The organism is Catenovulum agarivorans YM01, assembly GCF_000281085.1.
Classification (GTDB): domain Bacteria; phylum Pseudomonadota; class Gammaproteobacteria; order Enterobacterales; family Alteromonadaceae; genus Catenovulum; species Catenovulum agarivorans.
This window is the reverse complement of the sequence record NZ_JH767526.1, coordinates 140148-197818: the sequence shown is the minus strand read 5'-3', so window position 1 is coordinate 197818 and position 57671 is coordinate 140148. Positions and strand designations below refer to the sequence as shown.

Genomic DNA, 57671 nt, shown 5'->3' with positions numbered 1-57671 from the left:
GAACCAACACGTGCAAATTACGGTAGAATTAGTTTACCCAATTTAAGGAATATTAAGATATGCAATATTTAGCCGAAGGCAGCCAAGCACCAGATTTTACTTTATTAAATCAAAACGAAAGCTCTGTCAGTTTGAGCGAAACGTTAAAAAGCCACCAAGTTTTAGTTTATTTTTATCCAAAAGCACTGACTCCTGGTTGTACAACTCAAGCTTGTTCTCTACGTGACACTAAAGCTGAATTATTAGAGCAACACAACACAGTTGTTTTTGGTTTAAGCCCTGATGAGCCAAAAAAATTGGCGCGCTTTCAAGAGAAACACGATTTAAACTTCGATTTATTGTCAGATTTAGACCATAAAGTTGCCGATGGTTTTGGTGTATGGGGCTTAAAAAAGTTTATGGGCAAAGAATATGATGGTATTCACCGCATCAGCTTTTTGGTTAACCAACAAGGTGTCGTCGAAAAAGTTTTTGATAAGTTCAAAACTAAAGACCACCACCAAGTGGTTTTAGACTATTTAAACGCTAAGGCTTAACCGTCAATTTAGTCTCAAGCTTTGTGGTTAGGGCTTTAAACAGCCCTAGAGCTAAATCAATATAAATAGCGATAATCAGCTGGAGATAAAAGCCATTTAGGCAAGGCAAGTTGGCACAGGCATAGTGGGTCTATGCCAAGCCAACTTAACGCAGAATAAATGGCTTTTAGCCCAGCCTTTCAGGAGCCTCACAGACAGCCCACTTCTATGTTGTATCATTTTGAAAGGTACCTACATTCCTGCAATGATACGCCTTAAATTGAACTGTCTGTGATGGCTCTGATACTCGCAATTTATATTGATTTAGCTCTAATCATACTTTGTTTAATATCTCTTCCGGTTCATCAACTCTTGGCCAAGCATTTACCACAGCTTTCACTAAAGTCGCTAAAGGAATGGCAAAAAATACCCCCCAAAAACCCCAAATGCCACCAAAAAACAATACGGCAATAATAATAAACACTGGATGGAGATTGACTGCTTGTGAAAATAACACTGGTACAATGACATTACCGTCAATTGCTTGAATAACAGCGTACACTATCATTACATACCAAAATTCAGGTGATACACCAAATTGGAACAAAGCCACTACTGCGACAGGAATGGTAATAACTGCAGCCCCTATATACGGAATCAATACAGATAAACCAACCCCCACGCCCAACAAAACGGCGTACCTTAGGTCCAACAATAAAAAAGCGATAACCGACACTGTGCCAACAATTATAATTTCAATTACTTTACCTTGGATATAATTACCAATTTGTTGATTCATTTCTGCCCAAACTGTTATCGCCAAACGACGTCGACGAGGTAAAATAACTCGCATTTGTCTTAATAGTTTGTCTTTGTCTAACAGCATAAATAGCACTAATAAAGGTACTAACACCAAATACACCAGCAGTGCAACTAAGGTCACTAATGAGTTTAGGGAGGCTGTAACTAAACCTTTGCCAGTATCAACCAATTGTTGTTTTAACGAATCAACAATATTTTTAATTTGTTCAGCATTGATATAACCCTGATAGTCGGGCGGTAAGTTTAATAAGTAGTCTTGACCTTTTTGTAAAATGATTGGAATTTCACTGATTAAATTGCTCATCTGTTGCCAAATGTGCGGGGTTAAGCCAATTAGTAGCGTAAACACAATACAACTAAAGACAATCAATACACCTGCAACTGAAATACTGCGACGCACGCCTATTTTTACCAGTTGACTAACTGGCCACTCAAGTAAATAAGCAATCACAAGTGCGACTATAGCAGGCGCGAGTATGTCGCCTAAATACAATACAACCGCAAACAAAAACAACAGTATAAAAACTAAAGTGACCGCATCTGGGTCGGAAAATCTATTGTTGTACCACTGTTTTAATAAATCGAACATATAGCTTCCCTGAATGGAAAATAATTACATAGTTAATAATTGAGCTTGCAGATCTTGAATTTGGTCACGCAGTTTTGCGGCCTTTTCAAACTCTAAATTACGTGCACATTCGAACATTTGCCCTTCTAATGCTTTAACTTGTTTAGTGAGTCCTTCAACTGATTTAGCTGTGTATTGGGCTTTTTTGTCACTAACTTTTCTTAACTTCACTTGATTTGCTGAGCTTGGTTCATCATCATAACCGAGATCCATCACATCAGTGATTTTTTTGTTTAGCGCTTTAGGTGTAATGCCATGCTTAACATTATAAGCTTGTTGTTTTTCGCGGCGTCTATCCGTTTCGTCTATCGCTTTACGCATAGATTTAGTAATAGAATCAGCGTATAAAATTGCTTTACCATTTAAGTTTCGTGCCGCACGACCAATTGTTTGAATCAGTGAACGTTCTGAGCGTAAAAACCCTTCTTTGTCTGCGTCTAATATTGCAACCAACGACACTTCAGGCATGTCCAAACCTTCACGCAATAAGTTAATGCCAACCAAAACATCAAACTTGCCTAAACGTAAGTCTCGAATAATTTCCATGCGCTCAACCGTATCAATATCTGAATGTAGATAACGCACTTTAATATCGTGATCGTTTAAATAATCAGTTAAATCTTCAGCCATGCGTTTGGTTAAGGTTGTACACAATACGCGCTCACCAATAGCGATGCGCTTTCGTGCTTCTGACATCAAGTCATCTACTTGAGTACCAACTGGCCGCACCTCAATTTCCGGATCAATTAAACCGGTTGGGCGCACAACTTGCTCTGCTATGTCACCTTGAGATTTTTCAATTTCATAAGCACTCGGCGTTGCTGAAACATAAATAGTTTGCGGCGCTAATTGCTCAAACTCTTCAAATTTTAACGGTCGATTATCTAATGCAGATGGCAATCTAAAACCATATTGCACAAGGTTTTCTTTACGCGCCCTATCACCTTTATACATAGCACCTAATTGTGGCACTGTTACATGTGACTCGTCGATTATCATAATGCCGTCATCCGGCAGATAATCAATCAAAGTTGGTGGTGGCTCGCCCTCAGCCCGACCTGACAAATATCTTGAGTAATTTTCAATACCTGAGCAATAACCCAGTTCTTGCATCATTTCTAAGTCGTATTGGGTGCGTTGGCTGAGCCTTTGTTCTTCAACTAATTTGTTGTTGTCTCTAAATTGCGTTAAACGCTCTTTTAATTCAACTTTTATTCTATCTATCGCGCCTAATATCTGTTCTCTTGGCGTAACATAGTGTGTTTTTGGATAAACGGTTGTGCGTGCAAGATTACGTGAAACTTCACCAGTTAATGGGTCAAATACACTGATGCGTTCTATTTCTTCATCAAATAATTCAACTCGGATAGCATCACGCTCTGAATCCGCTGGAAAAATATCAATTACATCCCCCCGAACTCTATAAGTACCACGCTGAAAATCAATGTCATTGCGGGTGTACTGCATTTCGGCTAAACGCCTAAGTATGCCCCTTTGCTCAATGATGTCTCCTTGGCGCAAATGCAATAGCATCTGCATATAGGATTGTGGATCGCCCAAACCATAAATGGCTGAAACCGACGCGACGATTATAACGTCACGACGTTCCATTAGGGCTTTAGTCGCTGACAAACGCATTTGTTCTATATGGTCGTTTATCGAAGCATCTTTTTCAATAAAGGTATCAGTCGAGGGGACATAAGCTTCTGGCTGATAATAGTCGTAATAAGAAACAAAATACTCAACCGCATTATTTGGAAAAAAAGCTTTCATTTCACCATATAATTGCGCGGCTAAAGTTTTATTGGGTGCAAGCATAATCACAGGTCGGCCAAGCTCAGCAATCACATTCGCCATAGTAAAAGTTTTACCTGAGCCTGTTACCCCAAGCAAGGTTTGATGCGCTAAACCACAGTCTAACCCCTCTACCAACTTTGCAATTGCAGTGGGTTGATCACCGCTGGCGACATAGTCTGAAACCAGTTCAAAGGTTTTGTTTGACATAATTAAACCTGCAACTCAACTTTACGGAAATATTGATTAAATCTTAGATAAGAAACCACAGCCATCAATATATTACCAACAACACAGCCAATAAAGAGCCCCCAAATACCAAACAAGCTCCCACCGACATAAGCACATGGCACATAAAAGACAAATAAACGCAACACACTAAGCTTTAGTGCGATTGTTGGTTGGTGCAAAGCATTAAACGAAGAATTGGTTAATATAACTATGCCTTGTAACCCATAACCAAGTGGCACAATCCAAATAAATAACTGAATTAAATCTTGTACTTCTGTTTCTTGAGCAAACGCACGTGCGATTAGCGGTGCGCAGATAGCCAATAAAATAAATACGCCTAATTGCCAAGCCAGCACAAATCGGCAACTCATTTTGTACGCCTGTTGTACCCTTGCGTTTTGCCCTGCCCCTAAATTTTGACTGATAAAAGGTGGCAAAGTCATAGACATGGCTAACACCAACATGCAAGCAATAGATTCAATACGGCTACCCACACCAAAAGCCGCCACAGCTTCATGGCCATAAGCGGCAACAATCGCAGTTAAAATAGACATAGCTATAGGGGTTAACATATTTGCCCCAGCTGCTGGTAAACCAATTTTAAGAATACTTTTGGTCGCAAATATAAATTCATCTGGTTTGGGTATTGCAAGGTCAATTAGCTGACGTTTATGTGATAACAAATACAGCATGACACAGGCACCTATCATCCACGCGATTAGACTTGCTATTGCTGCACCCTCAATGCCCCAGCCGTTAAAATCACCAAGGCCAAAAATTAAAATAGGATCTAATACAGCATTAATGGCACCACCCAGTGCCATAATCATACTAGGTGTTTTAGTGTCACCTGATGCACGTAATATAGCGTTACCCACCATAGGGATAACCAGAAATACCGAGCTGAAATACCAAATTTTCATATAAGCGGTAATAAAAGGCTGAGTATTTTCATCACTACCCAATAATGAAAACAATGGCTGAATAATAAACCAGCCAAGGGTTGATAATGCCGCAACCAAAATAACCGCAATAATAAGTGCTGTAGTTGCTTGGTCTTTGGCTAAGTGATGTTTTTGTTGACCTATTGTCGTCGCAATGACAGCTGATGTCCCTATGCCCAAACCAATAGTTAAACTAATTACCGTAAAAGTAACCGGAAAAGTAAAACTAATTGCCGCCAGTTCGTTTGTGCCTAACAAACTAATAAAAAAGGTATCAATCAAATTAAAAGACATTAATGCAATCATGCCCATCACCATAGGGATAGTCATATCCTTAAGGGTTTTGCCAATCGGACCTGTCAGCATATCTTTATGATTTCGATTATTTGACACTACAAACCACCAAGCACATCTTCTTAATAAAAAGTGAGCAGTAGTTTACGTGATCTAGCAATAATCAGCGAGCAATCCAACCAAATAAGCTAAAAATAATCGTGAGTAACTACAAAATATCAGTCAAACCGAGTAATCCGTATTTTTTATAAATTGTAGTCTTTGTTAACAACTGGTAAAAACTATAAATCAGTGATTTAAAAATGTTACATGCAAATTTCTTTTTTTGACGCGACTCATAGCGAATATTGTTTATTTCCCGATGGATATATGCACAAGATACGTGCAAAGTTTAAACGACTGTTTATTTAAGCAACAATTTAACCAACTTGGCCAAACAAAATATTAAGCAATTGATTTTATTTAATTTTATACTTTCATTGCATTTTTCTTAAAATATCTATTGACACAGTAACCATGGGGCATAGCTCAAGATATTCCATTTTGTTCACACAGTTATCCACAGCTTTAGTGGATAACCAAAGCCACCCCTGTATTTATCTAGGCTTGCAGCTAGGCCTGTCACTTTTTGTACACAAATTTAATATTTCTAATTGTCTGCTAGTCAACAACCAATTTAGTGCAAATTATTTCAATGAGTCGGTTTTCACATATAGAAAACTGTTGATAAGAAGGCTCTTAGCATGTTTTTAAGTTAAAGATCGCAAAATAACAAGCTTTTCTAATGATAGCAGGTAAACATGTCTAAACTTGTTTGTAATCCCTATAACAACTACATCTATACCCAAGCTACTTGAAGATACGAGATTTCAAATAGCTTGGGTATAACACAGATTGCACAACAAACCGCCACCCGCGCATGAATTTTGAGCGATTAGCAATATTTTCAATTTTTTGTAAAAAACAGTGTTGACAGCACCCCCATGTATCATTAAGATGCGCCTCCGTTGACGAGATGTTCCCCCTTAGCTCAGTTGGTTAGAGCGACGGACTGTTAATCCGCAGGTCCCCCGTTCGAGTCGGGGAGGGGGAGCCAACTTGTTGACTGTTAGTTTAGTGTTCCCCCTTAGCTCAGTTGGTTAGAGCGACGGACTGTTAATCCGCAGGTCCCCCGTTCGAGTCGGGGAGGGGGAGCCAATAACTGGCTCATTTAGCTATATAAAACACTTCTCCCCTGCACTATTATATTCAACAAACAAGATTCCAGTTGCGTAAAAAGCATTCTACAGATACCATTTCTAAATCACAGGGAATGACCTCATAACTATAAACGTGTGATGGAGTATCGAGTTTAATGAATATATTTCAACGGATTATTATTCAAAATCTAGTTTTTCTTCTTATATTAACTAGCAGCAGTGCTTTCACGCTCTGCGGTGTCTATCAAAGTTACCTTCAACAAAAACAACTTGACCACGTTGCTCAGTTGAACCGTCTATTTGAATTCGACAAGAACACCCCAAAACAACTGGTCAAAAATTTAAAAACCAGTTTTGATTATCAATGGCTCAAAGTAGAAAGGCTCAGCGGTGAAGTTGAGCATATGTATGAAGCAAACCAGCATGACTTTATTTTATCTGAACATTTAGCAAGTTTAATGGGCGCTAGAATTGAGGCGCAAACTTATGCGAATCAATTGGCGGATATTCGCATCAGTTTTATCCTGTCTAGTCGCGCGCAATACCAATTAATAGACAAATTAATTTATAGTTTAGCCTTAGTCTTTTTAGTCCTAACTTTGATTAATACAGTTATTAGCCGCAGTGTACTCAGCCGAATTATCGTCCGCTCGGTGCATCATATAGTGCGCTCTTTTAACCGCACTCAAGGCAATGAACCAGAAAAAATTTCAGCCCATCTATTACCAAACGAGTTCAAAGAGCTAGCAAGCAAAGTAAATGACTTACGCTCACAACTGAAGGGGCAAATTGATCATTGGCAACAATCTGCCGAAAGCTACCGTCATGAAGCCACCCAAGATGAATTAACCGGTTTGGGCAACCGACTCAGTTTTGTTGAAGATTTAGAAAACCTGTTATCCGACAAACAAAAAGAAAATTTTGGTGTGTTAACTATCACCCGAGCATCAGAACTACAACAGCTCAATCAAAACCGAGGGTACGAAGCCGGCGACCAATATGTTTGTGATGTCGCACAAAATATTCAACGCGTCGCAAATAATTACCAAAACGCACAATTGTATCGGATTAATGGCTCTGATTTTGCGTTATTAATTCCAAACATAACCATTAGAGAAGCACAAAATTTTGCCCAGAACCTGTTTGGCCGTTTTACCGAATTACAGCAAGTGTTAGAAACCAATAGCATAGGTTATAGTGGCATAGTGCCCTATCAAGCTGGCGACTCTATGGGTGAACTTTTAGCCTTAGCCGACACAGGTATTAGTATAGCGCTAACCAAACAAGCAAACGGCTGGCATATTCAAAATGATAAGTCGATATTAAATAGTGTCAGTGCCAAATACGGTAACCAAAACTGGAAATCAGTGATTGATGAGGTTATTGAAAAACAGCAAGTTAAACTCTATTACCAACCGATTCAACCCGCAAATAAAACAGCTAAAGTTTATTCAGAAATACTTGCTCGATTTGTCAACGTGCATGGTGATGTGTTACCGACCGCATCCTTTGTCGCTATGGCAGAAAAAATGGATAAAATTATTGAGATAGATAAGTTAGTTGTTGATGCAACCATTAAAACGGTACAAAACAAAAACTTAAACAATCAATTTTTTGCGATTAACTTAACCGCACGCTCTGCGCATGATGAACAATTTTGTGTCTGGTTAGAACGCAGATTGTTACGCGATTCAATGATCAGCGCCAAACTGGTATTCGAAATATCAGAGTTTGGTTTACAACAAAACATTCAAGCGTCTCAAAGATTTATTACAATGTTGCACAGAACGGGCGCTCGTTTAACCGTTGAAAGATTTGGGGTTGGTTTTACTTCATTTAAATTTTTCCGCGATATTAAACCCGATTTTATTAAAGTGGATGGTAGTTACAGCAGAAATATAAACGAAGATAAAAACAATCAATATTTCTTACGCGTGATTGTTGACCTCGCCCACCGCCTAGGTATTTCAGTTTTAGCCGAAAGTGTCGAAACTCAAGAAGAAAAATACGCCCTCGAACAAATTTTTGTCGATGGTACTCAAGGTTATTTCATTGGAAAACCAAGCGAGTTATAAGCTTATTTGTTATATAATTCGCTAATTAATTTAAAAACCTTGCGCAACACAAGTTGTTAATTGCTGAGTAAATAACGATAATACGCGCTTAATTTGGCTGACAGCCAAAAATAAATGCTTCCTGAAGGTTATGACTGAATATCTACTATTATTTGTTGCCACCGTATTGGTAAATAATTTTGTCTTGGTTAAATTTCTTGGCTTGTGTCCTTTTATGGGGGTCTCGGGCAAGGTTGAAACTGCTATTGGTATGTCAATGGCAACAACTTTTGTTTTAACTTTAGCCTCAGTCGCCAGTTATCTAATTGAGCAATATATACTCCAACCACTCGACATCACTTTTTTACGCACCTTAGCATTTATCTTAGTGATTGCTGTTGTTGTTCAGTTCACTGAAATGGTGGTACAAAAAACCAGCCCAGCGCTCTACAGATTATTAGGTATATTTTTGCCTCTCATTACCACTAACTGTGCTGTATTAGGGGTGGCACTGCTAAACCTCAATGAAAGACATAATTTAATGCAATCCGCCGTCTATGGTTTTGCCGCAGCAATAGGTTTTTCGCTAGTATTAGTGTTATTTTCAGCCATGCGCGAGCGCATAGCTGCAGCAGATATTCCAGTGACCTTTAAAGGTTCTGCCATTGCTATGATTACAGCGGGTTTAATGTCGTTAGCATTTTTAGGATTTACAGGGTTAATTAAGCTGTGAGTATTTTAATTTATGCCCTGATTGCCATTGGTGTGCTTGCGGTTATTTTTGGCGCTTTGTTAGGTTATGCACAAATCCGCTTTAAAGTTGAAAGTGACCCATTAGTTGAACAAATTGATGAAGTATTACCGCAAACTCAGTGCGGCCAATGTGGTTACCCAGGTTGTAGACCTTACGCTGAAGCAATTGCCAACGGCGACGATATCAACAAATGCCCTCCAGGTGGCGACGCCACTATTAAAAAATTAGCCGATATGATGGGTGTTGAAGTTAAACCTTTAGTGGGTAGCGAAGACAACACTCAACAAGAGCCTATAAAAAAAGTCGCCTATATCCGTGAAGACGAGTGTATTGGTTGCACCAAATGTATTCAAGCCTGTCCTGTAGACGCGATTGTCGGGGCTGCCAAACATATGCACACTGTCATTATTGATGAATGTACAGGCTGCGATTTATGTGTAGAACCCTGCCCTGTTGACTGTATTGACATGTTGCCGATTGAAACTAAACCAGAAACGTGGCGATGGCAAATGAACTCTATCCCAGTAAAAAACTTATAACACGTAACGTTAGTTGGAGTATTCGTGGAATCCTTAATTGAAAAAATTAAATCTGGTTATTTATGGGACTTTCCCGGGGGCGTTCATCCACCAGAAAGAAAAGAACTATCCAACTATCAAACAATTAGTCATCTTGCCCTACCTGAAAAACTCTATGTCACGGTTAAACAACATATTGGCCAAGCTGCGCATCTGTTGGTCAAAGTGGGAGACAAGGTCAAGGCGGGTCAAGCATTAAGTCAAGTGCAAGGACCAATGGAGTTACCTGTTCATGCACCATCATCCGGCGAAGTTGTCGAAATAAAATCTCATCCAATTGCCCATGCTTCGGGTTTAGAAACAGAGACCATAGTTATCCAAACCGATGGTTTAGACAACTGGATTGATAAACAACCCGTCGCCAATTATCTCGAATTATCTAAAGTAGAAATTGTCGATAAACTTAAAGCTGCTGGTATTGCAGGTTTAGGTGGTGCAGCCTTTCCAACCTATGTAAAACATAATAACTCCCAGCCAGTTGACGTATTAATTATTAATGGTGTTGAATGCGAACCTTATATCACGGCGGATGACAGGTTGATGCAAGAATATGCTGCTGAAATTATTTGTGGCATTGAAATATTCACCCATTTGCTCAAACCTAAAATGGTTGTTATTGCGATTGAAAACAATAAACCAGCTGCGATTGCCGCCATGGAACAGGCTTGCGAAGGCAAAACCCAATTTATTGTTCGAGCTATACCAACTAAATATCCTGCAGGCGGTGAAAAACAACTGATTCAAGTGATCACAGGTAAAGAAGTACCGAGTGGTGGTATTCCATCTGACATAGGCGTTGTCACCCAAAATGTTGGTACGGCTTACGCTGCATATAAAGCAATTGTACACGGTGAACCTCTGATTGAGCGAGTTGTTACCGTAACCGGAGAACAAGTGAGCCAACCTGGTAACTACTGGATTAAATTAGGCACACCTGTTGAATTTATCTTAGCGCAAACGGGTTACCAAGCAGCAAAGCCTGAACATTTGATTATGGGTGGCCCAATGATGGGTTTTAACATCCCGAACAAACAAGTGCCAGTGAGCAAAATAACCAACTGTATTCTCGCACCAAGCAACCAAGAATTGCCTTTGCCCGAAGACGAACAAAACTGTATTCGCTGCGGTTATTGTGTTGATGCCTGCCCTGCCAATTTGTTACCACAACAATTATATTGGCATACCAAAGCCAAAGAACACGACAAAGCGCAAGAGTATAAATTAGCCGACTGCATAGAATGTGGTGCTTGTGCTTATGTATGCCCAAGCGAAATACCCTTGGTGCAATATTATCGTATTGCCAAAGCTGAGATTAAAGCTGAACGTATAGAGCATGAAAAAGCCGAAAAAGCCAAAGAACGTTTTAACGCACGTAATGAGCGCTTAGAAAAAGAAAAACAAGCAAGATTAGATAAACATAAACAAGCAGCCGAAGCACGTAAAGCGGCAATGGAAAAAGACCAAGGCGCTAAAGACAAAGTCGCAGAAGCACTAGCCCGTGTGCAAGCGAAAAAACAACAAGCGGCTTCTGGCGACAATTCAAAAGCTGACAACAGCAAAAGTGATACTAAGTCAGCCGCACAAGCTGCAATAGAAAGAGCCAAAGCGCGTAAAGCGGCGCAAGAAGCAGAAAAAGCACAAGCTACAAATGCTGAACAAACAGCAAGTGCCGAGCAAGCAGAAGCACCACCAGCTGCAGAAAACGATGCTAAAGCAAAAGCTAAAGCGGCAATTGAACGCGCCAAAGCGCGCAAAGCGGCGAAAGCGGCCGAAAAAGCTCAAACTGCGGATACAGAACAAACAGCAAGTGCCGAGCAATCAGAAGCAGCAATACCTGCTGAAAACGATGCTAAAGCAAAAGCTAAAGCGGCAATTGAACGCGCCAAAGCGCGTAAAGCGGCGCAAGCAGCAGAAAAAGCACAAGCTACTGATACTGAACAAACAGCAAGTGCCGAGCAAGCAGAAGCAGTACCAGCTGCTGAAAACGATGCTAAAGCAAAAGCTAAAGCTGCAATTGAACGCGCCAAAGCGCGTAAAGCTGCACAAGCGGCGGAAAAGTTGGCGCAAGAATCGACAGAACAAACTGAGACATCAAGCCAACCAGCAAACGAACAATCAGATAAAGATGCCCGAATTAAAGCGGCAATTGCTAAAGCGAAAGCAAAAAGAAAACAACTTGGAGAAGATCAATAATGAGTTTTCGTGTCGCCAGTTCACCACATAATCACGTAAAAAATAAAACCTCACGGGTGATGATGCTAGTCGCACTGGCTTGTGTGCCAGGTATACTCACTCAAGTTTGGTACTTTGGTTATGGCAGCTTAATTCAAATTTTGCTTGCGGTAACAACTGCAATCGCTGCCGAAGCTTTATGTTTACAACAAAGAAACTACCCTGTTGTAAAAAGACTTAAAGATAACAGCGCATTGTTAACTGGCTTATTATTGGGTATTAGTTTACCGCCTCTCGCTCCATGGTGGATTGCGGTTATAGGCAGTTTATTTGCCATTGTCATTGCCAAACAAGTTTATGGCGGCTTAGGCCAAAACATATTTAACCCAGCTATGGCGGGTTATGTTGTATTGTTAGTTTCATTCCCGTTATCTATGACTTTATGGTTACCGCCGTTAACTTTAGTCGAATACGATATCAGCTTTGTTGATACTCTGATGTTAATTTTTACCGGCTATAGTGAAACTGGTTACTCGCTTGCGCAGTTAAGGGTCGATCTAGATGGTTTTACCATGGCAACCCCGTTAGATACGATAAAAACTGGCTTAAGTAACCAACAGACCTTCTCAGAGCTGAGCCAAATAAAAGTCTTTTCAGAGCAACTCGGCATCGGCTGGACAGCGGTCAATGTCGCGTATCTGTGTGGCGGGCTAATATTAATATTTTTAAAAGTTATCAATTGGCGAATTCCGGTTGCCTTCTTAACGTCATTATTTATCTTTAGCTGGGTCTGTCATGTTGCTAGCCCAGATGGTGCAGCCACTGCAAGTTTGCATTTGTTATCTGGTGCAACTATGTTCGGCGCATTTTTTATCTTAACTGACCCTGTATCAGCATCGACCACACCTAGAGGCAAAATTATTTTTGCTGTACTTGTTGGCTTATTAGTATTTTTCATTCGCCAATATGGTGGTTACCCAGATGCCATCGCTTTTGCGGTATTGCTCGCCAATATGTGTGTTCCATTAATTGACTACTACACTAAACCCAGAGTGTATGGTCATACAACAAGATAATGGAGTGAAATTAAATGTTAAATATTCACCCTATCAGTAAAGCCAGTTTCATTTTAGCTGCATTTGCTTTGGTCACTACAGGCTTAGTTGCGTTAACCCATTTGTTAACCGAAGACACCATAGCCCAAGCACAAGAAAATGCGATTCAGCAGACCATTAATCAGCTTGTGCCAGCGGATATGTACAATAATGCAATTGCGCAAGACTGTATTGTGAAACAAGATGTTAATGGCGAAAACATTCGTGTATTTAGAGCTAGATTTGACGAACACCCAGTAGCCGTTGTTTTAGAATCAATCGCACCAAACGGGTACAATGGCCGAATAGACTTGTTGGTTGCAATCGACACAGAGCAGAGAATTTTAGGTGTTAGAACAGTTAAACATACAGAAACGCCGGGGTTAGGCGATAAAATAGAGATAAAAAAATCTAATTGGATCACCTATTTTGCTGGCCTTAGTGTAACCGACGATAATCAAAAAAATTGGGCAGTGAGAAATGACGGCGGTATGTTTGATGCATTTACTGGCGCAACCATAACCCCAAGAGCCGTTGTAGGAGCGGTGAAAAACACCCTAGTATGGGCGCAAGAGCAAGACTTATTTGCTCAAGGCCAAACTTGTGGAGAGAAGCAATGAACCAATATCAAGAAATAAGCTGGCAAGGTTTATGGAAAAATAACCCAGCATTAGTCCAAATGTTAGGTTTATGCCCACTATTAGCCGTAACTAATACAGCAGTTAACGCGTTAGGCTTGGGCTTAGCGACCTTATTTGTGCTGATAGGCTCAAATATTACCGTATCAATTGTGCGTAACTGGATCCCAAATGAAATCCGTATTCCAGTGTTTGTTATGGTTATTGCATCACTTGTGACCATAGTGCAATTGCTGATGAATGCTTATACTTATGAGCTCTACCAAACCTTAGGTATTTTTATCCCGCTGATAGTGACAAACTGCGCGATTATTGGTCGAGCAGAAGCATTCGCTTCAAAAAACTCAGTGCAATTTGCAGCCTACGACGGTTTAATGATGGGCAGTGGTTTTTTAGTGGTTTTATTAGCTTTAGGTGCGATACGCGAAGTGCTTGGCAATGGCACTTTATTGCAAGGTGCAGAGCAAATATTTGGTGAAGCTGCAAGCAATTGGCACTTAGTCTTATTCTCCCCAGAACAAAACTTTTTGCTCGCTATACTGCCGCCAGGCGCATTTATTATTATGGGTTTACTCATAGCGCTGAAAAACAAATATGACAAACGCATAGAAAAGCTAGTGATTGGCGAAAAAACCAAACAAACCATAGAAAGAGCCAGAGTAACTACAGAATCGGCTTAATCCTTATGAATAAAGAAAAACGTTTAGAAATACTGACAAGACTACGAGATGCCAACCCGCATCCAACCACTGAGCTAGAGTTTTCTACGCCATTTGAACTCTTGGTCGCAGTCACTTTGTCAGCGCAAGCAACAGATGTGGGTGTAAACAAAGCAACTCGTAAGCTGTTTCCAGTTGCCAACACACCAGAAAAAATCATCGAGCTCGGTTTAGATGGGTTGAAAAGTTATATCAAAACTATTGGCTTATATAACAGCAAAGCTGAAAATGTCATGAAAGCCTGCAAAATGCTGGTAGAAAAACACAACAGCCAAGTGCCAGAAGACAGGGATGCACTTGAAGCCCTACCCGGTGTTGGTAGAAAAACCGCTAACGTAGTGCTCAACACAGCCTTCGGCTGGCCGACCATAGCCGTGGATACGCATATATTTCGTGTGTCTAACCGGACTAAATTTGCTATGGGTAAAAATGTTGATTTGGTCGAGCAAAAACTACTGAAAGTTGTGCCAAAAGAATTTAAAGTTGACGTGCACCACTGGTTAATATTGCACGGGCGCTACACTTGTGTAGCACGTAAACCTCGCTGCGGCTCATGCATTATTGAAGATTTGTGCGAGTTTAAAGAGAAAACAGACATATAAGGACGACAACTTATGCGTATTCTTCACACTATGTTGCGTGTTGGCAACTTAGATAAATCAATCGAGTTTTACACCCAAGTAATGGGTATGCAGTTATTACGCAAACACGACAATGCTGAATATAAATATACCCTAGCCTTTTTGGGTTATGCTGACGAATCTGAACAAGCTGTGATTGAATTAACCTATAACTGGGGGGTCAGCGAATATGATTTGGGTACAGCTTACGGGCATATCGCAATTGAAGTAGATGACGTTTACCAAGCCTGTGAAAAGATTCGCCAAGCTGGCGGCACAATATCACGTGAACCAGGGCCAGTAAAAGGGGGCACCACAGAAATTGCTTTTGTCAGAGACCCAGACAACTATGCTTTAGAGCTAATTCAGAAAAAATCTGACAATAAGTTATAAATACTTCAAAATAACTTATTGTGGCAAGTGCTGGTGTACAACTCTCTTTAATTCCTCAGTTTGCACCGGCTTGGATAAAAAATCATTCATACCCATTTTCAGGCATTTCTCTTTGTCACCTGCCATTGCTGCACCAGTTAACGCCACAATTGGAGTTGGTGTTAATCCTTGCTCGGTTTCGTATTGACGAATTAAATGCACCATATCGTAACCACTTAGATTAGGCATGTGACAGTCAGTAATAACCAATTTATACGAATGGTTCTTAAAAGCTTGTAATCCCTCATATCCATCATTAGCAACAGCAGGATCAATGCCTAATACTTTGAGTTGTTTTTTTATTAATTTTTGATTAAGTGGATTATCTTCCACCAACAAAACATCCTCATGACCCAAGTTGATATTTGCATCAACACTTTGGCTAGAAGTTTGAATATTTGTGTTAGCGTGCGCTGTCAACTCATCGACAATCGGCTGTTCAGCCATCACATGATTAATAAACTGAAACTTGGTTAGTGGCTTGATTGGTAAAGCTGGCATTTTCGGACATAAACTGCGCAATTGCTCTAGTGCATTGCGTTCCACCGCAACCACTTTAAATCCATCAGGACAAACCATAGCTTCAAAGGCGTGCAATGCATCTAGGTGTGGATCTATTTCGCCTAACATTAAAATCACGGTGCCAGACAATAACTGCATTTCAGCACTGTTAGATATAGTTTGCCACTCATGGCAATAAGCCTCACCGCCTTCACTTTCGGCATAGTCGACTAAGCGCCTAGTCAGCTTTTTCAAATAAGGGTTGCATTCGATAAAGTGGAGCTCTCTGCCAAACAGAGGGGGTAAATTTTCTGAAGACTCTTTAATCTTTTTCAAGGTTAAATGAATGCAAAATTCTGTGCCAACGCCTTCTTTTGAGGTTAAGGTAATATCACCACGCATCATCTCTACTAGCTTTTTACAAATAGCCAGACCAAGGCCGGTGCCTCCAAATTTACGACTGGTCGACTTTTCAGCCTGTTTAAACGGCTGAAACAATTTAGCTTGGACTTGTTGGTGAATGCCAATGCCGTTGTCTTTTACCGTTATTGCTAATTTGTATTCGTCGTCAGTCTCACTTTCTATCGACACATCAACCACAACTTTCCCAACTCGCTCGCTTTGTTTAGCGGTAAACTTAATAGCGTTGCCAACTATATTAAATAAAACTTGTCGAATTCTAACCGGGTCGCCGATCATTTTATCGGGCATATCACTTTGTTCACGAACTTCGAAAATCAGACCTAGCTCCATAGTCGAAGGAACAAAGGTTTTAACAACGCTGTCTATTGTTTCAGATAATAAAAATTCTGCTTGTTCTAGTTCAAATTTTCCTGATTCAATTTTGCTAATATCTAAAATATCATTCAGAATCGCAACCAAACTCAAAGCTGATGATTTAGCTGTATCAATTAAATCCATTTGTTCAAAGTTGACTTCCGTCTGTTTAAGTAGATCTAACGAAGCAACTATACCGTTCATTGGTGTGCGAATTTCATGGCTCATCATGGCTAAAAAATCAGACTTTGCTGAGCTCGCTTGTTTCGCCTGCTCAATGGCCCGCTGCATCTCTTCTGTACGAATTTCAACGATTTGTTCCAAATTCGAATTAAGCTCTTCTAACTCCGCAGTTTTAGCATGTACTTTTTGTTCAAGAGATTGATTGGCGGTAATTAAAGCCGTTGCCAGTTTATTGACCGAATCAGCCAAGCGACCGAATTCATCATCCCGGTCTAATTCAATTTTATGCTCTATCTGACCACGGGTTATTTTTTCAGCGCCTTGAGTGACCTTATACAAAGGACTGAGAATGTGTTTAACCAAATATAAAGACAGCCATATCCCTATTACCAAAGAAGCAATAAAGCAATAAGAAACAATTTCCACCAATTTACGAGCCACATCAGAGGGTTCCTGCATATAGAGAACTAAAAAAGCTGTGCTCGGAACACCAATACAAACAACCAATAGTATCGTTTGAATTAAATAGAACTTATTGCGAATGCTCGTGGTACTTTGTTTATTCATAATAATTTTAACCAATGCTGAAGCGGACAACTGAATACCTCCACACCTAAACTTTTCATACTCCAAACAACCTCGAGTCAACAACTTTGCCCATATAAGTGTTTGGCATAATCGCGTTTTTAGCAAATTCCCCACCGCAAAAAAGCTTTTTGCACTCTGATTTTTCTCCACTACACTTGTTTATATAGTTATATAGGTAACTAAACTATCAGTGGCTTTGATAGACATAGTAATTAGGTATATGACCAAGGTGGTCAAACCGTCCTACGCACAAAATTAGTAGATAATTTTTTAGAGCGGCTACCATGACAGAGCAGTCCACATTAACCAATAGCTATCAAATTGCGGCGGATGCAACTCAAATCGGCGTTTGGGATATACATTTTGTTGAAGACCCAAGAATACTCGATGAAAATCAATGCTTTCAGAAATTGTTGAACAATATATCTGTGTTTTTTTCGCAAACAGCCAAAAACATACTGTCATTAGACTCACCTCAAGCAACCAATTGGTTTGAGGTTTACACTCGAATTCACCCTGATGATCAAGTTACTTTTGAACAAATGTTTATTGGCAACATATATCACGGTATTAGATTAAACTTCGATTGCCGTATCGCGGATTTAACTAATCACTATCGCTGGTATACCATTCGCGGAGAATCAACAGCAGACGAGCACGAATTGCCTCTTAGAATGTGTGGTAGTGTGTTTGAATGCACCGAGCAAAAAGAAATGCTCAATTCTATTGTAGAGTCAGAAAATACCAAAAAGCTTGCTTTAGATGCGAGTGGCATAGGAGTATGGTCTGGTACAACGTTAGATGACCTCTGGACTTGGGATAGCAACGTTGAAAAAATAATGTGCCTCAACGGTCAACAACAAGGTAACTTGTCAGAACTGGTCCAACACGTTCACCCTCAAGACCAAAAAAAGCTCATCGAACAATTTCGCAATGCCGGTATGGGTAGCAAATCGATAGACTGTGAAGTCAGAGTCAACACAAGCAACAATAGCAGTATTCATTACGTTGTCATTAAAGGTAATGTGACTAAAGACATTCTCGGAAACATCAAGCGTATAGATGGAATCTGCCACGATAATTCCGCTGAACGCGTAGCGCGACAAAAAATGAACGAGCTCAATGAAAAACTCGAAAAAACAGTCCAACAACGAACTCGCGAGCTCGAGTTAGCCCGAGATTTAGCTGAATCTGGCAGTGTTGCAAAATCTAACTTTTTAGCCATGATGAGCCATGAAATTCGCACACCAATGAACGGCGTAATAGGCGCATTAGACCTAGTCGAACGTTCTCAGCTTAATTCAGAGCAGCTTGACCTAATCCATACAGCCAAAACCTCGGCGTTAAATTTGGTTGATATACTCAATGACATCTTAGATTTAAATAAAATTGAAGCTGGTAAAATGGAGTTAGAATCTACCAGTGTATCCATATGTGAGACAATTGATAACGTAGTTAATATGTTTTTGTCTATAGCAGATAGTAAAAATGTAAAATTAACCGTCAACGAAAGCAATAATATTCCCGACACGGTAACAAGTGATCCAGTCAGACTAAGACAAATTTTAATCAATTTTGTATCTAATGCGATAAAATTTTGTGGTGGTAATAACAAGCTTGGTCACGTGCACATAGACGTGCATGTGGATGAAGAACAATCATTTAGTTCACAAAAATCCGTTGTTTTTAGTGTCTATGATAATGGTATAGGTATGACAACCAAAACCATAGACAAGTTGTTTACCCCTTTTACCCAAGCACAAGCTTCAACCACACGTAAGTACGGAGGCACAGGTTTAGGCTTAGCCATATGCGCACGCTTGTGTGAACTTATGGGTGGTGAAATACAAGTCACTAGTGAAATAGGTCAATTTTCAAAATTCACTATTCGACTACCGCTATGGGAAACGGATGAAATCCCAGATATTTCTATGTTGTTTGGTCAGCATGTGTATCTCCAAAATTTATCCGCGACAGCGGAACAAATAACATGGATAAGCACGCGTTTGGGGCAATTAGGTGCTGAAATAATAGATATCGAGGCGCAAGCAGATATCGTACTTATACTGGCAAACCACACAACGGATGTAACAGAGCTCGAAACTTTAATAGCAAACCGCTATAAACAACTAGCAGACGCTCAGCTGTTACTGGTTTGCCCTCGCGAATTTCGCACACCATTATGGAAAGTGTGGCCGGAACTAAAAATAATTGCCAGCGATCCAATGACTCGATACGCGTTTACACGAGTTGATTTAAATGTAACAAATGAACAGCTATTAAATGATAACTTACCTAAACAAAAGCAATCACTAGGTGATGCCAGTATCTTGTTGGTGGAAGACAACCCTTTGAACCAAAAGCTATTATTGAAACAATTACAAGTATTAGGTATCAAAGCGGACTTAGCTCACAACGGTGAAAACGGCCTAAATCTGTACCAAAAGAATCAGTATAAACTTGTATTAACTGACTGCCATATGCCAATTATGGACGGATATACCATGGCAGAAAAAATCCGGACACTTGAAAAATCGCTAGGTTTAAAAAACACACCTATAATTGCTATTACAGGTGCAGCTATGACAGGCGACAAACAAAGATGCCTTGAGTCTGGCATGAACGATTTCTTGCCTAAACCAATAGAAACACACAAGTTAAAAGCAATAGTGGAGAAGTGGCATGAGCGAAATCCCAGTTTATGATCCCAAAGTATTAACTAGCTTAATTGGCGACGACCAACAAAGTATTAACGAATATAAATCTGAGTTTTTAAAACAATGTGTGCCAAGTTTGCGACAAATCGCAGCAGCTTTTAACAACAACGATAAAAATGCAGTAAAAGAAGCGGCTCACTACCTTAAAACGTCAGCCAAAGCAGTTGGAGCACTGCGCTGTGCCAACCGTCTACAAGAAATTGAAGATAGCGCGCTGGCAGAACAAAGAGCCGAATTGAAACAACATATCACCCTATTGCAACAGGACATTCGAGACGTCAAAAAGGAGTTTATATAAATGGCTGGCAAGCGGGCACTGGCAAGCAGACATCCACAAGTCGTATTAATCCATTCGGTTGATTTAGAAAGTGGCGCGGCTGTAATTGTGTCGCAACATATGGAAGACTTTCGAGCTTTCAAAGAAGGCGAGCAAGCCATAAATGCAATCAAAGAATTTAAACCAAAAATCTTGTTACTAGAATTAAATTCAGTGAAAGAAAGCATTGCCTTTTATGTCAGTTTGGTAAAAGAGCATAACTTGCTCACCTACCCTCATCAGGTTGTATTGTTGTGTGGCAACAAAGAAGCCGGTTTAGCCTATGCGGTTTGTGCTAAAGGATCTTTTTACGACTACTTTGTATCGCGTCCGATTTACGAAAAATTCCGCTTAAAATCAATCCTAAATAATTTGAGCAAAATGTTACAGATCCAAGAAGAAGCAACAACGCTCAATGATAGCTATATCAACGCGCTAGACACAGATATAGACGAGTTAATCAGTGAAGCAAATAGTTTCCAACAAAACATACATAACAGTATAGAAAACTGCCGCAGCGCTCTGGTCAATAATGGTGGACACAACAATGGAGATGGCGAAGACGTAACCGAGGTTTTGACCCCCTTGATTTCACAAATTGAAGACGAAGTGCGCAAGAGCCTACAAGCTTTTATTGCGAATTTAGCCAAACAGAAAAAAACCAATAAGTCTCATCACCAACAACTGAAAAAATCTGTCACAGCAGAATGTAAATTTATAAAAGATATTCCAATTGAAGACACTGATGGCACAACAGAAGCCGAGTCAGATGCACCGCCATCGGAGGAATTGTTAAAACAAGCAGCAGAAGAGCAAAATGAAGAAGCTGCACGTTTGCTAGCAGAACAAGCTTTGTTAGATAACAGCATATTGTTGGGTGATGAAGGTGCCGTCGAACAAGCTGAAAAACCTAAACCGAAAAAAATATTGGTTGTTGAAGATAATCATATTTATCGAGACATGATAAAAAAAATACTCAGTAGCGCAGGTTACTATGTCGTTGAAGCGGCTAATGGAATGGAAGCCATTAAAGAATCAAACAAATTAAAGTTTGACTTAATTTTGATGGATTTGTTTATGCCAGAATTAGATGGATTGAACGCAACCAAACAATTCCGCAAACGTATGGGAAAAAAAGATTTGCCCATCTTGGCTTTAACCGGCAATAAGAACAAAGATTTAGTGGTGAAATGGGTGTCTTCTGGTATCAACGGTTATATCATGAAACCTTCTAGTAAGGAGAAAATAATTCAAGCAGTTGAAGAAGCCATTCACAAAAAAGAAGCACGCTCGAGTTAAGCTCAACGACTGTGGTAATTTTAATATACTTGTTTACTGATCGATTCTTTGTTGCATACTAAACAACAAGCATTAAAATGAAACTATCTCAATCAAATACCCTTTAAGTTGAACTTCTCTCATGCTGGAAATTAAACATCTAAAAACCGTGCGTGCTTTGGCGCACACTGGCTCATTAGCCAAAGCGGCTGATTGGTTGCATACTACAAGTTCAGCTTTGTCACATCAGCTAAAAGAGTTAGAAGTCCGTATTGGTCATCCCATCTATCTGCGCAAAACCCAACCGGTAAAATTTACCGCTGAAGGGGAAATTATTTTACAACTGGCAGAACAAATGCTGCCTATGCTGCAACAAACCGAAGAACGCATTAGAGATTTACGCACTCAGGCTAAAGGACAACTACGTTTAGCAATTGAATGTCATAGTTGTTTTCAGTGGTTAATGCCAGCGATCAGCCAGTTTCATAAACGCTGGCCTATGATTGAACTGTCGTTTAACAATGACTATATGTTTGATGCCCTGCCCGGTTTAGCCGAAGGTGAGCTTGATTTAGTCATCACTGCCGATACATTTGAATCGGACGATTTTCACTTCGAACCTTTATTCAGTTTTGAAATGGTGTTAGTTACAGCACCAGAACATCCGCTTAGCCAAAAGGCCTATATTGAAGCGACTGATCTCACCCAACAAACTTTATTAACTTATCCGGTTGAACCAGCTCGTTTAGACATCTACAAATATTTATTGCACCCGGCCAACTGCCAGCCAAAGCAGGTTAAAAAAGTTGATCAAACTTTGATGATTTTACAAATGGTCACAGCGAATTTAGGGGTTGCTGCATTGCCTTCATGGGCAGTGACTGAATATCAGCAACAAGGTTTAGTTGAAACTGTGCAAATAGGTCAACAGGGTTTAACCAGTAAGCTGTTTGCCGCTGTTAAACAAAGACAAAAAAATTTGGGTTATATCAAATCTTTTTTTGAGATCAGCCAGCGCACCAGCCTAACAAACTTGGCCGATGTGTCACCGATAAAATAACAACCTAAAACTCCGAATAACTAACCTCAGCTGCGCATAATCAAAATTGCCCAATATGTCTATTTTTCCATCTCTCTGCGTTATTTTTACTACTAATAGCCAGCTATTAGATACATAAAAATGCCTTGATAGATGAAAAACTATCCGCATTGGATCGTAAAGATAAACGAGTTACTGTTAAAAAGCATAAATTTACTTCAACTCTGCTTACGCGCAGCTGAGGTTAACTAAATTTTATTGAGCTTAGTGCTGCAATTTTGCTATTCATCGACCATAATTATGGTAACTTTTCGTGCAAATTGAGTGGATATGAAAAACCTGCAAAACCAAATTCTCATTGCCATGCCATCACTCGAAGATGGCTATTTTGAACGCACGGTAACTTACATTTGTGAGCACAACGAAAATGGCGCTATGGGCATAGTGATTAATCAACCACTTGAAATGAAGGTCACTGATTTGCTAGCGCAAATTAAAGTACCACTCAAAGACAAACTGATTTTACCGGAAATCCCCGTATATGCAGGCGGACCTGTTAGTCCAGAGCGCGGTTTTGTTTTGCACCGCCCACAGCAAAAATGGCAAAGCTCGATGCAATTAACCCCAGATATTATGGTAACCACCTCACGTGATTTATTAGAATCTATTGGTACCAAAGACGAGCCGGAAGATTATTTAATCTGTTTGGGTTACGCTGGTTGGGAAAAAGGCCAACTGGAGCAAGAGCTATTAGATAATGCTTGGTTAACCATTCCAGCAGACGCAGATTTAATTTACACCACCCCCATACATTTACGCTGGCAACAAGCCTCTGAAGTGCTCGGCATCGCTACTTGGCAAATCAGTAATCAAATTGGTCACGCCTAAGCGCTAAATTTGCTAAACTAGCCAGCATATTTTGCAAATTATTGAATCAACAGATGACTCAAATTTCATCAAAAATTGGCCAGCGCAACGTAATGGCTTTTGACTTTGGCCTAAAAAGCATAGGTGTCGCCATTGGCCAAGAGCTGTCTTACTCCACCCGCTCACTACCAGCATTAAAAGCGCAAGACGGTATCCCAAACTGGGATTTAATTGAAAAACAGTTAAAAGAATGGCAACCGGATTTGTTATTAGTCGGTTTACCATTAAATATGGATGGTACCGAACAAGAAATTACCCAAAGAGCGAAAAAATTTGCCAACCGTTTGCACGGTCGCTTTGGTTACCCAGTTGAAACTTGGGACGAGCGTTTAACCACAGTTGATGCCAAAGCTTATTTATTTGAAATTGGTGGTTATCGCAATTTGGCTAAGGATAAAATTGATTCTAAATCGGCTGAAATTATTCTAATGAGTTGGTTTGAAAATCAAGCGCTCTAATCCCACTAGCCAGATTGAACTTATCCAGCTTTTGCCAAACTAACCTTAAAAGCAATTAAAGGAATTAGTAATGCAAAGCTGGCTGCGCAAAACACTCAAACAAAACCGTTCGTTTATTATTTTTATTAGCCTAATGTTGGTCTTTCGCAGTGCCCTTGCCGATTGGAATGTCGTACCAACAGGTTCAATGCAACCGACCATAGTTGAAGGCGACCGCATTTTAGTCAATAAAATGGCTTACGATTTGCGTGTGCCCTTTACCAATATTTCGCTATATAAAATAGCAGACCCAAAACGCGGCGATATAGTCACCTTTGATTCTGCAGTATCAGATTTAACCTTGGTCAAACGTATTATTGGTATACCTGGGGATGTTGTTGAATTAAATGATAATATTCTAACCATTAACGGCCAGCAGCTTGACTACACTCAAGTGGCACAATCCAATTCAGCCAACTCATCCAACGATCAAATTGAAGATTTATTTGGTGTAGCACATTCGATACGAGTGCAAAAACAAGGTTCGGTATTGGCTAACTTTCCCCCTGTATTGGTTCCTTCAGGTCATTACCTTGCGCTGGGTGACAACAGAGACAATAGCTCGGATTCTAGAGTAATAGGTTTTGTACCAAGGGACGAAATTGTTGGCCGTACTAGCAGCGTGGTCTTTTCGGTTAACTATGATAACTACTATTTACCCAGAGTTGATAGATTTATGCGGGATTTGTAATCCCGCTATTCCACATCTGCTTGAATATCTGCCAACAAGTCTTTTAAGACCACAGCTAGCTTATTAAATATTACAGCTCTACGTGTAGTTTGACGCCAGACCAAACCAATTTGGCGGCTTGCGGCCTCTTGCGCTGGTTTTACTAGCTTTAAATCACTCGCTTCTAACAAACCCGCACTTACAGCCATTTGAGGAACAAAAGTCGCACCTGCTTGGCACTCAACCATAGTAATCAAGGTATGCAAACTACTGGCTGAAAACGGATTAATTTTGCGGCTATCAACCAAGCGGCAAGCCGACACTGCGTGCTCGGTTAAACAATGTTCTTTTTGCAGTAAAAAGATGCTTTGATCAGGTAAAGTTTGATAATCAATATTCGCTTCCTGCCCAACTGGATAATCTTTATGTGCGGCCATCCAAAATTTGTCTTCACCAACAACTTTGCTGTGAAATGCACCGGTATCTACCGGCAAAGCTAAAATTAAACAGTCTAATTCACCTGAATCTAAACTCTTTAACAAGTTCTCTGTCGTATCTTCTTTTAGCTGCAACTGTAAGTTGGGAAAAGCTTGTTTAACCTTTAGATAAAAATCTTTAAATAGAAATGGCGCTATGGTTGGAATACAACCCATTTTAACTCTGCCGGCCATAGGGTTTTGTGCTTCACTGGCAATTTCAGCTAATTCACTCGCCTGCTGAACAATTTGTTTGGCCATCTCCACCATAGCCTCACCCATTTCAGTAAAAACAAATGATTTGTGATCACGCTCAATTAATTGTCCACCTAGCTGGTCTTCTAAGTTTTGGATGCCGGCACTTAAAGTCGATTGACTGACGAAACAGGCTTCGGCCGCTCGGTTAAAGTTTTTTAGCTCATATAGTTTGATTAAATATTGTAAATTTCTAATGCTTGGAAGTTTATTAGCCATTCTTGTATTAATTTGTTTACGCCTGATTAGTCATACTTTAGTGCATAACCAGTGCTTGTGACAACAAAGAATCAACTTGGCTTAACGCCTCTGAACTTACACGAACAAATTTCCACCAGTTTGTTTGGTATTCGTCCAGCGATGGTGTGGATGCGGAGGAATGGCAGCAGGGCTTATATCAGCCCTGCTGTCAAATTATGAGAGATAGTGGCAAGTAAAAACTAAATTAAGATCTATCGTGTCTTTTATTCATACGCTCAGACAACTTTTCTCTTTGCTCTGGTGTTAACACCAACCAAATTTCATGGTGAACTTTGCTCTTGGCTAACATCTTATCTTGCATATCAGCTTGGTATTGGGCAAACAAAGCTTTAACCGCACTTTCATCATAGTCTTCACTATGAGTTAGTTGGGTTAACTCTTTTTTCATACTGTGTAAACTACCACTCTGCTCTTTGCGTTCAGCTTTGGCAGCAGCTAAAATAGCTTCAATTTTGTCGGCTTGCTCATCGGTTAAATCAAGTTTGCGTTTCATATGTTTAACTGATGGAAAATCTTGGCCTGAGTGTTTGTGTTTTTTGTGTTTCATGCAATGAGCTGGTTTACCTTCACCATCATGACCACGCTCACCCGCCATAACAGGTGAAGCCATAACAGCTAAAGTTAACGCTGTTGCAATACTGGTTTTAATTGAATTAGTTAGTTTCATTGTCGACATTCCTCTTTGGGTTGTTGATGTTTTTGACGATTTTAGCCTAGCCAACTGAACGCAAAGAAACGCAAAGGCAATGTAAAGTTTAGGTAAAGAGTTTGGAGTCGCCAAACACAGCCAGTACAATTAAACTGTCACAACAAAATAGTAAGAGTTAAGATGCAAGCAAACATTCTGATAATTGACGACGACGTTGAACTAGTTGAGCTACTTAGTGAATATTTAAGTGCAGAGCAATTCAACTGTGCTAGTGCAGCAAACGGTCAAGAAGGCATAAAGATGCTGCAGCAAGCTTCTTATGATCTGATTTTATTAGATGTGATGATGCCTAAAATGGATGGTTTTGAAACCCTCAAAGCCTTGCGCCAAAAAGATAAAACCCCAGTATTAATGTTAACCGCACGCGGTGATGACTACGACCGTATTCTCGGTTTAGAGTTAGGCGCGGACGATTATTTACCTAAACCATTTAACCACAGAGAATTGCTCGCACGCATTAAAGCCATATTACGCCGCTTTGACTATGCCAAAAGCTTAACTCAGCAACATCCGGTACAAATAGGTAAATTACACATAGATCACAATACCCACAGCGTCTATATCAATAACCAAGAAGTAGAACTCACAGGCACTGAATACCAATTTTTAGATTATTTGGTGCAAAACCTTGGTCAACTGATTAGCAAAGAAACCTTGAGCGAACAAATTCTCGGCCGCCGTTTAATGCAGTTTGACCGCAGCATAGACATGCATATTAGTAATTTGCGCAAAAAACTTAAAGAAGAAGAAAGTATAGAAATTAAAACCGTTCGTGGTGCAGGTTACCGTTTGGTGGCGCATGATTAATTCTAAGTTCAACCCATTTCGTTCGCTGTTTGGCCGTATTTTTATTGGTTTCTGGGGAACCGTATTAGTGGTTATCGCCGCCACTATTTTTATCAACCAGCAGTTTAATCAATATAACAATGTGCGACCTATAGATGATTTTAATAAACATCAGCTCAAACACACTAAAAAAGAGTTGCAACGCGCCAAGGATATGCAGCAATTAGAGAAAAAAATCTATCGGTTACAAAAACACTCTCGCCCACAGCGTTGGTTAGTTTTACGTGACACTGAAACAGGCGAGTTAATTAAAAATGATTCACCATTAGATTGCCCAAACGCCGAGTTAAAACAACTTGCCTACGAAGCTGAACCTTTGCAAGTGAGAGTTAAAGACCACGTATTAATTGGTCCTGATTCGTTATCGCTTGACGGCAAAGAATACAAATTAATGATGGTGTATAAAACCAGTCCGAGAGCTGATTTTTACCGAGCTTTGTGGCATTCACCCGAATGGTTGAAATTTTTAATTGCAGGTTTGTTAACCATTCTGCCCTGTTGGTTAATCGCCCGTGGCATTGCCATACCAATAAAAGCGCTTAACCAATCTGCGCGTAACTTAGCCGAAGGCAAACTCAGTTATCGAGTACCGAATAAAGTGATAGCGCGTGGTGATGAAGTGGCACAATTAGCCCAAGACTTTAACCATATGGCAGATAAAATTGAGAGCAATTTAGCTTTGCACCAAAGGTTGCTCGCCGATGTGTCCCACGAGCTGCGCACGCCACTCACCCGCTTAGGTTTATCTTTAGCATTAGTTGCGAAAAATCCACAAAATAGCCAAACACAAATTGCGCGTATGGAGCTCGAGCTGAATAAACTCGACCAAATGATAGGTAATGTTTTACGCCTAGCCAAACTTGAAAATGACGATGTGCAATTAGAATTTTCGCCAGTGAACATCAGCGCACTCTTGCGAGATATTAGCGCTTCCGCTCAACTTGAATGTGATGAAAAAAACATTCAATTTGATTTATGCATAAATGACGGCTTATGTGTCGACGGCGATGCTATGTTGTTAAGCACAGCAATTGAAAACATCGTGCGTAATGCTATTAAGTATTCACCGGTTGATAGCCAAATTAAATTAATGGCCGCACTGAGTGATAATCAACAATTTACCATACAAGTAACGGATAGTGGCCCAGGTGTGCCAGATGAAGATATAGACAAAATCTTTAACCCATTTTATCGAGTTGAAAGAGACCGAGACCGCCTAACCGGCGGCACAGGTTTAGGTTTGAGCATAGCGAAAAAAGCCATTTCACGCCATGGTGGTGATATACATGCCAGCAACAATGCCATTGGTGTTGGTTTAACTGTAGAAATTTGTTTACCGGCCAAACAAGGTGACTGCGAATAAGCTATTCGCAGTCCTAGTTAGCTGCAGCCATTGCAACTGCATACAACAAAGGCGCATTCCAATTGATTGCTGTTTCATTAGTTGCATAACTACACCAAGCGTCCACATACGACAAAGCTGGTAGTTTTGACGGATAGTCACACTTGTCTTGTTGGCCTGAATGTGGCCCACCGGCGACTAAACCAGGTACCGACTCAACTACATCATCTGCTTCAGATATTCTGTGATGTAGATGCATAGGCGTTTTAATTCCCAAACCAGAGACATAACTATATCCGGTTGGATTAGTGCCAAATAAATAATCTAAATTCGTTGTCATTAGACGACTGACTTTAGCTTGACTAGCCACATAAGGTTTTGCTGCATCTAAAAGCATAATGTGATTAGCCATTACACCATTACTTCCCCAAACAAAATCACCTTGATACGCGCCCAAACTGATTTTAATCGCAGATTTATTCGCAATGGTTAGCATATGCTCTGCAGTTTGTTGCAACTTAGTTTGCGCCAATGTCTGCCACTCTTGGTTTAGTGATTGCTCAGCTAACGAGATCCAACCTAAACCTTTGACATCAGCCCAGTTTGGCACCGACATGTCAATTTGCTTAAATTTAGCAAGCTCTTGCCAATAACTCGCTTGATTAAAGCTGATCGCCATTTCAGCCGCAGCCCAAAACCATTCATCTTGATAGTCATCACTGCCAATAACATAAGCACCGGTTTTAACATCATCAGGCTGGACATAAGCTGTGTTTGGATTATTTTGTGCCCATAGATACGCTTGTTTTGCTGCATCAGCACATAGCTTTGCCCGGGTCGCATCTATATCTTTAAGCTGACGGGCAAAATAAGCCGCTGTCGCAGCAAAATCTAAAGTGGCACCAATTGACTTAGCTATCATATATCTTGGCTGAGTGCCAGCTTCTGGCATAATCACACCGCTAAAGTTGAGTGTAGTCACTTTGTGATAAGCACCACCATCATTTGGGTCTTGCATGGTTAAGAACCAATCTAACTGCCAAAACAACTCATCTAAAATATCTGCGGTTTGATTAGCTTGCTCTGGAATATTCAGCTTTAACTGGTTGAAAAACTCTGGTTTGCGCATGTAAGCACGTAAAATGCTGTACATACTAATGGCACTATTCACTGTGTATTTGTTGTAATCACCCGCGTCATACCAACCTTTAGGCGAAGAGACAATTGTGCCTTCAGGGCGCTGTGCTGAAGCGGCTGATTTGTGAATTATCACAGCATCATCCATATGCCCTGCCGCTCTTGCATATTTGCCTGCATACTCGGCTTCACTTGCATGGCTCGCACGGTTGTAATAAAAACCTTCGGCAATGACTTTAGTAGCATTTTTATACAAAGCCTTGGCAACTTTAATATCGGCCAATACAGTATCCGCATATACAACTTGATAGTCACCTGCTTGCTGAATATCCGTTAGGTCCAATTCAACAAAGTTTTGCTCAGAAAACGGCCAAAACTTAGATTCTGAAGTTTGTTTAGTTGCGACAATTTGCTGGCTGTTTTTATCCACTATATCCACAGACAAAACAGCATCAGCTTGCAAATAGATCAACTTATCAGCGTCAGTTGCATAACCGAGTTGGTTGTAGAGTACAGCTTGAACTTGTGCAGCTGTTGTTTGTTTAACATCGTCTGTATTATTGTTCGATTGCTCAGTGTTTTGGCAAGCACCGAGCAAAAGTGCAGTTAAACTGATTAGCGCACTTTTGCCTAGGTTGTTTGTCATTGTTATTTTCCTATCTAGTGTGTTGTTAACCAGAAACTGTTTAGCCAATATAAAACTCAACCTGATGACTTTCTGTATATTTTGCTGAGTCAATTGTATTCCCCACAATTGCCTGACCATCAATATACAAACCTTGTTTATCGCTTGAGTTATTATGCACACTAATCTGGTAGTGTGCGCCTCTAAATTTACGTTGCACAGTAAAACTAGGCCAGCTTTTTGGAATACATGGCGTTATGCTCAAACCTGTGTAGTCTGGTCGAATACCCAAAATATACTGCACTGCCGCATAATAACTCCAAGCTGCTGTGCCGGTTAACCAAGAATTTTTTGCTTCACCCGGAATAGCTGCATCTTTACCAGCAACCATTTGTGAATAAACATAAGGTTCAGTTTTATGCGTTTGCTGCAAATCTTGCAAATAGATTGGGTTAATGCGCTGATAATACGACAAAGCTTTATCAGCCCGGCCTAACATAGCTTCACCTATGCAGATCCACGGGTTGTTGTGACAGAAAATACCGGCGTTTTCTTTATAGCCAGGTGGATACGAAGATATTTCGCCCAAAGCTATATCATAGCGACTAAAAGCGGGTTGCTGTAAAACTATGCCAAAGTCACAAGCTAAATGCTCTTCTACCGCATCTAGTGCACTTTGTGCTTTGCCGTTTTCAAGGCCAATACCAGCCATTACACAAAAGCCTTGCGACTCAATAAATATTTTACCTTCGGCATTTTTATGACTGCCTATTGCTTTGCCATCCGCATCATATGCACGTAAAAACCACTGGCCATCCCAACCATGTTGCTCAACTGCAGCTATCATTTTCTCAATATGTGTTTTAGCCGCGTTTGCTTCTTCAAACATGCCGATATGCTGACATAAACGCACATATTCTTGGCCGTATAATACAAATTGGCCTGCAATCATCAAAGATTCAGCAACTGAATCTTTTCTGTGTTCGGTTGTTTGGAAAGATTCATTTGGATCGTTCGAATAACAGTTTAAATTTAAACAATCATTCCAATCAGCGCGGCCAATTAACGGCAAACCATGTGGACCTAATTTGTTGGCAGTGTGATTAAACGCAGCGCGCAAATGCTCAAAATGGCTGACAGCTTTACTATTATCATCAAACGGGACTTTTTCATCTAAAATAGACCAATCGCCGGTTTCTTTAATATAGTTAGCTGTGCCTAAAATCATCCACATAGGATCATCATTAAAATTACCACCTATATCGGCATTGCCTTTTTTCGTTAACGGCTGGTATTGATGATAAGCCGAACCATCTTGTTTTTGTGTTGCCGACAAATCTAATAATCGCTGACGTACAGCAGCAGGTGCTATATGGGTGAAACCTATGGTGTCTTGATGAGAATCTCTAAAACCCATACCACGGCCTATGCCTGATTCATAATACGAGGCACTGCGCGACATATTAAATGTCACCATGTTTTGATATTGGTTCCAGATATTAATTGAACGGTTAAATCTGTCATCCGGCGTATTCACCTGACAAACGTCTAAACAGTCCTGCCAATAAGACCGTAATCGTTTACATTGATGATCGAATTTTTTAGCCGTATCCACATGAGCAAACAATTCTCGTGCTGGTGTTTGATTAATTTGATTAAGCGCTTGCCATTTATTTTCTTGGCTCAACTCACAATAACCCAACATAAAGACGATTTCTTCACTTTGCCCTGCTGCTAACTGCAAATTGAAATAATGCGATGCAATTGGCGACCAACCATGTGCAACACTGTTTGCCGCTTTATTGGCACTGACAACTTGTGGATTGTTAAAGCCGTTGTACATACCAACAAAAGTTTCGCGATCTGTATCGAATCCATCAATGTCTTTGTTGCATGCAAAAAATGCATAGTGGTTGCGGCGTTCGCGATATTCAGTTTTGTGGAAGATAAAATTGCCATCCACTTCTACTTCACCAGTTGATAAGTTGCGCTGAAAGTTTTCCCCATCGGTTTGCGCATTCCACAAACACCATTCAATGAAGGAGAACAAGCCAATCTGCTTAGTCTGTTCGCTGTTGTTGGTAAGTTTTAGCTTATAAACTTCCGCGTTCATCTCCAGCGGGATAGTCACAGTTAACTCTGCTTCTAGCTGATTTTTACGGCCTATAAAACGGCTGTACCCCAAACCGTGGCGGCACTGGTAAAAATCAAGCTCAGTGTTACACGGACGACCAGCCGGATTCCACACCACACCATTATCATTGATATAAAAATAACGGCCACCACTATCCATTGGCACATTGTTATAGCGATAACGGGTTAAACGTCTGAACTTAGCATCTTTATAAAAACAATAACCACCCGCTGTATTGGAAATCAGTCCATAAAAGCCATCATTGCCGAGGTAATTAATCCAAGGCAATGGAGTATGTGGTGAGGTAATTACAAACTCTTTGTTTTCATCGTCAAAATAGCCGAATGAAGTTTCTGTGTTTTGTGTCATAAGATTAATCTTCTAATTTGTTATACCAATTAATTTTTAATGTGATTGCTGAACAAACCAACAAACTCAAGGTAATAGCAACTGCGAGCCAATTTTTCATAATGATGTAGATTGGCAAGGCAACTAAGCTGGTTTGCAATACAATACCGACTGCGACGTTAAACATATCGCGTTTGAAATTTTTATTTACCGAGAAGTCAGGCTGCTCTGCCAATACAGCTTGTTTAATTGGCCCCCAAAATCCCCAAGGGCGCACCTTGCTGTAAAAAGACTTTAGAATTTCCGGATCTTCCGCTTTGGTTAACAAACTGCCAGCAATAGCACCAACAGCCGATACCACCAACAAGAGCGGGAATAAATACAAAGGTAAAATATCACTGGCTATATCAGGGAAAACGCCGTCAAAAATGACCGGGAATGACATAGCACCTAAAATACCACTGAGCATGCCCCAGAAGTAACCAAAACCATTTAAGCGCCACCAGTACCACTTGAGCACGTTTGACACCACATAGCCGCCCCACAGCCCTGAAACTATCCATTGCAGTACACTATTGATACTGGTTACGGCGAAACCAATAAATGTGCTGATTACCACAACCAAAATAGACACTAAATAACTTGCATGGATAAGCTTTTTATTTGACGCTTGCGGATTGATATAGCGTTTATAAATATCGTTAACCAAATAAGCAGGTGCTGCATTTACAGTTGAGGCAAATGTCGACATAAAGGCCGCCAATAAGCCAGCCAGTAATAAACCTAAAATACCAGTTGGCGCAAATTGTAAAATTGCACTGGGTAGAATGCCTTCAAAATCGAGTTGACCTCCAACTAACAAGTTTAAATCTTGATAATAAACTATGGCCAAAACTGTGAAACCAGCGATCATAAAATAACGAATTGGCATTAACGCAACTGACACAAAACCACTCATTAAAGAGGCTTCTTTTGGCGACTTAGTTGCGAGAATTTTTTGCATGTCATAGTTTGGCGCAGGACCTGCCGCACTAATTAAGATGCCTTTGAACAATAACATCATCACAAACAAACCAAATAAGCTGTAACCGTCGGCTTGAATTTTGTCGTTCACTTCGTTAACTAACCCCGACCAATCAAGATCTAAATTCCAACCAAAAAATGGATTATCCCAACCTTCTGGTGTCGCTGCCTGCAGAGCTTCAGGTGAAACTTGGCTCATGGCTATAAAACCAATGGCCAGTGACGCTATGGTAATAATTAAAAACTGAACAACGTCAGCCCAAACAATACTCATCATACCGCCGAGCATCACATAAAAAGTTGCGATACTGGTGAAGATAATTCCATAAAAATGCGGCACATATTCCGGTGCTATATCAAAAGGCAAATAAGGCGCAACGGCAGACCAAGGCACAAATATTTCGACAAACTTACCTATGCCAATAAAGCCATATGCTAAGAAACCTAATACACTAATGACCGCGAATAATACCACCACCATGTGCGACAGTTTGCCACCCGTATCGTCGCCAAAACGCGTGCGTATCCATTCAGCGCCAGTTAGCACCCCGGAACGGCGCACCCAAGCGGATAAAAAGATCATTAAAAATACTTGGTTAAATACTGGCCACAACCAAGGGATCCAGACACTCTTCATGCCATAAACAAAACACAGGGTAACCAACCACATAGTGCCAGATATATCAAACATGCCTGATGCATTGGACAATCCAAGCATGTACCAAGGTAACTTGTTGCCACCCATGTAATAACTTTTCATATCTTTACTGGCTTTGCGCTTAAGTAAGATACCTATGATGATGGTCGTTGCTAAGTACGCCAAAATTATAAATATGTCTAATGACGACATTGTCATGTTTGAGCCTGTCTATTGTTATTCTGTTTGTAGCAATAAAATAACCAACAAAGAAAACGTTTTCAATAGCATTTACAAAAAAAACACACAAAAATCGCACAACAAGATTACAAATCAAAAACAAAGTTATGATTAAAAGAGATTTAATAAAAGATGATGTATAACAAATGACGGAGAAAATGGTGGGTCATGCAAGATTCGAACTTGCGACCAATGGATTAAAAGTCCACTGCTCTACCAGCTGAGCTAATGACCCGTCAAGGAATCGCTAAAGAATGGTGGGTCATGCAAGATTCGAACTTGCGACCAATGGATTAAAAGTCCACTGCTCTACCAGCTGAGCTAATGACCCATTCAAGCGATAAAAATAAAAGTGGTGGGTCATGCAAGATTCGAACTTGCGACCAATGGATTAAAAGTCCACTGCTCTACCAGCTGAGCTAATGACCCACTTTCATTTACAAGCTTAGTTACCAGAACCCCGCTTGCCAACGCGGGGCGTATAATACTGATATAGAGACCGAACGCAACAAATATTTCATTTTTTTTTTGATTTTTTTGTTCACAAGCATTGTTTGCTGAATATCTATACAAAGCCTGCTATTTTTTGCGCAATCCAGCCAAAAATTAGTATTTAAATTAGAAGTCGTTTAAACGACCCGCCGCTAATTTAGCAGAGGTTGAATCAGGATATTGGCTAATCACCTGTTCAAATTTTTGTTTGGCTTTGGTTTTGTCACCTAACTTTTGTGCGACCATAGCCAACTTAAACAAAGCATCCGCTCTTTTATTTGAGTTTGGATATTGCTCAACCACAGTTTCAAAACTTTTTGCTGCATCAGCTAACTCACCTTTGGTAAACAAAAGTTGACCTAACCAATAATGTGCATTCGGTTGATAAATTGAATCCGGAAATTTTTGAATAAAAGATTTAAACTCAGGGATCGCTTTGTCGTACAACTTGTCTTTTAAAACTAAATTGACCGCTTTATCGTAAGCTTGGTTCTCATCTAAATTTTCAGTGTACGAAGCCGTAGCTGCCGCCTGAACCGGATTAATTACTTTATTGTCAGTGATTAACGGTAATTGGTTAGAACCGCTGTTAGGAGCTTGTACCTTAAGCGCATTCATTTGTTGGGTTAATTGTGCAAGCTTGTCCAGTTCTTGATATAACTCTCGTTGGCGCTCTAATATTTGCGACAACTTGTAGTTATGTTCTTCGGAAATGCCACGCAATTCACTGATTTCAGACTGTAAATAATCCACTTGTTGAGCTAATTCAACCTGTGAGCGCCCACGTGCATCATTCGCTCTTTCTATCATGTCTAGGCGTTCACCTAGTGATAAATTTCTATCCTCTGCATAAACAAAAGGAGCGCACGTCAATGACGCCACTCCCATGCTTATAGCCACTAATTTACTTAGTTTAGCCATATTATCAGTACTTTTTGTTTAAATTAGTAAACTAACACTGCTCGACGATTTTTAGCGAAAGCAGCTTCAGTGCGTGATTTGTCTAATGACTTCTCTTCACCGTAACTTACTGTCGAGATTTGTGAAGACATTACACCTAAATTTTGTAGGTATTTTGCAACACTTTTAGCACGACGCTCACCTAAAGCAATGTTGTATTCTGGTGTACCGCGCTCGTCACAGTGACCTTCAACTACTACTTTAGCTGTAGGATTTGCACGTAAATAAGCAGCGTGAGCTTCCAAAATTTCAAAGTATTTACCTTGAATTTGTGAATCATCAAAATCGAAGAATAACATGTTAGTTTGGCGTAAAGTTGCTTGTTTACGCTCTTCTTCTTCAACTTGCATTTGACGTTTTTTCTCAAGTGTCATTACTTCAACAGTATCACCATCGTTTCCAGCAACTGCACCTGTTGTCGCAGTTTCTCTAGCGTTAGTAGAAGTTGCAGTGTCATCTTCACCAGTTGTTGTGCTACAAGCTGCAGTTAACATAGGTAGAGCAACAACTAAGTACTTCAATAATTGGGTAGGCTGCATGTGCTTTTCCTTATTATTAGTTAATTTCAAAAAGTTAAAAGTTCCCCATTACATGTAGGGAGACCAAGCCGGTGACTTAACCTGCCCGATACCTGATGGTAAACGCGCTTTAAAGCGCCCATCAACAGATACCAGCGCAAGTACCTGATTCTGGCCATGTAATGTGCTATAAATTATCATATTTCCGTTCGGAGATACACTAGGCGATTCGTCCAAATATGTTTTGGTTAATACCTGTATAGCTCCTGTGCGCAAATCCTGGCGCGCAATATGATAGTTTCCTCGAGTTCTGTTTACGGTAATTAGGCTTTTTCCATCTGGAGTAATTGAACCACCTAAGTTCATTTCACCGGTAAAAGTTAAACGTTTTTTCTTACCTGTGCGTAAATCAATTTGATACAACTGCGGACGACCACCAATTTCGGAGGTTACCACTAATGACTGGCCATCAGGATACCATGATGGTTCAGTGTCAATTGCTCTGTTATTTGTAACACGTGTTAACTTGCGTGTTAATAGATCCATCACATAAATTTCAGGATTGCCATCTTTACTCAGCACCATAGCCAATTTAGAACCATCTGGCGACCATTTGGGTGCACCATTAATGCCCGGATATGATGCAATCATCTCGCGGCTGCCTGAATATAGGTCATGAATAAAAATTTGTGCTTGGCGATTTTCAAAGGTCACATAAGCCAATTTAGTTGCATCTGGCGACCAAGTTGGCGACATCAAAGGTTCGTTACTGCGAATCACTTCTTGTTCGTTGTAACCGTCATAATCTGCAACCACAAGTTGATAGGGTCTTTGTGGCTGCTCTGTCACTAAAACGTATGCTATCTTAGTTTGAAATGCACCTTTTATGCCAGTTAGCTTTTCAAATACATTGTCGCTAATCGCATGTGCTACGCGACGAAAATCAGCAGGTTCAAATTGAATTGGCCGGCTAGCTAACATGATATGATCATTCGATGTGACTAACTGACCATCACTTAACATTTGCGCACCACCACCTGTGATTTGACCACGTATAATATCAATTATTTGATAGGTCACAGAAAACACTCCAGGGCGAGTATCACGTATTTGCCCTAGAATAATGGTATCTATACCCTTTTCCGCCCAAGCGGCAAAATCGACGTCTTTGTCGGTAATTGGTTGCTGCGGCATTTCCATCACAGCTTTTGGGTTGAATTTACCACTGCGTGCAAGGTCTGCCGAAATCACATCCGCTAGGCTTACCGGTAGTGTTTGAATACCATCATATGAAAATGGCACTACAGCTATAGGTTTAGCCCCATCTAAGCCTTCTGTGATTAAAATTTCAATCGCTGCAAAACTTGGGGTAACAAACAACAATCCAAAAACTAGGGTTAAAACTTTTTTCATTATTTAGCGCTCTAAATTTTATTTCTCTGGTGCAACGGTTAAATTGATATCTCTTAATTGAGCTGTAACTTCTGGATCATCTGATACTGGTAACTGACTGGTTTTATACACAGCTCGTTCAGCTTCTTGGCAAGTTTGTGGATGCCCAGATAAAATTTTCACATTGGTGACAAATCCATTACTTGCTAATTTAATATTCAATTTACAGCTTGTTCCCGCCAATGAAGGATCGGTAAACAAATTACTTTGAATTGCCGAGCGAATCAATGCGACAAATTTATCGCGCTCGCCCATCACATAATGCTGACGTTGTGCATTACGCGCTTCCATTTCCGCTTTCATTTGCTGCTCTAACATTCTTTGTTGTTCAGCTTTTTCTAGAGCTTCTTGTTCTTTGCGTTTACGTTCAGCTTCAGCTTTTTTCAACTCTTCGGCTTTACGTTTTGCTTCAGCTTCAGCTTTTTTAGCTTGCTCTTCTGCGCGGCGTTTAGCTTGCTCTTGTTTCTCCACTTCTTGTTTAAGTTGTTTGGCTCGCTCCGCTTCTTTAATTTGTCGCTCTTTTGCCGCTTTAGTTTCAGCTTCAGCTTTTTTCTGCTGACGCTCTAATTGCTGAATGTCTTTTTCGTTATTGCGACGTTTTTGTTCTGCTTCACGTGCTCTACGCTCTAAATCAGCAACACGTTGTTCTTCCGCTCGTTCTTTGGCAAGCTTTTGCTGCTGCATTTTTTTAACTTGTTCGGCTAACGCAGTTTTATCAACAGATACAGCGCTGACTACTTCCACTTGCATTGGCTCAGGTTTATGTTTTGGCGTAACAAATTCCATGCTAGAAACCAAAACCCCTAACATCACTGAATGTAAAACCACTGAAACAACTAAAGCGATAGGAAATTGCATTATTGGTCTCCCACCGGATCAGTCATTAGGCCGACAGATTTAACACCTTGCTTTTGCAGTAGTACCATTAAACTAACCACAGCGTCGTAATCCACTTTACGATCACCTTCCACCATAATAGGTCTGTCTGGTTCAACTTGTAAAAACGCTGCCACTATAGTGGCAATTTCACTCGGATTTAATGGCCCATCCTTGTTGCTGCCGTCTGTTACAAAATATTCGTAATCTGCAGTAACGGAGACAACGATAGGAGGTTTACTGTCTTCAGCCAGTGGGTTGGCTTCAGCTTTAGGTAAATCTACATTAACTCCGGCAGTAATAAGTGGTGCTGTTACCATAAATATGATCAGTAACACCAACATAACATCTATATAAGGTACTACATTGATATCAGAAACCGGACGACGGCGCTTGCGCTGATACATAGCCGATTATTCTCCGCCCTTTTCTGTTTTAGCAATAGCTTGGCGATGAATGATAGACGAAAATTCTTCCATAAAATTAATCATGCCATTTTCAATTTTTTCAACGCGATTTGAAAAACGGTTATAGGCAATAACCGCAGGTATAGCGGCAAATAGCCCCATGGCGGTTGCTATCAATGCTTCGGCAATACCTGGCGCAACCATAGACAAGGTCGCTTGTTTTACCTCGCCCAACGCGATAAATGCATTCATTATCCCCCATACAGTACCAAATAAACCTATGTATGGGCTGATAGAACCTACCGTAGCTAAAAATGGCAAATGTGTTTCTAACTTATCCACTTCGCGCGACATAGACACACGCATTGCTCTGTGGGTTGCGTCCATAATAGCTTCAGGTGAGCAATGTGGCGTTTTACGCATGCGGGCAAATTCTTTAAAGCCAGCTTTAAATACGCTTTCACTAGCATTAGATTCCCCCATTTTATGTGAAACTTCGTGGTATAAATTCGCTAGCTCAACACCCGACCAAAATCTGTCTTCAAAAACTCTGCTGTCTTTATGTGCTTTATTGAGGATACTGCTGCGTTGAAAAATCATTGCCCAAGAAACAATGGATGCAACCAGTAATAAAATCATCACTGCTTTAACCAACAGGCTAGCTTGTAAAAAAAGACCGATAAAAGACATATCAGCTGACACTGTGTAATTCCCCTAAAATATATTCTGGTATACGTACCGGTTTGAGTTTTTCTAAATCTATACAAGCAATTTCAACTAAAGCTGTATTAATTACTTTATTCTCTTTTTCAATACGTTGCTCAAATTCTAATCGAGCTTTTTTTAGCGCACTAATTTTGGTCACCACAGTTAACCTGTCGTTAAACTTTGCTGCCAAAATATTATCTATAGTTATACGTTTTACCACAAAACCTATTTGTTTTGCGAGTAAACCGTCTTGTTCTATGCCCAAATATGACAAAAATTCTGTTCGAGCACGTTCATAATACTTCAAATAGTTTGCATGATAAACCAAACCACCCGCATCTGTATCTTCGTAATAGACACGCACAGCAAAATTAAATTCCATTGCCGCCATTATTTATTTTCTCCGGCTGCTGGGTATTGCAAACCAAAATGCACATAGGCGTTAGCTGTGGCAATTCTTCCTCTAGGGGTACGTTGAATAAAACCCTGTTGGATCAAAAATGGCTCAATCACATCTTCAATGGTATCTTTTTCTTCACCAATTGCCGCGGCTAAATTATCTAAACCAACAGGGCCACCGGCGAATTTTTCAATAATGGCTTCTAATAATTTTTTATCCATGTAGTCGAAGCCTTTACTGTCAACGTCGAGTAAATCCAGTGCTGTAGCTGCAACTTGCTCATCAGCGATACCAGCTGATTTTACATCAGCAAAATCACGTACTCGGCGCAATAACCTGTTGGCTATACGCGGTGTGCCACGTGCGCGACGGGCAATTTCCAATGCACCTTTGTCGTTTAAATCCATTGCTAAATGATGCGCCGAACGTTTAACAATAGATTGTAATTCATCAACCGAATAAAATTCTAATCTTTGCACTAAACCAAAACGGTCACGCAAAGGTGAAGTAAGTGAACCAGCTCGCGTCGTTGCGCCGACTAGGGTAAATGGCTGTAAATCTAATTTTATTGAACGTGCTGCTGGGCCTTCACCTATCATAATATCCAGCTGGTAATCTTCCATTGCTGGATATAATACCTCTTCAACAACTGGGCTTAACCTGTGTATTTCGTCAATAAACAATACATCATGTGGTTCTAAATTGGTTAACAAGGCTGCCAAATCACCCGCTTTTTCTAACACAGGGCCAGAGGTGGTTTTAATGTTGACCCCCATTTCATTGGCGATAATGCGCGCAAGCGTTGTTTTACCTAAACCCGGTGGGCCAAATATCAGTACATGATCGAGTGCATCCGCACGTTTACGTGCCGCTTCAATTGCAATATTCATTTGCTCAACCACGCGCTTTTGCCCTGTATAGTCGGATAACTTTTCGGGGCGAATGGCGCGGTCGATTATTTCTTCTTCTGCTTGTGCACTAGCACTGATTATTCGATCTGCTTCAATCATGTTTACAACATACTCTTAAGGGCTTGGCGAATAATTTCTTCGCTCGACAAACCAGTTTGTGCAACCTTTTTCACTGCACTTTCTGCTTGATTGGCTTTATACCCTAAAGCGATTAAGGCTTCAATTGCATCTTGGCTACTCGATTGCGCTTGGCTCGCTTGCGCGAATTGTTCTGGGGTCGACTCAGACAAGATGCCAGTTGATACCATATTCGCCGACCACTTCATCAATTTGTCTTTCATTTCCAGCAATAAACGTTCTGCGGTTTTTTTACCAACACCCGGCACTTTCACCAACAAACCGAGTGATTCGTTTTGCACAGTATTGATAAATTCTTCGGCACTCATAGCCGATAAAATAGCCAAAGCGAGTTTTGGCCCAACACCATTGGCTTTTAACAATTCGCGAAACAAATCTCTATGTAATCTATTATGGAAACCATATAGGGTATGCGCGTCTTCACGAATGACTTGGTGTATATAAATACTAGTTGATTGAGTCAATTCAGGTAATTTGTAAAAACTCGTCATAGGTAGAAAAACTTCATAACCCACGCCATTTACATCTATGATGCACTCTGGTGGTAGCTTTTCTATAACCTTGCCGGTTAACTTAGCTATCATACTGACTCCTAACGTAAACGACCACGCACGGTTTTACGTGCTTGGCCGGCTAAACTGACTAAACTTTGTTGAGTATGGCCATGACACAAAGCAACAGCTAATGCATCGGCCGCGTCTGCTTGAGGCGACTTAGTTAACTTTAAAATATGGCTAACCATATGCTGCACTTGTGTTTTTTCTGCATTACCTTTGCCCACTACCGCTTGTTTGATTTGCCTTGCAGAATATTCTGCGACCGGTAATTTAGCATGACCAGCAGCAACAATTGCCGCACCACGTGCTTGGCCAAGTTTTAAGGCTGAATCTGGATTGTGTGCCAAAAACACCTGTTCAATCGCAAATAAATCAGGTTGGTATTGTTCGATTAATTGGCTGACTGCGTTAAAAATAACAATTAACCTTTCAGCCAAAGGCCCGTCACCTAAACGAATACAGCCGCTGCCAAGGTAGTGAAAATGACGCCCTTGTTGGCGAACAACCCCATAACCTGTAATGCGTGAACCTGGATCTATACCTAAAATAATGCTCAAGAGCGTCTCAAAAAAGGTTACTTAAAAAAAAGGCGGTGATATCACCGCCTTACAAACAATTAATCACGCTTATTTAGTTGGCAATTTAACTTCAATTGCAAGGTCAACTAATTGCTGTGGATTAGCCGTGCCAGGTGCGTCAGTTAATGGACATGCCGCAGTCGTTGTTTTCGGGAATGCCATTACGTCACGAATAGACGAAGCGCCTGTCATTAACATGACTAAACGGTCTAAACCAAAAGCTAAACCTGCATGTGGTGGCGCACCAAATTTTAATGCATCTAATAAGAAGCCAAATTTTTCTTGTGCTTCTTCTTCACCAATACCTAAAATTTCAAATACCACTTGTTGCATATCTTGGTTGTGAATACGTACAGAACCACCACCCACTTCACAGCCATTTAATACCATGTCGTATGCATTGGATAAGGTATTTTCTGGTTGTGCTTTTAATTCAGCTGGAGTCACACCAATTGGTGCGGTAAACGGGTGATGTAATGGGGTTAAACCACCATCTTCTAGCTCTTCAAACATTGGGAAGTCAACAACCCAAAGTGGTTTCCACTCATCAGCAACTAAACCTAAGGTTTCACCAATTTTTAATCTAAGTGCACCTATGGCTTCACTAACAACTGTGTATTTGTCACTACCAAAGAATAGGATATCGCCAGTTTCAGCTTGAGTGCGCTCCATAATGGCTAACGCAACATCTTCTGGTAAGAATTTAAGAATCGGTGACTGTAAACCTTCAACACCTTTGCTTAAATCATTTACTTTAATCCAAGCTAAACCTTTAGCGCCGTAAATACCAACAAATTTAGTTAATTCATCAATATCTTTGCGTGAAAACTTGTCCGCGCCTTGTGGCACTTTAAGTGCAGCTACACGGCCTTTAGGGTCGTTTGCTGGACCTGAGAATACTTTAAACTCAACACCTTGCATTAAATCAGCCACATCAACCATTTCTAATGGAATACGTAAGTCTGGCTTATCGCTACCATATTTTGTCATGGCTTCTGCATAAGTCATACGTGGGAATTCACCTAAATCTACGTCCAATAAGTTGCTGAATAGCTGACGTGTCATATCTTCAGTGACTGACATCACTTCATCAGCAGACATAAATGAAGTTTCTATATCAATTTGGGTGAATTCTGGTTGGCGATCTGCTCGTAAATCTTCGTCACGGAAACATTTAACGATTTGATAGTATCTGTCCATACCGGCCATCATCAACAACTGTTTAAACAATTGTGGTGATTGAGGTAATGCAAAAAAGTGCCCTTTATGTGTACGACTTGGAACTAGATAGTCACGCGCACCTTCTGGTGTCGCTTTTGTCAAAATTGGTGTTTCAATATCTAAAAAGTCTTTGCTGTCTAGATAACTACGAATTTGACTAGTTACTTTTGCCCGGAATTTTAAGCGGTCTGCCATTTCTGGGCGACGTAAATCTAAATAACGATATTTTAATCTTTGTTCTTCTGAGTTATTTAAATGGCCATCCATATTCAATGGTAATGGTGCAGCAGCATTTAAAATAGTTAATTCTGATGCCAAAATTTCAACTTCACCAGTTGCCATATTTTTATTTACTTGGCTATCAGGACGAGCACGCACAGCACCAGTTAACTGAATACAAAACTCATGTTTTAATTTGTTAGCTATTGCAAACAAATCTTCAAAGTCAGGGTCAACAACTACTTGAACTATCCCTTTCACGTCTCGAACATCTAAAAAGATTAGACCACCTAAATCACGGCGACGGTTAACCCAACCACACAGAGTTACGTTTTGCCCAACTAAAGATTGATTAATTTGTCCACAATAATGGCTTCGCATAATGAGTTTAATTCCTAGCTAGAATAATAGCGGATGTGGGAAAATCACCACATCAGCTTGTTTGATCTGAAAATTGTGCGGGATTATAGCTAGATTTAAGCAAATTTAACAGCCATCATAATGGCTAATGCCGACTTGTCATTTTTGCTTCAAGGTTATGCCACCAAGTTAAACACTTTTGCAACAGTAAATAATTAACCGGCACCAAAAACAAAGTAACAAAAGGCGCAAATAGAATGCCAAAACCTAAGGATACAGCCATAGGTACTAAAAATTGCGCTTGTGACGAGCCATCTAAGATCAGAGGTAATAACCCGAGAAAAGTAGTCATCGAAGTTAACATAACAGGTCTAAGCCGAGTTGAAGTGACTTTCATCACGGATTCAATCACAGAATGTGTTTTTTGATATTGTTTATTGATAAATTCGACTAATACCACAGCATCGTTAACCACAACACCAACCAAGGCAATCAAACCAATAAAACTCATCATTGTCAGCTCGATAGACAATAACCAATGTCCAGCCATTGAACCAATGACACTAAATGGAATCACCGACATCACAATCAGTGGGTGAATATAAGATTTAAATGGGATAGCCAATAAACCATAGATGATAATCAGCGCTGCTAATATGCCCCACTTCAAAGAATTGAGCGTTTGTTTTAACTCACTACTTTCGCCAACCAATTTAAATTTAAGCTGCGGATAATCTTCTGCAAGCTCAAATAAATAGCCATCTAACATCTTATTCAATTTACGAATATCTATTTTCGGATCAGAAAAGTCCGCGGATATTTCGATGCTGCGTTGATGGTCAACCCGGCGAATAACTTGCGGGCCAGTGTCAATGCTAAAGCTTGCCAATTGAGATAAAGGGACTTCTTTGCCGTCTTTTAAATGAATCATAAAACGTTGCAAATCCGGCAAGCTACTGCGCTCATTCGCTGGTAAACGTACTTTAACTTTTACTTCTTGACCGTGACGAATAATGCGCTGAACCTCTATGCCCCAAAAACCAGCCCGAACTTGGGCGAGCAAATCTGAACGGGTCACACCCAAAGATTTAGCCAACGGTGTTAGCTCTAAAAAGAGTTGTTGCCTGCCGGGTGCATAATTGTCGGCAATGTCTTCGACAAAAGGAATGGTCGATAATTTGCTTTTTATGATTTGTGCTGCTTTTTGTAATTCAGCTAAATTTTGCCCTGAAACTCTAATGTCGATTATGTTATTCGTTTTGCCCGCTTGCGCTTCAAACACTAAACTTTCAGCGCCAATAATTGGCCCAATTAACTTGCGCCATTCATCTTCTAACTCAAGACTAGTAATAGTTAAGCTATGTTGCTCTGCTGGCACCAAGTCAAAACTAACATATCCCATATATGGATTGTTTTCTTCATTACCTGCAGCACCAGTAACCGAAACTATGTTGCGGATAATACTTTGACCCATTTCCGAGTCTATATACTTGTTCCGCAGTGTTTGTGCTTGTTCACTAATATGCTGAATGTTGCGGTCAACTATATGAGTATTTGTCCCTGCCGGCATGGTTAATACAACTTTAACTTGATCACTGGTTATCTTTGGGAAAAACACAAATTTGTTTTCACCAGTAAACACAGCTGAGACAACCACTAAAAAGAAGCCAAAAAATATCACTAAACAGCTAAATTTGTATTGAATACACCAAGCAAGCGCAGGTCGATAATAACGCTCACTATGATATGCAAATGCCTTATTAATATTATGCTGCCACTTAGCCAACCCCTTCATTTGATTGCCTGTTTCCAAACGAACAAACTTGAGTCTAGCTGGCAACACCCATTTAGTTTCAATTAAACTAAATAACAATACAGGGATCACCACAGCGGCAATTTGGCTTAAAATAATCCCTTGGCTACCTGCGACAAAAAACAACGGGATAAATGCAACAATAGTCGTAAGCAGCCCCAAGGTTACAGGCTGGGCAACTTCTTTGGTCCCGGCAATAGCCGCATGTAAACCAGACTCGGCATGTTCCAAATGGCTATAGACGTTTTCACCTGTGACAATAGCGTCATCCACCACCATGCCCAGTACTAAAATAAAACCAAACATACTGATGAGATTCAGACTGACACCGAATAACGGCATCACGGCAAATGCGCCTAAAAAACTTAACGGAATACCTAAAAACACCCAAAACGCCACCGCAGGACGCAAAAATAATGTCAGCATCAATAACACTAAAATACTGCCGTATACAGCACTGTCGACCATACCTGAAATACGGTTTTCCAAACGTTCAGCGTTATCACTCCAGTGCCCTATATAAATACCTTGTGGCAGACTGTGCTGTTTTTGTTGGACAAAGTCTTTAACTAGATGGGCAATGCGAATCGCATTTTGTTTTTCTGTTTGCTGAACTTCCATAAATACCGCAGGATAACCATTAAATCTTGTACTCAGTGCCACTTCGGCAAAACCATCATCAATATTGGCGATTTGATGTAGTTTGACCGTACTACCATCCCCTTGATATTTAACCACTATATTATTGAGCGCATCGCCAGTATACGCCTGACCTTGCGAACGAATGATAATATCGCCGTTAGCTGAATATAAATAGCCAGCCGATAAGTCTTGTGCATTCTCAGCTATCGCTCTTGCGACTTGGCCAAAACTTAACTGGTACTTCTGCAAATTTTCTGTTGGTATCTGAATCGATATTTCATAGTCTGGCGCATGTTTCATAACAATTTTACGTAGTTCAGGTAAGGTCGCCAACTCACTGTAAATTTGCTCGGCATAACGACGTAAAACTTGTTGCGGCTGTTCGCCGTATATCACCACACCTAATACTTGGGTAAATTCGTTTTTGATTTGTATTTTGGGGTTATCAATTTCTTTCGGCAGAGTATTAATTGCATTAATTTTCAGCTGAATTTTTTGCATTGCATCTGTGATATCTACATTATTGTGCAACTTAGCCACTACATGACTTAACTCTTGGCTCGACTGGCTTTTTATCTGCTTAACTTCAGCCAGCTCTCGCAGCGCAGATTCAATATGCGTGGTGACTTTTAGTTCAACATCGGACGGCACTGCCGCCGGATAACGCACATGTACTTCAACTTGTTCAGCTTCTAATTTTGGCAATACTTGTTGTGGTATTTGGTAAACCAATGACCAAGCGCCAGCCAACAACAAACAAGCCATGAGTAAGTTAGCGGCTATATCATTTTTCGCAAACCATGCAATCATTCAACACCAGCCACAGTAAATGCATTGACGTGAATATTTTCTGGCACTTGCCCTAGCGGGGTGACAACTAACGAATCACCATCATTTAATCCTTTTTTTACCACCACGTTTTGATGATCACGCCAGACAATATCGAGTTTACGTTTTATCAGCTCGTTACCTTTAACAACATAGGCATATTCATTTTGATAAACCGCTTGTGGCGAGATAACAAATACATCAGACACTTGCACGCCATTAAAATAGGCAGTGACATATTGACCAATTTTTAGCGGCTGATCATATACACTCGACTGGTAGGGTTTAGGAATAGAGACAATGACATGCAATTGTTGACTCGCACTATCAATAGCCCCTTCGGTGCGAATCAGTTTTCCTTGCCACTGTGAAGTTTTACCTAAGTTGGATGTAATGGTCACATTAGTCGCAACACCAACTTCAGTCTGTCCTTTTACGACACTTGGTAATTTAACCAATGGCAAATCTTCGTTATTAAGTGGTAGCCTAACTTCAAATGCATCAATGGCGTAAATTTCGCCTAGAACATTATTTGCCCCAATCACCTGACCTATAGCAACATTTTTCTTTAGCGTATATCCATCGTAAGGCGCGGTAATTTCAGTACGTTCCAAATTAAGCTTTGCTTTATTCAGTTTAGCTTCGGCTGAAACTAAATTGGCTTCAGCGGCGGCGAGTTGTGGTTTGCGCAATACCAAATCGGGTGGAATACTATCCCCTTGCGCTCTATGCCAATCTTGTTTGGCTTGTTTAGCTTTGGCGAGTTCTTGTAAATAATTTTGTTTAGCGTTGAGATAACCCGCGTTGGCAACGTCGACATCTGATTGATAGTCGCGTTTATCAATCGCGACCAACAATTCGCCTTGTTGGAAAAATCCCCCGTTAAAAAAACCAGTATTTAAATAGGTAATTTGTCCGCCGATTTGACTCACCACCTGCCCTTGGGTACGAGCTTGTACCCGCCCATATGAAGCAATAATAGGGGTAAATGACTGCTTACCAACAATCTGTACTTCAACATTCAATTGCGCTTTTTTTGGCACTTGTACAACCAAGCCGTCGTCATCGGTTAACCAATACAGAGCAATAAACAAACTAAATAAGGTTGCCAGTACTAGAGGAAAGCTGTCTCGCATTATTATTATCCAGAGCAAAAGTATTTAACAGAGTATGCAACAGTCTAAGCTTAGAATTAACTTTTTGTTTTAACAAACTAATAACTTAATTTATCTCCAAGCAAAATCCCCCTTATTGCAGCAATTAACTGAAGTTTAGGGTAGAATCCGCTCAACCTAGCCTGACAGCCTACAAATTACTGAAATGAGCAAAAGAGATAACATATACGCAAGTCCACAACATCAAGTTAAAGACTTTGTTTTTGACGACAGTGTCGTTGATGTATTTTCTGATATGATTGAACGTTCGGTACCAGGTTATCAAACCATCATTTCAACCATAGGTCACTTAGCTAAAGCCTATGTAACGGATGATAGCCACATATATGATTTAGGTGCATCCTTAGGTGCGGCCAGTTTGTCTATTCGCCGCAATATTACCAGTGCCAACAATACTTTATTTGCAGTCGACTATTCTCAACCTATGGCTGAAAAATGTCGCAAACATTTGCTCAATTACAAATCCAATGTGAAAACCATTGTCTTATGTGACGATGTACTTAAATTGGATATTCACAATGCCTCTATGGTGGTGTTGAACTTCACGCTGCAATTTATTGCGGCCGATTTGCGTGAACAATTGATTAAACAGATATACCAAGGATTAAATCCGGGTGGCATTTTGGTCTTATCCGAAAAACTCATTTTCAACCAAGATAAAATCCAACATACACTCAACGATTTACATCTAGATTTTAAGCGTGCCCATGGCTACAGCGAACTTGAAATCAGCCAAAAACGCACCGCAATAGAAAACGTAATGAAACCTGACGATTTAGATACTCATTATCAAAGATTAAAAAACGCAGGATTCAACCAATTTAATCAGTGGTATCAGTGTTTTAATTTTTGTTCGCTAATTGCTATAAAAGACTAGAGCTTAAACCGCATGTTTAACCAATTTTACCAAGACATACTCAATAATCAGCTACACAGTTGGATAGAAACTATGCCAGCGCTACTAGCAGATTGGCAAAAAAACGCCTTGCATGGCGAATTTAAAAGCTGGCAAAAAACCATTGAAAATTTGCCAGAAGCCACGGCAACTTGTGTTGAGCTTAAATCAGCAGTGGCTATCGGCCACAGCGACGATCTAAATCTAGGCCAACAAAAACGCTTAGAAGTTTTATTAAAACAATTTATGCCTTGGCGCAAAGGCCCTTATCAGCTATTTCATATTGATTTGGATACAGAATGGCGCAGTGACTGGAAATGGGACCGACTGCTACCACATATTCAACCATTAAAAAATCGCACTGTGTTGGATGTAGGGTGTGGCAACGGCTACCACATGTGGCGCATGTTAGGTGAAGGTGCAAAATTTGTTGTTGGAGCAGATCCTTCTCAGCTGTTTGTTGTACAGTTTCAGGCAATGCAAAAATACGCTCAGCAACCTGGTATTCACTTATTACCATTGGGCGTTGAACAACTGCCGGCAAGTAATGCGTTTGACACAGTATTTTCTATGGGTGTTTTGTATCATAGACGCAGTCCATTTGAATTTTTGCAGCAACTAAAAGACCAGCTTAGACCCGGCGGTGAGTTAATCCTTGAAACCATAGTTGTTGCAGGTGACGAAAATACTGTTTTAGTACCGGGTGAACGTTATGCAAGAATGCGCAACGTGTGGTTTATTCCAAGTAGTAAAGCTTTATGCCACTGGTTAAGTCGCCTTGGTTTCAAAAATATTCGAGTTGTAGACGAAACTGTCACTTCGTTAGACGAACAAAGAAAAACGGCTTGGATGGAGAACGAATCGTTAGCAGATTTTTTAGATATTAACGACAGAGATAAAACAGTTGAAGGCTACCCTGCACCTATACGCGCAGTGGTAATCGCCAATAAATAGTTGAAGTAATTAGCTTTTGCACATAGGCTTAATGAAATCAACAGATAGGTTAGCAATAGCTGTAGGAAAAAATAATAATGAACCAAGCTGAAATCACTAAATTAATGCAAGAGTCGGCGCAAGACGCTGTTAGCTATATTAATGAAGAATATGGTGTGCAGCTCGACTATTCGATTGAAAGCATAGCACAAATTGATAAAGCAATTTTGTGGAGCATAGCTAAACTAAAAGACGAAACGGATCGCAAACAAGACTTTATCTTTGTGATTTGTAATATGCTTGGCGCTTATATGGGAGAAACTTTCCGTAAACATATAGGGGGCGAATGGTTATATGACGATTCAGATCCAAATGCGCCTACCGTTATGCTTGCATTTTCTGGCCATACATTTGCGTTTCCTGGTATTTGTTATCAAAAACTCGTGGTTGATGTAAATACAAATGTCCGTCGTTATTTTGAACTTGCAATCAGTAACGTGACACAGTAACAAAAAATCTCCAACAAATTGCTAACTTTGTAAAATCTTATATATACTGAAGGAATTAGGTAAAAATTTAGACAAATTGGATGTTATGCACAAACAAAGTATTTTCACGTTAGCCACTTTAGTTATATCGCTTACTTTAAGTTCTGTGCGAGCTTCTGAAATTACTTTGTTGACTTGGCCTGAATATATATCTCAATCCCTATTAGATGCTTTCCACAGCCAAACCGGCACTAGCGTAAAACAAATCCACTACGATTCAGACGACGCTCGCGACAGATTACTCAACCTGACCCAAGGCCAAGGTTACGACATCATACTAACCAGTCGAGTTCGGTTACCAATGTACCAACAACAACTATGGTTAGACAGCTATAATAAACCTTCACTACCGAATTTAATCCACATTGAGCCTAAGTGGCAGCAGGCAGCAAATGAATTTGGCGATTATTGTGTGCCCTACTTTTGGGGAACAATAGGTATTGTTTACAACAAAAAATACATCAGCCAACCGCCATTGAGTTGGCGAGATTTTTTTGCTCAATTACAGCGATACTCTGGTAAAGTTAATTTACTCAATGATTCTCGCACTTTGTTACCCATGGCTTTGATAGCAGCTGGGTTTGATAGCCATTCAGATGAGCAGTCACACATTAACCAAGCTGCTGCAATTATCCATGAGCAACTAACACACATAAACAGCTTTAGTGCACTAAATTTAGATAAAAATAATAGATTAAATAATGAAGAAATCTGGATTTCGATGGCTTACAACGGCGATGCGTTATACTTAAAGTCGCTTAATTCAGATCTTGAATTTATTCAACCTGCAGACGGCACAAACGCATGGTTAGATTGTTTAAGCATAAGTAGAGCCAGTGGACAAAAGAAGCTTGCTCATCAATTCATTAATTTTTTATTAGACCCACAAAATTCGATGCGGCTAGCATTAGATTTACAGTACCCGACACCCAATTTGGCCGCTTATAAGCTGTTACCGACAGAAGTTCAAAACAACCAAACCTTGTATCCGACATTGTCCACTAAAGTACAGTTAAACAAAGTGATTGCTGCGAGTACTGAGCGCTACTTTCAAATGACCTACAAACAACTGGTATTTGCACACAAACAACTAGGCCAAAAAAGACTATGAAACTCAGCAACAAACTTATTGTACTTATATTGTTGCTTGTCGCTTTACCCATGACAGGAATTGGTTTATATGCCATTTATATGTCGGTGGATAATAATAGATACCAATTTAACAACCGTCTGAAAAATCAAGCCGCTCAGCAGGCTTTTACTTTAGAGCATTATTTTTCTGACACTCACTCTATCTTAGAGTTATTAAGTCGTAATACCAGCTTAATTGAGTATATACAACGTAGCCAAAATAATGAAAAATATGCCCTGCTCTTGCCGCAGGTCTTAGACAACTTTGCTCAATATATTCAATCCTATCCTAAAATTGATGAAATTCAGCTCATTCGGCCAAACGGATTAATTGATGCTCGACTGGCAGCAGACTTTAGCCCAATAAATGAGCAATGGCTGACTCACACAGCTTGGTTCGATAAATTAGACCAAACAACTGACTCACAATATATTTTTGCTAGCGAACAACCTTTATTTCCAAGTCTTTACGCAATCCGTAAGTTAGTACTGGCGAATAAAACTCACTGGGGGTATTTACTCGTTAAGGTAAACCCTGAAACCATACATAATGTTATTCATAACTTAGTTGGTGAGTCAGGCTTAAACGTGCTGATTGATAGACAAGGTGAAATACTCGTATCTAGCTTCAATTACCCGAGTAATAAACTGCCACAATATTTGAATAACCAGCTGCAAAGCACCTCTGCTAACCTAATTCAAACTTATTTTAATGACCAAGACTTACTCATTGCTAAACAGCCGATAAACGGGGATTTTGTTCTAGCAACCGCAGTTCCTTCAAACGAATTAGCCATCACAAAACATATATCCTACATAGTATTGTTCGCAGTGCTTGTCTCTATGTTATTAACAAGTTGGTTAATCTTCTTTTCGTTAGAAAAACTTATTTTGAAACCCATAGCACAGCTGAATGCAGCGAGTAAATCAATTGCTTCAGGCAAACTGGTGATGCGCTTGCCGAGTAATCGAAATGATGAAATGGGCCGATTATTTGAATCATTCAACCGAATGGTCAACTCAATCAAACAAGCACGAAGTAGTATAGAAGATTATAAAGACCACTTAGAAGAAAAAGTGGAATCTAGAACCTTGGCATTACAAAATGCTAATAGAGAACTAACTCAAGCGCGCATTCTTGCCGAGCAAGCCAGCGAGCTAAAAAGTCGCTTTTTAGCGAATATGAGCCATGAAATACGCACGCCTCTGACAGCTATCTGTGGTTTTACTGAGCAAGCCTTAGTCCATCAAAACGATGCGCAATTAAGGGATGAGTTGTTACAGAAAGTCCTGAGTAGCAGTAACCACTTAATGTCACTAATCAGCGACATTTTAGATTTATCAAAAATCGAATCAGGCAAACTAGAAGTTGAAGCTATCCAAGTTGATTTAAGCCAGATGCTTACTGAACTGAGCAATATCGCCGAAAAGCTCTGCCAAGAAAAATCTCTCAGTTTCAATATTGATTTAGCTGCTGCGTTGCCAAGCAAATTTATTTCAGATCCAACTCGATTAAAGCAAATCCTGATAAACCTAATTTCCAATGCAGTAAAATTTACCCACCAAGGAGGCGTAAAAGTTGAAGTTGTATATGAACATTTAACTCAGCAGCTTTCTTTTAGTATTTTTGATACAGGCATTGGTCTATCAGACAAGGCGCAAGCTAAGTTATTTCAACCTTTTGTCCAAGCTGACTCTAGCACCACTCGCAAATATGGTGGTACGGGTTTAGGATTGGCGGTCAGCCAATCGTTAGCAGAGTGCCTATCTGGTTCCATTGCTGTCAAAAGCCAAGAAGGCAAAGGTTCAGTATTTACTTTAACCTTAGATTTATCTGCTCAGCAACTGCACAATTTGACTTCAATAACTCTCAATAAGAGTCCATCACAAAAAACCACCACTCAATTAGATTTGTCTTCTGCTGAAATTTTATTGGCCGAAGATAATCTAGACAACCAACGACTAATACAATTAATGCTGTCGCCAACCAAAGTAAATATAGAGGTCGTTAATAATGGCCAAGAAGCGGTTGAAAAATGTTTAGTTGAGGACTTCGACTTAGTGCTTATGGATATGCAAATGCCGATTATGGGTGGCTTAGAAGCCACGCAGTTAATTCGACAGACTGGCTTTGAACAACCAATTATTGCATTAACCGCAAATGTTATGCGAGAAGAAATCAGCCATTATTTACAACAAGGATGCAATGATCATATAGCTAAACCAATAGACTCGGGTATACTCTTAGAAACCTTAGCCAAATATTTAATCAATGATAGTCAACAAGCCCAGGCAATTGACTTCGAACAAATAGCAGCTAACCTTAAAAATAGCGAAGATGTCCAACAACTTACTGACGAGTTTTCTCGAAGGTTACCTATGCAGTTAGCAGAAATGCAGCAAGCTCTAAACAGCAAAGATTTTCAACAACTTGCGTTAATCGCACATTCGTTGAAAGGCAACAGTGCCAGTTTTGGTAAACAAGAATTAGCCGAACCGGCGGCTGAACTTGAACAAGCAGCATATACTTGTAACATTAGTTTAGTACAACAGAAATTTGTCAACTTACATAGTTTAATTACAAGTCTAAATTTCAAGGAAGCTTAATGAACGACAAAAAAAAATTAACACCGCTTCGTAGCGAAAAAGTGCTGATTGTCGACGACTGCCGCATTATGCGAGATTATTTACGTCAAATGCTGCTCGAAATGGGATTCAGCCGCTTTGTCGAGGCTGAAAATGCAGAAGAAACTTTTGAGAGATATCAAACCGAAAAACCAAATATCGTTTTCTTAGACATCATGTTAGATGAAGAAGACGGCTTAGCGGTGTTCGAACAACTATTAGCGAGAGATGCCAATGCTAAGGTTGCTATCATTAGCGCCCATTCAACTGCTGACAACGTAAAAAAAGCAATGTCATTAGGTGCCAAAGGCTTTCTAGTTAAGCCTTTCCAGCCTAAAAAGCTCTTTGTAACATTAAAAAATATGGGCTGTGAATTTATTGGTTAAAACCACTCTTTCCACCAGCCTTTTTCTAATTCTTTAAAGGCTAAATTAAGCAGCAGTGCCATATCTAAATATCTAAGTTTAGAAGAGTTAGATTTCACACTAACCCCTTGCTCCAACAACTTATTTTCTAATTGCCCGTACCAATTGACTAAACTCATGGGTAGCGGTTGTTGCGCTCTTTTACCTAACCAATAATACCCTTGTAGTGGCATACTTAAAATTAAACACGCCATCGCCAACGCTTGAGGCATAAACTCATAACCCAACACAGCCACTTGAATACAAAATGAAATAATTGCAATGACAGGCAGAAACATAACTGCAAAATGAGTGGCTTTGATCACTCTACATTCAGGGAAAATGGCATATAACTGAGGTTTAACTGGCCATTTTTTACTGTATTGGTGACCAGTAACAAGATCATGAAATAAATTAGACAACATATTGGGTACCTCACACACAGCGACGCTGTTAGTATTTATAATATGTCATCCTTGAGTAGGATCAAGTTGATTTATGCTAAAAAGGTCAAACTTTATCAGCTTGACCTGTTTATCCAGTTATTTTACGACTACGGTTGAATCTTCATTAATGTCTATTCTTGTACCGCCACTTAGCAAGAAAGTTGCAACGCTCGTTTGCATCTCTGTTGTGACTGCACCACTAACTGATGGATCAAGCAATGAGCTATGCCCACCAGTATTGTAACGAATCAAGCCAGATGTAGGTGTGTCACCTTCCACATCCGCAGTTATTGCAGATATACCTAACAATCGGGCAAACTGTTCTGTGCCCGAAGTCGGAGAAGCGCTGGCAAACGGGGGAATTACTTGGTCCCACGTGGTTGGATCTTGGCCATCTCCATAAATTTCCGTTATCAATACTGGAGTTGCACTTGCAGCTAACCAGCTTGCATATCGGTTAGGATCACCTTCATCTAACATAGTTTGCACAGCAAAACCGTATTGACTGATGACACTGTTGATCGCAACAACCCCAGCTGGATTATTGCTCGCTAATACTGCCAAGTAGCCATCAAAATATTGATTATGATCTGCTGCCGTCAAAGCTTGTAAATCGGCGCCATTTTGCGCCAAATATGTCGCATACCCTTGGGCAAGAGCGGCTAAACTCGCATTATCACTGCTTAAGTTAGCCAATAAAACGCTACCTTTGATAAAACGACCAAACGCACCACTGTCTAACAAGAAATTTGCCACGCCACCTGATGCATTAGCAAATACACCAGCCTTGATTGTAAATAATGCATCAGCGCCTGCTTGCGCTAATTGCTCTGAACCAAGGGTCGCAAAACCTGTATTAGCAATTGCAGTAAAGCTCGCACCAACAATACCACCTAAGCTGTGACCGACAAATGAAACGTTAGAAACATCGAGCATTTGTCCATCAAACTCTTGACCAGCTAAACTTGCAATTGCTGCTCGAAGACGCAATAAATCAACAATGCTTTGACGCATGTTGTCACGCATAGCACGAGCGTTTTGCAAATTCATATAAGCGGTCGCGCCTTTTTCATCGTTTGCAACTACATCTGCGTTGCCATCACCTGTGACATCAAATCCGCGAGAACCGTGTAACACCATATCCATTGCTACTGTTGCAAAGCCTGCTTTGCTTAATGCCGCAGTTAACGCCAACATATCTTCTTTGCGACTGGTAATGCCGTGTTGCAAAATAACAACCGGCCAGCCAGCCGTCGGCATTTCAACATTAGTTTGATTAAAAATACTGACATATGCAGCATCTGGCACAGTCACCTGCAAATTAGTGTTCACTAAACTTTTAACTGCCGGTACTGGGTTATATTGGGTAATATTGCGCTCAGTATCTAAACCTAAATCGCGCAAACCTAAAGCTTGGCAT

General features: G+C 40.2%; 49 protein-coding genes and 5 tRNA genes. 27 read left to right on the top strand and 27 right to left on the bottom strand.

The window, feature by feature from the left end; genetic code table 11:
- The first annotated feature begins 59 nt into the window (after positions 1–59).
- Positions 60–536, top strand: a complete 477-nt coding sequence (gene bcp / locus WSC_RS0109710) for a thioredoxin-dependent thiol peroxidase (protein ID WP_016955724.1) — start codon at positions 60–62, stop codon at positions 534–536.
- Between the two features lie 313 nt (positions 537–849).
- On the opposite strand, the gene WSC_RS0109705 is transcribed toward bcp, so the two are convergent.
- From WSC_RS0109705 to WSC_RS0109695, 3 genes are read right to left on the bottom strand one after another with little or no spacing between them, the layout of a single operon-like run.
- Positions 850–1926: an AI-2E family transporter gene (locus WSC_RS0109705; RefSeq protein WP_016955723.1), complete on the bottom strand. Its 1077-nt coding sequence runs from the start codon at positions 1924–1926 to the stop codon at positions 850–852.
- Between the two features lie 24 nt (positions 1927–1950).
- Complete coding sequence (gene uvrB / locus WSC_RS0109700) at positions 1951–3969, bottom strand: excinuclease ABC subunit UvrB (protein WP_016955722.1); 2019 nt, start codon at positions 3967–3969, stop codon at positions 1951–1953.
- Positions 3970–3971: 2 nt separating this feature from the next.
- Positions 3972–5300: an MATE family efflux transporter gene (locus WSC_RS0109695; protein WP_157447254.1), complete on the bottom strand. Its 1329-nt coding sequence runs from the start codon at positions 5298–5300 to the stop codon at positions 3972–3974.
- Between the two features lie 947 nt (positions 5301–6247).
- On the opposite strand from WSC_RS0109695, the gene WSC_RS0109690 reads away from it, so the two are divergent.
- The 11 genes from WSC_RS0109690 to gloA all read left to right on the top strand — a co-directional run bounded on the left by WSC_RS0109690 (position 6248) and on the right by gloA (position 15449).
- A tRNA-Asn gene (locus WSC_RS0109690) sits at positions 6248–6324 on the top strand.
- Positions 6325–6348: 24 nt separating this feature from the next.
- Positions 6349–6425, top strand: a tRNA-Asn gene (locus WSC_RS0109685).
- 157 nt (positions 6426–6582) lie between these two features.
- The gene (locus tag WSC_RS0109680; protein ID WP_016955720.1) at positions 6583–8502 is read left to right on the top strand and encodes an EAL domain-containing protein; all 1920 of its coding nucleotides are present in this window, start codon (positions 6583–6585) and stop codon (positions 8500–8502) included.
- Between the two features lie 130 nt (positions 8503–8632).
- On the top strand, positions 8633–9214 hold the full coding sequence (rsxA, locus tag WSC_RS0109675) for an electron transport complex subunit RsxA (protein WP_016955719.1): 582 nt from the start codon (positions 8633–8635) through the stop codon (positions 9212–9214).
- Positions 9211–9774 carry an electron transport complex subunit RsxB gene (gene rsxB / locus WSC_RS0109670; protein WP_016955718.1) on the top strand — a complete coding sequence of 188 codons (564 nt, stop codon included), beginning with the start codon at positions 9211–9213 and terminating at the stop codon, positions 9772–9774. The genes rsxA and rsxB overlap by 4 nt, the downstream gene beginning before the upstream one ends.
- Positions 9775–9798: 24 nt before the next feature.
- Positions 9799–12006, top strand: a complete 2208-nt coding sequence (gene rsxC, locus WSC_RS0109665) for an electron transport complex subunit RsxC (RefSeq protein WP_016955717.1) — start codon at positions 9799–9801, stop codon at positions 12004–12006.
- On the top strand, positions 12006–13061 hold the full coding sequence (rsxD, locus tag WSC_RS0109660) for an electron transport complex subunit RsxD (RefSeq protein ID WP_016955716.1): 1056 nt from the start codon (positions 12006–12008) through the stop codon (positions 13059–13061). Before rsxC ends, rsxD begins: the two co-directional genes overlap by 1 nt.
- 14 nt (positions 13062–13075) lie before the next feature.
- Entirely contained in the window at positions 13076–13699 is a 624-nt protein-coding gene (gene rsxG / locus WSC_RS0109655; RefSeq protein WP_016955715.1) for an electron transport complex subunit RsxG, read from the top strand.
- The gene (locus tag WSC_RS0109650; protein WP_016955714.1) at positions 13696–14397 is read left to right on the top strand and encodes an electron transport complex subunit E; all 702 of its coding nucleotides are present in this window, start codon (positions 13696–13698) and stop codon (positions 14395–14397) included. The genes rsxG and WSC_RS0109650 overlap by 4 nt, the downstream gene beginning before the upstream one ends.
- A 5-nt stretch (positions 14398–14402) precedes the next feature.
- On the top strand, positions 14403–15038 hold the full coding sequence (nth, locus tag WSC_RS0109645) for an endonuclease III (RefSeq protein ID WP_016955713.1): 636 nt from the start codon (positions 14403–14405) through the stop codon (positions 15036–15038).
- 12 nt (positions 15039–15050) lie between these two features.
- A complete protein-coding gene (gloA, locus tag WSC_RS0109640) occupies positions 15051–15449 on the top strand; it encodes a lactoylglutathione lyase (protein WP_026016771.1) in 399 nt (132 codons plus the stop codon).
- A gap of 15 nt (positions 15450–15464) precedes the next feature.
- On the opposite strand, the gene WSC_RS22385 is transcribed toward gloA, so the two are convergent.
- A complete protein-coding gene (locus WSC_RS22385; protein ID WP_157447247.1) occupies positions 15465–17516 on the bottom strand; it encodes an ATP-binding protein in 2052 nt (683 codons plus the stop codon).
- A 305-nt stretch (positions 17517–17821) separates the two neighbouring features.
- Here WSC_RS22385 and WSC_RS22380 point away from each other — a divergent pair, with 305 nt between their 5' ends.
- The 7 genes from WSC_RS22380 (at position 17822) to lepB (ending at position 25002) form a co-directional block, all read left to right on the top strand.
- Positions 17822–20242 carry a PAS domain-containing hybrid sensor histidine kinase/response regulator gene (locus tag WSC_RS22380; RefSeq protein WP_016955710.1) on the top strand — a complete coding sequence of 807 codons (2421 nt, stop codon included), beginning with the start codon at positions 17822–17824 and terminating at the stop codon, positions 20240–20242.
- Positions 20220–20552, top strand: a complete 333-nt coding sequence (locus WSC_RS0109625; protein ID WP_016955709.1) for an Hpt domain-containing protein — start codon at positions 20220–20222, stop codon at positions 20550–20552. The genes WSC_RS22380 and WSC_RS0109625 overlap by 23 nt, the downstream gene beginning before the upstream one ends.
- Entirely contained in the window at positions 20553–21869 is a 1317-nt protein-coding gene (locus tag WSC_RS24110; RefSeq protein ID WP_016955708.1) for a response regulator, read from the top strand.
- Positions 21870–21990: 121 nt separating this feature from the next.
- Positions 21991–22908 (top strand): LysR substrate-binding domain-containing protein, encoded by a 918-nt coding sequence (locus tag WSC_RS0109615; protein WP_016955707.1) that lies wholly within the window; start codon positions 21991–21993, stop codon positions 22906–22908.
- A 309-nt stretch (positions 22909–23217) separates the two neighbouring features.
- Positions 23218–23775, top strand: a complete 558-nt coding sequence (locus tag WSC_RS0109610; protein ID WP_016955706.1) for a YqgE/AlgH family protein — start codon at positions 23218–23220, stop codon at positions 23773–23775.
- Between the two features lie 53 nt (positions 23776–23828).
- A complete protein-coding gene (gene ruvX / locus WSC_RS0109605) occupies positions 23829–24272 on the top strand; it encodes a Holliday junction resolvase RuvX (RefSeq protein ID WP_016955705.1) in 444 nt (147 codons plus the stop codon).
- A 70-nt stretch (positions 24273–24342) separates the two neighbouring features.
- A complete protein-coding gene (lepB, locus tag WSC_RS0109600; RefSeq protein WP_016955704.1) occupies positions 24343–25002 on the top strand; it encodes a signal peptidase I in 660 nt (219 codons plus the stop codon).
- 5 nt (positions 25003–25007) lie between these two features.
- Here the strand turns inward: lepB and WSC_RS0109595 are convergent, their stop codons facing one another.
- Together WSC_RS0109595 and WSC_RS0109590 are read right to left on the bottom strand one after the other, a co-directional pair.
- Positions 25008–25931, bottom strand: coding sequence for a hydrogen peroxide-inducible genes activator (locus tag WSC_RS0109595; RefSeq protein ID WP_016955703.1), 924 nt, complete (start codon positions 25929–25931; stop codon positions 25008–25010).
- A 226-nt stretch (positions 25932–26157) separates the two neighbouring features.
- The gene (locus WSC_RS0109590) at positions 26158–26640 is read right to left on the bottom strand and encodes a Spy/CpxP family protein refolding chaperone (protein ID WP_016955702.1); all 483 of its coding nucleotides are present in this window, start codon (positions 26638–26640) and stop codon (positions 26158–26160) included.
- Positions 26641–26802: 162 nt separating this feature from the next.
- Here WSC_RS0109590 and WSC_RS0109585 point away from each other — a divergent pair, with 162 nt between their 5' ends.
- Together WSC_RS0109585 and WSC_RS0109580 are read left to right on the top strand one after the other, a co-directional pair.
- Complete coding sequence (locus tag WSC_RS0109585; protein WP_016955701.1) at positions 26803–27489, top strand: response regulator transcription factor; 687 nt, start codon at positions 26803–26805, stop codon at positions 27487–27489.
- Entirely contained in the window at positions 27482–28891 is a 1410-nt protein-coding gene (locus tag WSC_RS0109580; RefSeq protein WP_016955700.1) for an ATP-binding protein, read from the top strand. The genes WSC_RS0109585 and WSC_RS0109580 overlap by 8 nt, the downstream gene beginning before the upstream one ends.
- 13 nt (positions 28892–28904) lie before the next feature.
- Here WSC_RS0109580 and WSC_RS0109575 read toward each other — a convergent pair whose 3' ends face one another.
- The 19 genes from WSC_RS0109575 to WSC_RS22370 form a co-directional block, all read right to left on the bottom strand.
- Positions 28905–30653: a glycoside hydrolase family 9 protein gene (locus WSC_RS0109575; protein WP_016955699.1), complete on the bottom strand. Its 1749-nt coding sequence runs from the start codon at positions 30651–30653 to the stop codon at positions 28905–28907.
- Positions 30654–30693: 40 nt separating this feature from the next.
- Positions 30694–33135, bottom strand: coding sequence for a glycoside hydrolase family 94 protein (locus WSC_RS0109570; RefSeq protein WP_016955698.1), 2442 nt, complete (start codon positions 33133–33135; stop codon positions 30694–30696).
- A 4-nt stretch (positions 33136–33139) separates the two neighbouring features.
- Positions 33140–34993 carry a sodium:solute symporter family protein gene (locus tag WSC_RS0109565; protein ID WP_016955697.1) on the bottom strand — a complete coding sequence of 618 codons (1854 nt, stop codon included), beginning with the start codon at positions 34991–34993 and terminating at the stop codon, positions 33140–33142.
- A gap of 180 nt (positions 34994–35173) precedes the next feature.
- A tRNA-Lys gene (locus WSC_RS0109555) sits at positions 35174–35249 on the bottom strand.
- A 20-nt stretch (positions 35250–35269) separates the two neighbouring features.
- Positions 35270–35345: transfer RNA gene (locus tag WSC_RS0109550), tRNA-Lys, on the bottom strand.
- A 22-nt stretch (positions 35346–35367) separates the two neighbouring features.
- Positions 35368–35443 (bottom strand) — tRNA-Lys (locus WSC_RS0109545).
- 189 nt (positions 35444–35632) lie between these two features.
- Positions 35633–36427 (bottom strand): tol-pal system protein YbgF, encoded by a 795-nt coding sequence (ybgF, locus tag WSC_RS0109540; RefSeq protein ID WP_016955695.1) that lies wholly within the window; start codon positions 36425–36427, stop codon positions 35633–35635.
- Between the two features lie 23 nt (positions 36428–36450).
- Complete coding sequence (gene pal, locus WSC_RS0109535) at positions 36451–37005, bottom strand: peptidoglycan-associated lipoprotein Pal (protein ID WP_016955694.1); 555 nt, start codon at positions 37003–37005, stop codon at positions 36451–36453.
- A 48-nt stretch (positions 37006–37053) separates the two neighbouring features.
- Positions 37054–38397 (bottom strand): Tol-Pal system beta propeller repeat protein TolB, encoded by a 1344-nt coding sequence (tolB, locus tag WSC_RS0109530; RefSeq protein WP_016955693.1) that lies wholly within the window; start codon positions 38395–38397, stop codon positions 37054–37056.
- A gap of 18 nt (positions 38398–38415) precedes the next feature.
- Complete coding sequence (gene tolA, locus WSC_RS0109525) at positions 38416–39294, bottom strand: cell envelope integrity protein TolA (RefSeq protein WP_016955692.1); 879 nt, start codon at positions 39292–39294, stop codon at positions 38416–38418.
- A complete protein-coding gene (gene tolR, locus WSC_RS0109520) occupies positions 39294–39719 on the bottom strand; it encodes a protein TolR (protein WP_016955691.1) in 426 nt (141 codons plus the stop codon). Before tolR ends, tolA begins: the two co-directional genes overlap by 1 nt.
- A 6-nt stretch (positions 39720–39725) precedes the next feature.
- The gene (gene tolQ / locus WSC_RS0109515) at positions 39726–40421 is read right to left on the bottom strand and encodes a protein TolQ (RefSeq protein ID WP_016955690.1); all 696 of its coding nucleotides are present in this window, start codon (positions 40419–40421) and stop codon (positions 39726–39728) included.
- Entirely contained in the window at positions 40411–40818 is a 408-nt protein-coding gene (gene ybgC / locus WSC_RS0109510) for a tol-pal system-associated acyl-CoA thioesterase (RefSeq protein WP_016955689.1), read from the bottom strand. Before ybgC ends, tolQ begins: the two co-directional genes overlap by 11 nt.
- Positions 40818–41837, bottom strand: coding sequence for a Holliday junction branch migration DNA helicase RuvB (gene ruvB / locus WSC_RS0109505; RefSeq protein WP_016955688.1), 1020 nt, complete (start codon positions 41835–41837; stop codon positions 40818–40820). The genes ybgC and ruvB overlap by 1 nt, the downstream gene beginning before the upstream one ends.
- Before the next feature lie 2 nt (positions 41838–41839).
- On the bottom strand, positions 41840–42460 hold the full coding sequence (ruvA, locus tag WSC_RS0109500) for a Holliday junction branch migration protein RuvA (RefSeq protein ID WP_016955687.1): 621 nt from the start codon (positions 42458–42460) through the stop codon (positions 41840–41842).
- Positions 42461–42468: 8 nt separating this feature from the next.
- The gene (gene ruvC, locus WSC_RS0109495) at positions 42469–42990 is read right to left on the bottom strand and encodes a crossover junction endodeoxyribonuclease RuvC (protein ID WP_016955686.1); all 522 of its coding nucleotides are present in this window, start codon (positions 42988–42990) and stop codon (positions 42469–42471) included.
- A 69-nt stretch (positions 42991–43059) separates the two neighbouring features.
- A complete protein-coding gene (gene aspS / locus WSC_RS0109490) occupies positions 43060–44832 on the bottom strand; it encodes an aspartate--tRNA ligase (RefSeq protein WP_016955685.1) in 1773 nt (590 codons plus the stop codon).
- 124 nt (positions 44833–44956) lie between these two features.
- Positions 44957–48076, bottom strand: coding sequence for an efflux RND transporter permease subunit (locus WSC_RS0109485; protein ID WP_016955684.1), 3120 nt, complete (start codon positions 48074–48076; stop codon positions 44957–44959).
- Entirely contained in the window at positions 48073–49230 is a 1158-nt protein-coding gene (locus WSC_RS22370; RefSeq protein WP_016955683.1) for an efflux RND transporter periplasmic adaptor subunit, read from the bottom strand. Before WSC_RS22370 ends, WSC_RS0109485 begins: the two co-directional genes overlap by 4 nt.
- A 184-nt stretch (positions 49231–49414) precedes the next feature.
- On the opposite strand from WSC_RS22370, the gene cmoA reads away from it, so the two are divergent.
- The 6 genes from cmoA (at position 49415) to WSC_RS0109450 (ending at position 55787) form a co-directional block, all read left to right on the top strand.
- Positions 49415–50146, top strand: a complete 732-nt coding sequence (gene cmoA, locus WSC_RS0109475; RefSeq protein WP_016955682.1) for a carboxy-S-adenosyl-L-methionine synthase CmoA — start codon at positions 49415–49417, stop codon at positions 50144–50146.
- Between the two features lie 12 nt (positions 50147–50158).
- On the top strand, positions 50159–51118 hold the full coding sequence (gene cmoB, locus WSC_RS0109470; RefSeq protein ID WP_016955681.1) for a tRNA 5-methoxyuridine(34)/uridine 5-oxyacetic acid(34) synthase CmoB: 960 nt from the start codon (positions 50159–50161) through the stop codon (positions 51116–51118).
- A gap of 77 nt (positions 51119–51195) precedes the next feature.
- On the top strand, positions 51196–51606 hold the full coding sequence (locus WSC_RS0109465) for a hypothetical protein (protein ID WP_016955680.1): 411 nt from the start codon (positions 51196–51198) through the stop codon (positions 51604–51606).
- Between the two features lie 85 nt (positions 51607–51691).
- Positions 51692–52756 (top strand): polyamine ABC transporter substrate-binding protein, encoded by a 1065-nt coding sequence (locus WSC_RS0109460; RefSeq protein WP_016955679.1) that lies wholly within the window; start codon positions 51692–51694, stop codon positions 52754–52756.
- Complete coding sequence (locus WSC_RS0109455; protein WP_016955678.1) at positions 52753–55383, top strand: hybrid sensor histidine kinase/response regulator; 2631 nt, start codon at positions 52753–52755, stop codon at positions 55381–55383. The genes WSC_RS0109460 and WSC_RS0109455 overlap by 4 nt, the downstream gene beginning before the upstream one ends.
- Positions 55383–55787, top strand: a complete 405-nt coding sequence (locus WSC_RS0109450) for a response regulator (protein WP_016955677.1) — start codon at positions 55383–55385, stop codon at positions 55785–55787. The genes WSC_RS0109455 and WSC_RS0109450 overlap by 1 nt, the downstream gene beginning before the upstream one ends.
- Here the strand turns inward: WSC_RS0109450 and yfbV are convergent.
- Together yfbV and WSC_RS24105 are read right to left on the bottom strand one after the other, a co-directional pair.
- Positions 55784–56230 (bottom strand): terminus macrodomain insulation protein YfbV, encoded by a 447-nt coding sequence (yfbV, locus tag WSC_RS0109445; RefSeq protein ID WP_016955676.1) that lies wholly within the window; start codon positions 56228–56230, stop codon positions 55784–55786. The genes WSC_RS0109450 and yfbV overlap by 4 nt on opposite strands.
- A gap of 117 nt (positions 56231–56347) precedes the next feature.
- Positions 56348–57671: VolA/Pla-1 family phospholipase (locus WSC_RS24105; protein WP_040394164.1), on the bottom strand; the 1324-nt coding region annotated here is incomplete at its 5' end.

What these genes read in the sequence shown, in the direction of transcription:
- bcp (WP_016955724.1), top strand. Translation starts at nt 60, where the DNA reads ATGCAATATTTAGCCGAAGGCAGCCAAGCACCAGATTTTACTTTATTA.
- WSC_RS0109705 (WP_016955723.1), bottom strand. Translation starts at nt 1,926, where the DNA reads ATGTTCGATTTATTAAAACAGTGGTACAACAATAGATTTTCCGACCCA.
- uvrB (WP_016955722.1), bottom strand. Translation starts at nt 3,969, where the DNA reads ATGTCAAACAAAACCTTTGAACTGGTTTCAGACTATGTCGCCAGCGGT.
- WSC_RS0109695 (WP_157447254.1), bottom strand. Translation starts at nt 5,300, where the DNA reads ATGCTGACAGGTCCGATTGGCAAAACCCTTAAGGATATGACTATCCCT.
- WSC_RS0109680 (WP_016955720.1), top strand. Translation starts at nt 6,583, where the DNA reads ATGAATATATTTCAACGGATTATTATTCAAAATCTAGTTTTTCTTCTT.
- rsxA (WP_016955719.1), top strand. Translation starts at nt 8,633, where the DNA reads ATGACTGAATATCTACTATTATTTGTTGCCACCGTATTGGTAAATAAT.
- rsxD (WP_016955716.1), top strand. Translation starts at nt 12,006, where the DNA reads ATGAGTTTTCGTGTCGCCAGTTCACCACATAATCACGTAAAAAATAAA.
- rsxG (WP_016955715.1), top strand. Translation starts at nt 13,076, where the DNA reads ATGTTAAATATTCACCCTATCAGTAAAGCCAGTTTCATTTTAGCTGCA.
- WSC_RS0109650 (WP_016955714.1), top strand. Translation starts at nt 13,696, where the DNA reads ATGAACCAATATCAAGAAATAAGCTGGCAAGGTTTATGGAAAAATAAC.
- nth (WP_016955713.1), top strand. Translation starts at nt 14,403, where the DNA reads ATGAATAAAGAAAAACGTTTAGAAATACTGACAAGACTACGAGATGCC.
- gloA (WP_026016771.1), top strand. Translation starts at nt 15,051, where the DNA reads ATGCGTATTCTTCACACTATGTTGCGTGTTGGCAACTTAGATAAATCA.
- WSC_RS22385 (WP_157447247.1), bottom strand. Translation starts at nt 17,516, where the DNA reads ATGAATAAACAAAGTACCACGAGCATTCGCAATAAGTTCTATTTAATT.
- WSC_RS22380 (WP_016955710.1), top strand. Translation starts at nt 17,822, where the DNA reads ATGACAGAGCAGTCCACATTAACCAATAGCTATCAAATTGCGGCGGAT.
- WSC_RS0109625 (WP_016955709.1), top strand. Translation starts at nt 20,220, where the DNA reads ATGAGCGAAATCCCAGTTTATGATCCCAAAGTATTAACTAGCTTAATT.
- WSC_RS24110 (WP_016955708.1), top strand. Translation starts at nt 20,553, where the DNA reads ATGGCTGGCAAGCGGGCACTGGCAAGCAGACATCCACAAGTCGTATTA.
- WSC_RS0109615 (WP_016955707.1), top strand. Translation starts at nt 21,991, where the DNA reads ATGCTGGAAATTAAACATCTAAAAACCGTGCGTGCTTTGGCGCACACT.
- WSC_RS0109610 (WP_016955706.1), top strand. Translation starts at nt 23,218, where the DNA reads ATGAAAAACCTGCAAAACCAAATTCTCATTGCCATGCCATCACTCGAA.
- ruvX (WP_016955705.1), top strand. Translation starts at nt 23,829, where the DNA reads ATGACTCAAATTTCATCAAAAATTGGCCAGCGCAACGTAATGGCTTTT.
- lepB (WP_016955704.1), top strand. Translation starts at nt 24,343, where the DNA reads ATGCAAAGCTGGCTGCGCAAAACACTCAAACAAAACCGTTCGTTTATT.
- WSC_RS0109595 (WP_016955703.1), bottom strand. Translation starts at nt 25,931, where the DNA reads ATGGCTAATAAACTTCCAAGCATTAGAAATTTACAATATTTAATCAAA.
- WSC_RS0109590 (WP_016955702.1), bottom strand. Translation starts at nt 26,640, where the DNA reads ATGAAACTAACTAATTCAATTAAAACCAGTATTGCAACAGCGTTAACT.
- WSC_RS0109585 (WP_016955701.1), top strand. Translation starts at nt 26,803, where the DNA reads ATGCAAGCAAACATTCTGATAATTGACGACGACGTTGAACTAGTTGAG.
- WSC_RS0109580 (WP_016955700.1), top strand. Translation starts at nt 27,482, where the DNA reads ATGATTAATTCTAAGTTCAACCCATTTCGTTCGCTGTTTGGCCGTATT.
- WSC_RS0109575 (WP_016955699.1), bottom strand. Translation starts at nt 30,653, where the DNA reads ATGACAAACAACCTAGGCAAAAGTGCGCTAATCAGTTTAACTGCACTT.
- WSC_RS0109570 (WP_016955698.1), bottom strand. Translation starts at nt 33,135, where the DNA reads ATGACACAAAACACAGAAACTTCATTCGGCTATTTTGACGATGAAAAC.
- WSC_RS0109565 (WP_016955697.1), bottom strand. Translation starts at nt 34,993, where the DNA reads ATGACAATGTCGTCATTAGACATATTTATAATTTTGGCGTACTTAGCA.
- ybgF (WP_016955695.1), bottom strand. Translation starts at nt 36,427, where the DNA reads ATGGCTAAACTAAGTAAATTAGTGGCTATAAGCATGGGAGTGGCGTCA.
- pal (WP_016955694.1), bottom strand. Translation starts at nt 37,005, where the DNA reads ATGCAGCCTACCCAATTATTGAAGTACTTAGTTGTTGCTCTACCTATG.
- tolB (WP_016955693.1), bottom strand. Translation starts at nt 38,397, where the DNA reads ATGAAAAAAGTTTTAACCCTAGTTTTTGGATTGTTGTTTGTTACCCCA.
- tolA (WP_016955692.1), bottom strand. Translation starts at nt 39,294, where the DNA reads ATGCAATTTCCTATCGCTTTAGTTGTTTCAGTGGTTTTACATTCAGTG.
- tolR (WP_016955691.1), bottom strand. Translation starts at nt 39,719, where the DNA reads ATGTATCAGCGCAAGCGCCGTCGTCCGGTTTCTGATATCAATGTAGTA.
- ybgC (WP_016955689.1), bottom strand. Translation starts at nt 40,818, where the DNA reads ATGGCGGCAATGGAATTTAATTTTGCTGTGCGTGTCTATTACGAAGAT.
- ruvB (WP_016955688.1), bottom strand. Translation starts at nt 41,837, where the DNA reads ATGATTGAAGCAGATCGAATAATCAGTGCTAGTGCACAAGCAGAAGAA.
- ruvA (WP_016955687.1), bottom strand. Translation starts at nt 42,460, where the DNA reads ATGATAGCTAAGTTAACCGGCAAGGTTATAGAAAAGCTACCACCAGAG.
- aspS (WP_016955685.1), bottom strand. Translation starts at nt 44,832, where the DNA reads ATGCGAAGCCATTATTGTGGACAAATTAATCAATCTTTAGTTGGGCAA.
- WSC_RS0109485 (WP_016955684.1), bottom strand. Translation starts at nt 48,076, where the DNA reads ATGATTGCATGGTTTGCGAAAAATGATATAGCCGCTAACTTACTCATG.
- WSC_RS22370 (WP_016955683.1), bottom strand. Translation starts at nt 49,230, where the DNA reads ATGCGAGACAGCTTTCCTCTAGTACTGGCAACCTTATTTAGTTTGTTT.
- cmoA (WP_016955682.1), top strand. Translation starts at nt 49,415, where the DNA reads ATGAGCAAAAGAGATAACATATACGCAAGTCCACAACATCAAGTTAAA.
- cmoB (WP_016955681.1), top strand. Translation starts at nt 50,159, where the DNA reads ATGTTTAACCAATTTTACCAAGACATACTCAATAATCAGCTACACAGT.
- WSC_RS0109465 (WP_016955680.1), top strand. Translation starts at nt 51,196, where the DNA reads ATGAACCAAGCTGAAATCACTAAATTAATGCAAGAGTCGGCGCAAGAC.
- WSC_RS0109460 (WP_016955679.1), top strand. Translation starts at nt 51,692, where the DNA reads ATGCACAAACAAAGTATTTTCACGTTAGCCACTTTAGTTATATCGCTT.
- WSC_RS0109455 (WP_016955678.1), top strand. Translation starts at nt 52,753, where the DNA reads ATGAAACTCAGCAACAAACTTATTGTACTTATATTGTTGCTTGTCGCT.
- WSC_RS0109450 (WP_016955677.1), top strand. Translation starts at nt 55,383, where the DNA reads ATGAACGACAAAAAAAAATTAACACCGCTTCGTAGCGAAAAAGTGCTG.
- yfbV (WP_016955676.1), bottom strand. Translation starts at nt 56,230, where the DNA reads ATGTTGTCTAATTTATTTCATGATCTTGTTACTGGTCACCAATACAGT.